Here is a 56,894-nt window from a genome sequence, read left to right as displayed (position 1 = left end):
TCTTGTGGTTGACGTAGGCCTGAGAGGGTTTGTGCCTGCTTCGATGGTAGAGCGTAACTTCGTTGAAGATTTCAGTGATTACAAAGGTCGCACATTAAGATTGCGCGTGAAAGAAATGGACCGCGAGAAAAATAAAGTCATTCTTTCCCAAAAGGATGTTCTAGACGAAGAGTTCGAAGCGAAGAAGAAAGAATTGATCTCCAATCTTTCCGTTGGACAACAGCTTACTGGTACCGTTCAACGCTTGACTCCATTCGGTGCTTTCGTTGATATCGGCGGCATTGACGGTCTGGTTCACATTTCCGAAATGGCTTGGCATCATGTAGAGACTCCTTCCGAAGTGGTTAAGGAAGGCGATCAAGTTCAGGTGCAAATCCTGAAGCTCGATCCTGAGAACGAGCGCATCAGCCTAAGCATTAAAGCAACTCAACCGGGACCATGGCAAAAAGTCGCCGAAGAATTCCAGATCGGCGATATCGTGACGGGAACGGTAAAACGTCTTGCTCCTTTCGGCGCTTTCGTAGAAGTAGCTCCAGGTGTTGAAGGTTTGGTTCATATTTCCCAAATCGCACATCGCCATATTGCTACTCCTTTCGAAGTACTGAAGGAAGGCCAAGAAGTGAAAGCAAAGGTTCTGGATTTGAATGTGGATGAGAAGCGCATCAGCTTGAGCATCAAGGAAACAGAAGAAGCTCCTGAAGCTCCTGCTCCTAAAGCAGACAGACCTGCTAGAAATCAAAAAGAAACCGTGATTGCGGAAGAATACCAAAACCAAGGTCTTAACTTGACTTTGGGAGAACGTTTCGGCGATAAATTAAGCAAATTCAAATAAGTCGATTTGAATAAGAGCCACATTGAGAGTGAACAAGCTTCATGCTTGTTCACTCTTGTGAGTTATAGGGGGGCAGGCCAAGTGCGGATACCAAGAAAGATGGAGCATGTGCATCATGCTCTGCAGCTTGGGCAAAGCGGTAATCAAGGATTTGCCGATATTAAGCTGATCCACAATTGTTTACCGGAAACATCCACTTCGCTTATCTCATTGCAAACAAGCATCGGCGAACTCAATTTGAGCTCGCCGATTATTATTAATGCGATGACTGGCGGAGCTCATGAGACAGAAGAAATTAATAGAGAGCTGGCGATCGCGGCCAGAGAAACCGGATTAACGATGGCCGTAGGCTCGCAGATGTCCTCACTGAAGAACCCGGAGGTAGCCTCAAGCTACCGTATTGTGAGGGAGATGAATCCGGATGGCATCATATTCGGAAACTTAGGGAGTGAGGCAACGCTCGAGCAAGCTCTGCGGGCTGTCGAGATGGTTCGGGCTGACGCGCTGCAAATTCATTTGAATGTAATGCAGGAGCTGATTATGCCGGAGGGCGACCGGGATTTTCAGGGCATGCTGAAGCGCATTTCCGCTATCGTTGATCAGGTTGGGGTTCCTGTCATCGTGAAAGAGGTAGGCTTCGGCATGGCGAGAGAAAGCGTCGATGCCTTGCTCGGCATTGGTATCTCGGTCATTGATGTAGGCGGATACGGCGGAACCAATTTTGCCGCCATTGAGAATATGCGCAGATCGCTGCCGATGGAGTGGCTGAACGAATGGGGCTGTACGACCGCGACCGCATTGCTGGAAGCGGACTATGCTTCTTCCCGGCATGTTAACGTGTTTCTTATCGGATCCGGGGGAATCAGAAACAGCCTGGAGGCTTGTAAGGCGCTGATTTTGGGAGCGTCAGCCGTAGGCGTGGCAGGCGCCTTCCTGAGGACGCTTCGTCAGGAAGGGACAGCGGCCCTGGTTGAGCATATCCGGGAGATGCATAACGAGATGAAGCTCGTCATGACTGCGCTGGGAGCACCGACGGTTCAAGATTTGCACAAGGTTCCCGTGGTCATTTCCGGCGAAACGGCTCATTGGTGCTATGCGAGAGGAATAGATATTCAATCGTTTGCAAACCGGAACGGTTTTATAAAAATTACATAACCAAGCCATACTAAGAACGGAATTGGAAGGCTGCTTTGTTAGAAACAGGCTTTTCGCGCTCTTGGACTGTGAGGAGCATAGACAACCGTCATCGCTTGCGCAGGCAGAGCTAACGAAGACAGCATCACTACGATACGTTCTAAGGTGGGTGCGATGAATCCAGGATACTTATCTTTGCTGCTTATGGTCGTTTCGTTAATCCTGTTCGCGAGTGGCTGGAAAGACATTATTATGAGAGGTATAACTTCAAAGGTCATACTTCTTTTTTTTATTTCGTGGCTTATCAGTATGAACTTTTCCTTACCTATAGCGGGAGGGCGTGTATGCCTCTGCCTGGGAGTTCTTCTAATCTGTATCCTCTGTGTGCTGTGGCGAGTCCATGGGAACGTCTATCGGGTACACCTTCTTTCGGTCGGCGCTTTGTTAGGCTCCATCAGCTTCTTTATGCTGGAGACCATCCATTTGGTGCCGAGGCTGGTTCTGGGCAGCACAGAGATCTCTATGGCGCTTGCCATCGGTGTTCTGCTTAGTCTGTTGACCCGGCATCCGGCTGCACAAGTTGCGTCACTGTCCATAGGACTTATCCTGGCTGAATGGTATCATGGTTATCTCCATCGCAATTACTCGGGCTTTCAGCTCGGGTTTCAGTCCTTCCAGGATCGCTGGTGGCTGACGCTTTCTATAACGAGGACTATCTCGTTGACACTGATGGCGGTTGCTCTGACATGCAAAAAAAGCTTTTTTTGGATATCAGATGGTATAAGGCGCAGATACAGCGGCGATAGTGATTAGAGAGGGGGAAGCCAAATGCTCGCTTGGATTGCCGAACAGAAATATACGGTAGGCATTATCATAGGGGTGCTCTTCGGATTGGGAGCCCGCATTACCATGCTGCAGACAGATTATCGTCAATACCCGACCTATCCGCATGGGAAAATAATCCATATCGCATTGGGTGTTATTGCAGCGGGATTAGGAGCGGTTGCCGTCCCATCCTTACTGGATAAAAACTATACTGCGATCACGTTCCTTACGGTTGCGGCCCAACAATTCAGGGATGTCCGGAATATGGAGCGGCAAACGTTATCCAAAATCGATAGTATGGAGCTCGTCCCCCGCGGGGCTGCTTATATCGAAGGAATTGCCATGGTCTTTGAAGGGCGCAACTATATGGTGATCTTCACCTCTTTTGTAGGAGCCATGTTCAGTATTATTTTCGCATGGTACTGGGGGATCGTTGCCGGAATCATAGCGATTCTTATCACAAACCATTTTAAAAGCGGGAAAAGCATTTCCCACATTGCCGAAGTTCAGAAGGCAGAGGTGCGGATGGACGGGCCGAATCTGTTCGTAAACGATATTTATATGATGAATATCGGCTTGGACGATACCCGGCATAAAATTTGCGAAAAAGGGATCGGGCTTATTCTCGTGCCCAAAAATCAAAACTGCCGTGTGACTTTGGCGAATCTAGGACAGCGGCAAGCGCTGCTGCATGACATTTCCACGATTATGGGCGTTTACCGGGATGACGGAGAGCCTTCTCTGCTGCCGCTCGCAAAGCTGGATATGAACGACGGCCGGCTGGGCATCTTCTTGCTTCCGCAGGTTCATAACATAGACCAGGCAAGAAAGGTCATTCTGCAGTCTCCGGTGCTGGAAAGCGCCATACGGATGCCGTCGGAGGCGGATGTAAGTTCAACCGGAAAGGAAGGCGCCTAAATGGCAAAAATCGTGGCGATAGTGACGTCGGACAGGGAGCAGGTGGCCGGAGGAGCGCCGATTTTCATTACCAAGGATGCGGACGAGCAGCAAAAGGTTGCTTTCAAGCTGGAAAAAATATTGGATGCGATGGCTCATGATTTAGAGAACGGTACGATGATTCTGGTTGATCATAAAAGCTCTTCCGGATAATGGAAACGTACGGATTTCATTGCTTTGTAGGAAGGCAAATGCTATGATGTAGATTGTGAAATTTTTCATGTTGCCGTTTTGACGTGCAGCGAGGAAAGGAATGAAGTGGAGTGGCAAGACCCGTAGTGGCCATCGTAGGCCGTCCCAATGTCGGGAAATCGACTATATTTAACCGCATTATCGGGGACAGATTGGCAATCGTTGAAGATATGCCGGGGGTAACCCGGGATCGATTATATGGAGTCGGAGAATGGCTGGACCATCAGTTCAGTGTGATAGATACCGGCGGGATCGAAATCGACGGAGAAGATGAAATATTAAAATCAGTTCGCGCACAAGCGGAGCTTGCGGTTGAAGAGGCCGACGTAATCATTTTTATGGTGGATGCCAAGGCAGGCGTGACGCCCAACGATTCCGAGGTCGCAGAAATGCTGTTCCGTTCGAAAAAGCCCGTTGTTCTGGCCGTAAATAAAGTTGACAATATGAAGCGGCAGGACGATATCTATGAGTTCTATAGTCTCGGATTCGGCACGCCGTTCGGCATTTCAGGCTCTCATGGCACGGGAATCGGGGATTTGCTGGATGAAGTAGTGCAGCATTTTCCGGAGAGAACGGACGATGAATATGGCGAGGAAGTGATTCGTGTTGCGCTTATCGGCAGACCGAATGTCGGTAAGTCTTCGCTGACGAATACTATTTTGGGAGAAGAACGGGTCATTGTAAGTGACGTGGCCGGAACGACGAGAGACGCCATCGATACGCCGTTTGAAAGAGACGGACAAAAATACGTAATCATCGATACGGCGGGTATGAGAAAACGCGGCAAGGTGTACGAGAACACGGAGAAGTACAGCGTCATGCGTGCATTGAAAGCGATTGAACGCGCGGATGTCGTGCTGGTGCTTATCAATGGGGAAGAAGGCATTATTGAGCAGGATAAGCATGTGGCCGGTTATGCTCATGAAGCCGGTAAAGCGTGTATTTTTGTCGTCAACAAATGGGATGTCGTGGAAAAAGACGATAAAACGATGCAGCAGTTCACCCAAAAGATTCGCGATCATTTCCTGTTTATGACCTATGCGCCGATTATTTTCCTCTCCGCAAAGACGAAGCAGAGGGTTCACAAGCTGCTGCCGATTGTAAACCAAGTGGCGGAGCAGCATGCGATGCGCATACAAACCCATGTTCTTAATGACGTCATTTCCGACGCGGTGGCTATTAACCCTCCTCCGACAGATAAAGGCAGAAGATTGCGTATTAATTATGCGACCCAGGTTACGGTTAAACCTCCGACCATCATCTTCTTTGTCAATGATCCGGAATTGATGCATTTCTCCTATGAGCGATATTTGGAAAATAAGATTCGTGCTGCTTTCGGATTTGAAGGAACGCCTCTCAGGTTGTTTACTCGTAAAAAATCGGATGAAGAATAGGGAGAGATAAGCAGTGCTATCCGTAATATCCATTATAATCGCATATTTGTTAGGGTCGATCAGCTTTAGTTTTCTGGCGGGGAAGATACTGAAAGGAATTGACATTCGAAATCACGGGAGCGGCAACGCCGGGGCTACGAATACGCTCAGGGTACTCGGCGTAGGGCCCGCTATAACGGTACTCATTCTGGATGCGTTAAAGGGGGTTGCCGCCGTTCTTGTAGGACGATGGCTGGGACAAGGAGACGTGCTGATTGAAGTGCTGTGCGGGCTGGCCGCCATTTCGGGGCATAATTGGCCGATCTACTTTGGCTTTCGCGGCGGGAAAGGGATCGCCACAACCATTGGTGTTATGATAACACTGGCTCCCCTGGCCGTAGTATATGCCGGAATCGTATGTATATTGGCGATTGCTTTAACCCGTTATGTTTCACTCGGTTCTCTGTTGTTTACCGCTCTCTTACCTTTATTTATCTGGTTTATGCGGGAACCGATTGAAATCTTCTGGTTAAGCTTATTCGTATTCGTGTTCGCTTGGGTGCGTCACCGTACCAATATTGTGAAATTGATCAAAGGACAGGAGAATAAACTCGGCTCCAAAAAATAAAATCCGGAGGTGTGGGCTCATGGCCAAAAAAGTATCCGTACTGGTTGCAGGAAGCTGGGGGACAGCGATTGCTTCGGTTTTGGCGGAGAACGAAATGGATGTCATGCTGTGGACCCGCAACGAACAGCAGGTAACGGAAATTAATACGGAGCACCGGAATCGACGGTTTTTGAATGATGCCATGTTGTCACCCCGCATACGTGCGACAGCTTCAATGGAACAAGCCGTAAGTGAAGCCGACGCTGTTGTTGTGGTTGCTCCTTCGGCCGCGATGCGGGAGGTAGCGTCGCAGATGCGCCCGTTTTTAAAAAAAGAAACGACCTTGATTCATGCGACGAAAGGCTTTGAGGCCTCAACGCTCAAACGAATGTCTACTGTGTTGGCCGATGAGCTGCCTCATTATGACGCGTCAAAGATCGTTGTTTTATCCGGTCCGAGCCATGCGGAAGAGGTTATCAAGCAAAGCCCGACCACGGTCGTGGTGGCGTCGGAGGATGCTCAAGCTGCGGAGGCCGCACAAGATTTGTTAATCAATAACAGCTTTCGCGTATATACCAATCCCGATGTAATCGGTGTTGAAGTAGCAGGGGCGCTTAAGAACATTATTGCATTGGGAGCGGGACTTACCGATGGGCTGGGTTATGGAGACAACGCCAAGGCTGCGCTCCTTACGCGGGGACTGGCTGAAATATCGCGCCTAGGAACGGCTATGGGCGGCAATCCGCTAACCTTTGCCGGGCTGGCCGGCGTGGGCGACTTGGTCGTTACCTGCACCAGTAAGCACAGCCGCAATTGGCGTGCGGGCTATTTGCTTGCCCAAGGCAACCCGCTTGAAGATGTACTTCGTCAAATGGGAATGGTGGTCGAAGGCGTCAAGACGACGCAGGCGGCATACAAGCTTTCACGTGATTACCAGGTGACGATGCCGATTGCGGATGAGCTGTATTCCGTTCTGTTTGAAGGGAAATCCCCTGAGGCCGCCGTTGAAGATCTTATGGGCAGAGGCAGAACACACGAGCTGGAGGAAGTAGCCAAGCCCGTGCAAACAAAATGGTTCGGCTAGATTCCCGCCTACACGGTTAGTGTCCCTCCTTCATACAATACCTTAGATCATGCTCCGATCCTTAGGGAGTTATGAGGTTAAGGAGGGACAGGAAGTGGCCGATAAAACAACGCCTAAAGATGTGTTGAACACTGTAAAGAAGAAAACCGGCAAAAATATAAGCGAAAAAGATATATATAAGCTGGCTAGCGGTGTAAAACCATCCACAATGCAAAGTGAAGCCCAATTAAGACAGCTGATCAAGCAGGTATCCAGTCTGGTGAATGTACCGGTTTCCGAATCTACGATTAACGAGATCATTCAATCGGTGCAAGGAAGCAAGAACGGCAATACGATAGAGCAGCTTATGAAATTAATATCGAAAAAATAACAGTTTCGTGGCATGAGCGGCCGTCCGGCGCGCTTGTGCTTTTTTTATGTTATAATAGCAAAGAATATTTTGCAGGTACATAATGGATAATGATTATTGATGGTTAGGGGTCGTTGTATTGTATGTCATCCATGGATAAAATGTGGGCATCCTTTATTGCCATTGGGCTGATGGTTCTTGCCTCCTTATTGATCACCTTCGCTAGAACGAAGACCAGAGGGATCCTGCGCGGAGTCCTTTCGGTTATTGCGTTCCTGATGTTTATTCCCATCTTGCTGTATGTTTTTGTCTCCATGATGTAGACTTTCTAGAACGAAAATCAAGCTGAATAACGGGGGTTTCGAACGATGATTACTTTGGTAGGCAGAAAAGTGCAAAAGCAGGTCGAGCATGATAGCGGCCTTACTATTCTGGATTTGGCCATGAAGCATGAGGTGGACTGGTCCTTCTCCTGCACAAGAGGCACTTGTGCCCGATGCCGCTGCCTGGTTAAGGAAGGAAGAGAGTATCTGAACGAGCCGAACGATGCGGAGCTGGATCGTCTGGAGCCGGAAGAGATCGATGCGGGCTACCGGTTAGGCTGTCAGGCTATGGTCAAGCGGGACGGGCCTGTTACCGTCGTTTATAAGCCTTATTTCTAATCGGGCATAACCGCCAACGAGAAGGGGAATTTCCGTGGATTATATAGACAAGCTGGGGAATGCGCTCAGAACACTTCAGATGCAGCTTCATGACATAGAGCAGCCTTGGTTAGTCGGAGGAAGCTGCGGTTTGCTTATGCAAGGAGTACCGATAGCTGAAGCGCCGAAGGATTTGGACGTATACGCTGATGTAGAAGGTGCTAGAAGCATTCACAGACTTTTATCGGAATATTCCATCGACGAGCAAGTAGAGGACCGTTCTTCCGTCTACTACTCCTTATTAAGCCATTACAGCATTCATGGGATCAAGGTCGAATTGGTCGGAGGCTTCGAAGTGACGATGCGTAACAGCTTCTACAAGGTGAATGCCGCTTGGCTCGACCGTTATGCCATGAAGTATACTTTAAATACCCATGAAGGGCTCGCCCCGGTCAAGCTGATGCCGCTGGAGCACGAGCTTATCTTTAACCTGCTGAGAAACCGGCCGGATCGGTTCGAACCGATCGCCAAGGTTATCTCTACGCGGATCGGAAGCTCTTCCTCCATTGCCGAAGAGCTTCTTCAACAAAATCATATCGACGAAGAGATCGTCCATCAAATGAATCGGCTGCTTCAACGATAAGCTGACAAGAAAAAGAATAAAGGAGTACAAACGATGACAGCTCGTGTGACGTTTTTACCGGACGGCAAGTCGATCGACGTGCGAGCGGGAACGACGCTGCTGGATGCCTCACGCAGAGCCAGAGTTCACATACGTACTCGCTGCGGAGGGAATGCCGCCTGTCTAATGTGTAAGGTCCTTGTTCAGGGCAGCGGCACGGGGCTGGCTCCGTTAAATCAGAATGAGAGCTTGAAGCTGGGCGGCTTGCATGAGCAAGGCTATCGGTTAGCATGTCAAGCTAAGGTTACAGGGGATGTTACCGTTACACTCCCGGAGGACCCGCTGAAGGCAGCTATACGAAAACAGTTGGAGCGGCAGCAGGAGGAAGAATAAATCATGAATATTCGTTTACGAAAGTCAAGCATCATTCTGTGTGTAGTGATGCTTTGTACGGTTCTGTCGGGCTGCATGTATCCGAAGGAGATGCGCAAGGAGAACCAGATAGCTTCGGGAGAATTCGTGGTGGTCGTACAGAATGCGGTGGATCAATTTCATACGAAAACCGGCGTGCTTCCTATCAAAAACAGCGATCAGATGACGCCGTTGTATGAGAAATATCCCGTTGATTTCAAGAAGCTGAAAGAAAGAGGCTTGATCAGCAATATTCCGGCAAATGCGTTTGAAAATGGCGGTACGGCAATCTATGTTCTAGTAGATGTCGAGACGAAGCCTACGGTGAAAATGATGGATTTAACCTCATTTCAGCAGACTGTAGAAGTCCAGAAGCTTGTCGACGACTATAAATCCAAAAACAACGGCCAGCTGCCGAAAGGGGAACCGGTTGCTCCTTCCTTCTACCGGATTGACTTTGACAAGATGAACAAAAAGCCCATGCAGGCAACCAGCATGTATACCCGTCAGGTAATGCTGCCGTTCATGATCGATGATGCAGGAAGGGTCAGCATTGACTACTCGGAGGAAATGATGCGCCTGATCGACAAGAAATCGCTGCAGAGCAGCTTGAACGTGAATCAGGATTTGCGTGAGCTGCTTGTGAAGGAATCGTATTACGTGCCGGCCCGAACCGGTCCATATCGTTGGATGGAGGGCAGACCGACGCCCGTTCTTGAATAATAGCTTCCCAACCTCTATTAACCTTCTTAAAGGGAAATAGAGGTTTTTTTGTTATGCCAAAGAATAACCGGAACCTCCGGTTCATATATTCTCATAGAGATTAAGCTGCGGTACGAATGCCGTTGGTCAGCAAGGAGTGATCAAAAATAAAATATGATTCTGATTCATCATATTTTGTTAGCTAGTACATATATTTTTAATAGTCCAAAAGCATGTGTACGAGTTTCGTCTTAAACAACCTGTAGGAGGGATTCTCATTGGAAAAAGTGGATATCTTTAAGGACATTGCAGAGCGTACTGGCGGGGATATTTACCTGGGGGTCGTTGGAGCGGTCCGTACGGGGAAATCAACGTTTATCAAGCGCTTTATGGAATCGATCGTTCTGCCTAACATTCAGAATGAAGCAGACCGTATTCGGGCGACGGATGAGCTTCCGCAAAGCGCTGCGGGCCGAACCATTATGACGACGGAGCCGAAATTCGTACCGAATAATGCGGTGCAGCTGCACGTTGCTGAAGGGCTGAATGTCAATGTTCGTCTTGTGGATTGTGTAGGTTATGTGGTAGAAGGCGCTAAAGGCTACGAGGATGAGAACGGGCCGAGAATGATCAATACGCCATGGTTCGATGAAGCGATTCCTTTCCAGGAAGCGGCAGAGATCGGCACACGCAAGGTCATTCAGGAGCATGCGACCTTGGGGGTCGTCATTACAACGGACGGTTCCATTGCCGAAATTCCCCGTGCATCGTATGTAGACGCGGAAGCGAGAATTATTTCTGAATTGAAGGAGGTCGGCAAACCGTTCATTGTTATCGTGAACTCCACGAAACCAAACGGCGATGCGGCCCAGCAATTAAGAAACGAGCTGCAAGCACAGCACGACATCCCGGTCGTTGCCATGAGTGTAGCCAATATGAGCGAAGACGACATGATTTCCGTTCTCCGCGAAGTGCTGTACGAATTCCCTGTACACGAAGTTAACGTCAATCTGCCTAGCTGGGTCATGGTGCTGGAGGAAAATCACTGGCTGCGCTCCCATTTTGAAAATTCCGTCAGGGAGACTGTTCAGGATATTCGCAGACTTCGTGATGTCGATAGGGTCGTCAGCCACTTCGAAGAGTATGAATTTATTGATAAAGCAGCCCTTGCCGGCATGAATATGGGTCAAGGTGTGGCCGAAATTGATTTGTATGCTCCAGATGAGCTGTATGACCGCATCTTGATGGAGGTTGTTGGCGTCGAGATCCGGGGGAAAGACCACCTGCTCCAGCTCATGCAGGATTTCAGCCATGCCAAGCGGGAATATGACCACTTTGCCGAAGCGTTGGAGATGGTGAAGACGACCGGCTACGGTATCGCTCCGCCTACCCTTGCCGATATGGCCCTGGAAGAGCCTGAGCTGATCCGTCAAGGCACGCGCTTTGGTGTGCGGCTCAAAGCAACAGCGCCATCGATTCATATGATTCGTGTCGATGTGGAATCGGAGTTCTCTCCGATCATCGGTACAGAGAAGCAGAGTGAGGAGCTTGTCCGCTACCTGATGCAGGACTTCGAGGACAACCCGCTCAAAATGTGGGAGTCCGATATATTCGGCAGGTCGCTGCATTCCATCGTTCGTGAAGGCATCCAAGGGAAGCTGTCCATGATGCCGGACAATGCCCGCTATAAGCTGCAGGAAACACTGGGCCGCATCATTAACGAGGGCTCCGGTGGACTTATTGCCATTATTTTGTGACAAAGATTACAGAAATGTTGTTAAAATGCACTCCACAGGGTGCATTTTTTTGTTTTCACTTGAAAAAGTGTCATGGGTGTATTACTATAGTCTTGATTTACAAGGATTTCGCTTGTTTTATGTATAATTTCTGACTTTTCAGTTAACAAAGGAAGTAATAAGACAAACGGCTAATGGCGTAAATTCGAGAGTAACGGCCAAAGCACCTAGCTGCCGTCTTTCACTTGCGGTATTAGTTCTTCTTGTGAAGTTCGTTTTGGATACTTATTTGGGGGGAGGTGAATGGCATGAATAAATCCGATTTGATTAATAAGGTTGCTGAAACCAGCGAGCTTTCCAAGAAAGATGCGACAAAAGCGGTTGAGGCTGTTTTTGAAGCTATTTCCGAGGCTCTTCAAAATGGGGATAAAGTACAGCTGGTAGGATTCGGAAACTTCGAAGTTCGTGAACGTTCCGCTCGTAAAGGACGTAACCCGCAAACTGGCGAAGAGATCGAAATTCCATCCAGCAAAATCCCGGCTTTCAAACCTGGCAAAGCGTTGAAAGACGTTATTCAATAAGAATGGCTGTTTCTGTACATAATGCAGTGCCAATACAAAACATCTGAATCCAAAAGATTCAGATGTTTTTTTACATCAAACCTTTACAAGGAATGGTTTCCCATCATATAATATAACTGTTTCAACGATAATCGGGGTATGGCGCAGCCTGGTAGCGCGCACCCTTGGGGTGGGTGAGGTCGCACGTTCGAATCGTGTTACTCCGACCATGGAAGAGACATCGTCAAATCGGTGTCTTTTTCTTTTGTATGCCATGAGATGCTTCAGCGCAATATTGAAAGCGATGTTTAAAATTTCATGAAGCAAGACGATACCGAATTTGGTATACTGGGTGAAGTTGATTCAGCAGCGTTAATTTGCACGAGGGGGATTGCTGGAATTGAAAGAAAGAGCACAAAGTTGGCTTGCTGCCAATGACTGGACCATGTATGGAATCATCGTCTCCATTTTTTTGGTATGGCGCATCGGGGTTGAGGGTGGCTGGAGTACCGCATGCTGGGTCCTGTTGCTAATCTGCTTGCTTGGTGTCCGTAAAGACCAAATCGATGTCGATTGGAAACGTTTTTTTGTATTTGGCTTGCCGCTGCTAGGCATCTTTTATTATTTTTACGGATCCGGTAACGGTATCTGGTGGAAAATTGCGAACTGGATGTTCGAGAACAACCGCCATCCTTGGAACTGGGATCAAATGATGAACAGCATTCCGTTCAATGACGGGGCATGGGCAAGGGCGTTTCATCGAGTTAAGCTGGATCACCTGATGGTATGGGTGTATAACTACGGTTTTGTGCTCTCCTTATGGATTTGTATCGTGCGCAGCTTTTGGACAAAAAGCATTAAGAAGATGCTCTCTTATGCGCTGTCGGGGCATTTAATGCAGTTCCCTTTAATTTTGCCGTTCTATAACCTGATCTTGCTTCGTGAAGTATGGTGGGTAAAAGGACAGCCCGATTTGCTGGGCAGGACGTTTGCGACCGAGAACGATCTTCTCGTTAATGTAATGAACTGCTTCCCAAGCATGCATACGTCGATCTCCTTCGCGATGCTGCTGCTAGCCCTTCGGGAGAAGGACCGTATTTTCAAATATATGATGGTCGCTTATTGTGCATCGATTATTTTCTCCACGATGTATCTGCAGATTCATTGGGTGCTGGATGTTATCGCGGGTATGGCCTTTGCCTACGGCATTGTGAAGCTGGCTGATCTTGTGATTCGATTGGGAACCAAGTGGATGCCAGCCAGCATAAAGAGCTTCTATAGCGGCAAACAAGACAAATCGTATAACAAAGAGACTATGGCTGCCTGATTAGGCGGCTTTTTTTATATCATTTAAATTTTCGGGGCTTCCCGCAAAAGGACTGAATCCGTTTCGAAGCCAAGGCTGCGCTTTTATGGGGCTATTTTACCGGCTTCGGTACTTGCCAGTTGACATCGCTCACATTTTTTTGCATCATACTAGTAAGATAGTTAGGACAGGAAGGAAGATCGTGATGGAAGAGAATCCAAACCAAGCGGATTATTTTATTATAAAAGCGAAAGAAAACGGGGTTCAGGTCATCGGATTGACTCGGGGACAAGATACCAAGTTTCATCACACGGAAAAGCTGGACAAGGGTGAAGTGATGATTGCCCAGTTTACCGCGCATACCTCGGCGGTGAAGATCCGCGGGAAAGCGGTTGTCATGACGAAACACGGCGTGATGGACACGGAGGAATAATTTTTCAGTTTTCGCAGGCATAGCCTGCTTTTTTTCGTTGTACAATGAAGAAGAGGGATCTCGGCCAAGCAATCGCAAGAAGTGCGAAGGAGGATATTGTCCGATGAAATGGTTCACCCGTCTTCTGATCACCATTGTACTATCCATGGGCCTTGCAGCCGGCCTATCCGTTCTTCCACAGCTCGAGAGCAAGTGGAGTCTGCCTATGTTTCATACGGTGAAGGCCCAGCCCGTATCGGAATCGAATGTCGTCGATGTACTAAGCAAAGCGCAGCTGCATCTTCGTATCCGCAAGGTCGAGATGACCCATGCGATTATCTCGATAGATCTGTTCGCTTCTCCGGCAACAGATAAGAAGGAGATCGTTCAAGATCTGTATGAGCTGCCGCGGCATCTGTTTCGCAGCTCTACCAATCTGAATCAGGTATTGATCCGGGTATTGGACGGTTCTGCCGAGGGGAAGCAGAGTACCTCCCTGTTAATCGCTGAGGAAGCGAGAAGAGAGAAATGGCTGCCGAGCGAGCTGCCCATCAGCACGCAAAGTACGGAAGAAATGGAGCAGTATCTGCAATCCCATTTTCGAGTGACCTATACGGCGAAGTGGCAGGATCGTTTTCAAGTAAAAAGTTAAGACAGGGTATTGTGCGCGAATATGCGTATTGTGCTATAATAATTTAGATTGTTTTATTGCGATTCTTTGCAATGGTTCGGAGGCTAACTATGAATTCTTATCGGATCCCGGAAATGGCCCGAAAATATATGGAGTACGACATGATCCAGGCCCACACGGACTTGCCGCATTTTCCAGAATTTCGTACGCGGTTGTTGTATGCGTTTTTAAGCAGGCACAGTACTTTGTCGGGCTATAGCGAGCTTTTCAGCTTGGTCACGTCTCTGGTTCAGATCGGGATGGACACCCATGATTTAGTGAGTATTACGAATAATGACAAGGAGATGAAAGCGGCAAGGTCAAGGCAGCTGAAAGTGCTGGCCGGCGACTATTTCAGCGGCCGTTTTTATTATTTACTCTCCCATGCGGAGCAGGTTAACCTGGTCGGTGTTTTATCGAATGCGATTTGCGAAGTGAACCGCCTGAAGTTGAATTTGTATCAGTTGATGAAGCAGCTGAAAATGACGGCTGATGATTACATAAACCAGGTGGTGGAAGTCCGCACTCGGCTTTACATGGCATTTGCCGGTTTAATGGAGGATTCGCTTCATAGCGCATGGCCTGAAATCTTGAGTCTGTTTACGCAATGTGAAGTCATTTTGCAAGAGATATCCCGGTCGGAGACGGCACAGCAGTACCGGGACAGCTGGGGATATTGGCATATTCTTCAGCAGGCGACCAAGGAAGAATGCAAGCATATGCAAGCCGATGAGCCTGACTTCTCCAAGCTCCGGTCCATTTGGCTCAAATATAAAATTACTCCGCAGCTTTATCAAATGCTGAATGTATGCATGAAACAGCTGCAAGACAAGCTGCAGACGCTGGAATCGAAGGAGTTGGGCAAGGAGCTTCTCTCTATTGGCGAGCCGTTTATGCGTTACCTCTCGACACCTAAAGCGCTGGAAGAAATATGAGGTGAATATTGTGCAGTCCAAAGCAAAATCCAAAGAGGAATTTGTTCATTCCGTATTTGAAAGCATTGCTCACAAGTATGATTTGATGAACGACATTCTAAGCTTCCGAAGGCATAAGGCCTGGCGAAAGTTTACCATGAAAAAAATGAACGTAAAGCCCGGGAGCACGGCGATTGATCTATGCTGCGGCACTTGCGACTGGACTATCAGCCTGGCGCAGGCGAGTGGAACGGGCAAAATGGTCGGTCTGGATTTCAGTCAGAACATGCTTGATTTTGGCGGGAAGAAGGTTCGCGAGGCCGGGTTGGATAAACAGATCACCTTGGTTCGAGGGAATGCAATGGAGCTGCCATTCGAGGATAATTCCTTCGACTACGCTACCATCGGCTTCGCCCTAAGGAACGTACCCGATCTGGTGAAGGTCATTGAGGAAATGCAAAGAGTGGTCAAGCCAGGGGGAATGGTTGTATCACTGGAGCTTTCCAAGCCGACATGGCAGCCATTTAAAGGTCTTTATTATTTTTATTTTCAAAATATTTTACCAATGCTCGGGAAGTTGATAGCTAAGCGATATGAGCAGTACAAATGGCTGCCGGAATCATTGATTCATTTTCCTGATCACAAACAGCTGGCTGATATTTTCAGAAAAACAGGGTTGACCCATGTACAAGCTTATCCGCTGACCGGAGGCATTGCAGCACTTCATATCGGCATCAAGAAGAACGAAGCGGAATAAGAAATGGGAGTGGTACAAACTATGTTGTGGAAAAAAGCGAAAATTTTTATGGAAATGATCAAAATCGAGCATACCTTGTTTGCTCTTCCGTTTGCTTTTATGGGAGCGCTGGTCGGATCGGTTGTCATTTTTCAAAAGCTGCCTGGCTGGGGGCAAATCGGTTGGATTATCCTGGCGATGATTGGAGCGAGAAGCGCGGCAATGGGGCTTAATCGGGTTATCGACAAGGTGTTCGACGGTCGCAATCCTAGAACTGCTGCAAGAGCGATTCCGGCTGGACTCATTTCTTCCAAAGAAGCTATTGTCTTTATTGTGATTTCATTCACATTATTGTTTTGGGCTACGGCGAACTTGAGCTCGTTATCGATGAAGCTGCTGCCGATTGCGGTCTTTTTCCTGGTCTTTTACTCTTATACCAAACGGTTTACCTGGGCGTGTCATATCATTCTGGGCTTCACGATTGCATTAGCTCCTCTTGGCGGATGGGTGGCTGTAACGAACGGAGTTACGTTGTCCGCGTTAATCTTTTACGTCGCCATCGCCTTTTGGGTGGCAGGCTTTGACATTATTTATGCTTGCCAGGATGCTGAATTTGATAAAGAAGAAGGGCTTCATTCCATTCCAAGCCGGTTTGGAGTCGCCAATGCCTTGAAGATCGCTCGCTGGTTCCATGTCGTTACCGCTGTAGGCCTGCTGATCCTGTTCCTGATGACGGACCTTAGCTGGGTATACTTGACCGGTCTTATCATCGCCAACGGGCTATTGTTCTATGAGCACAAGATCGTTACTCCTAAAAATTTGAGCCGGTTGAACACGGCGTTCTTCACCTTAAACAGCGTACTGAGCGTCTCCTTGTTCGTGTTTACCCTCATTGATTTGGTGGTGCTTCGCCGATGAGCAAGCCATGGGTCATTGGCATCACAGGGGCCAGCGGAGCCGCCTACGGGGTTAGGCTTTGCAAGTTTTTACTGGATCGGGGGTATGATTTGCACCTTCTGATTACCGATGCCGGCTGGCGTGTATTAAAGGAAGAGCTGGGGTGGGATGTTACGAAGCGTAAGGAAACGCTGGAGTCCCACTTCGGAGGATTGGCCGGCAAGTATACCTATAATCCGATCCAGGATATCGGGGCAAGCACGGCGAGCGGTTCTTTCAGAACAAGCGGCATGGTGATTATTCCCTGCTCTATGGGTACATTATCGGGAATCGCTCACGGGGCTTCCGATAATTTGCTGGAGCGTACTGCGGATGTCATGCTGAAGGAAGGCAGAACGCTCATCATCGTTCCGAGAGAAACCCCGCTTCATACGATTCATCTGGAAAATATGCTGAAGCTGTCCCGGATGGGAGTTCGAATCATTCCTGCCATGCCTGCGTTTTATCAGGGTCCCCAAACGCTTAATGATATGGTAGACTTTTTGGTGGGGAAAGTTCTTGACAATATGGATATTGATCATGAATTGTACAGAAGATGGGGGATGACGGATGAGCAGCGTGAACAAACCGATCCGCATCGGCCGGATTGACTTTACTAATGTATGGCCTTTGTTTTATTATTTCCCGTATGAGCAGCTTCAGCAGGAGGTTGAGCTCATAACGCAGGTACCGACACAATTAAATGCGGCCATGGCGGCGGGGGAGATCGATATCGGTCCCATTTCCTCGTTTGCCTACGGCGAGCATTTTGAAGAATATATGCTGCTGCCGGATATGTCGGTCAGTGCTTACGGGGATGTAAAATCTATTCTGCTGTTTCATCGAAAACCGCTGAGCGAGCTCGGCGGGAGTCCTGTCGCTTTACCTACGACTTCGGCTTCTTCCGTCAATTTGTTGAAAATCATTTTGCAGCGTTTTTATCAAGTGGAGCCTAACTATCATTATGCGGCCCCTGTGCTTGGGGAAATGATGAAATCTGCGGATGCAGCATTATTGATTGGGGATCATGCAATTCGGGAAAGCTGGGAAGATCACGGCTATATGGTTACCGACCTGGCGCAGGAGTGGACGAAATGGACGGGACAATGGATGTCTTTCGCTGTCTGTGCCATTCGAAAGCAGGTCGTACAAGAGAAGCCGGAGCTGGTTAGCCGCATTTATCGGGCGTTTATGGAAAGCAAGAGAAAATCGTTGCATGATTTGACTGCATTGGTTCAGGAAGCGCGGCGGCTGATCGGCGGTACCGATTCCTACTGGCGCCAGTACTTTTCCACCTTAACGTATGAGTTCGGACCAGAGCAGCAGACAGGGCTGCAATTGTACTATCGCTATGCTTGGGAGCTGGGCTTTCTGAATAAGCAAGTGCAAATCCAGTTGTGGAACGATAATTTATTGACACAGGTGACGGAATGAAGCTGATAGATTTATACACAAAAATGAAAAAGGATATTTCGTACATAGAAAAAGAGCTTGAACGAAGTATCGATACCGATCATGCCTTGCTCAGGGAAGCATCGGTACATCTATTAAAGGCTGGCGGTAAACGAATACGGCCTATTTTTGTTCTGCTCGGAGCCAAATTCGGAACCTACGATATGGAACGCATCAAGCATGTTGCCGTTCCGCTGGAATTAATACATATGGCGTCGCTAGTGCACGATGATGTGATTGACGATGCGTTGACCCGGAGGGGACAGCTGACGGTCCGGTCCAAATGGGACAATCGCGTCGCGATGTATACCGGGGATTACATATTTGCCAAAGCATTGGCCGTAGCTACGAAGCTGGAGAACCCCAAAATCCATCAAATTTTATCCAAAGCAATAGTGGAAATGAGCATAGGGGAGATGGAACAAATCCGCTTCTTCTTCAATCCGGATCAAACCGTACGCGAGTACTTGCTGCGCATCCGGAGGAAAACAGCCTTGCTCATAGCCATCAGCTGCCAGCTTGGAGCTATCGCGGCGGGAGCAGATGAGAAGCTGTCCAACCGCTTATACTCTTTCGGCTATAATGTGGGGATGACCTTTCAGATAAGAGATGATTTGCTTGATTTGATCGGGACGGAGAAGGAGCTGGGCAAGCCGCCGGGCAGCGACATTCGCCAGGGGAATATTACGCTTCCCGTTATTTTCGCCTTGCGGGAGCCGGAGCTGCGTGTTCCTCTGCTCAGCGAGCTGAAACGAATACAGGAGGCCGATGGCCAGACGGACATCCAGTATTTTATCCACATGATCCGTAATAGCAGAGGAATTAAGCAAGCCGAACAGATGGCTAATCGATATATTGATAAAGCGATAATGCAGCTGAAGGACCTTCCTGACATTCAGGCCAAGAAGGATTTGATCGGCGTTGCCCATTTTATAGGGAACCGCTCCTATTAAGAACATTTATCAGATGACGAAATATGTGATATATTGGGTGTAAAGGAGGAATTTGATCATGGAACGCACCTTTTTAATGGTAAAGCCTGACGGCATTCAACGCGGTCTCATTGGAGAAATTGTCAAACGATTTGAGCAAAAAGGGTTTCAACTGGTTGGAGCGAAGCTGATGCAGGTATCGGTTGAGCTGGCAGAGCTCCATTACGCAGAGCATAAGGGGAAAGATTTTTACGACAGACTAGTCACCTTTATAACCTCCGGACCTGTCTTTGCCATGGTTTGGGAAGGCGATCAAGTGGTTGCGCTCTCAAGAGCCATGATCGGCAAGACCAGCGCGCTGGATGCAGCCCCTGGAACAATCCGGAGCGATTTCGCAGTACATACGAATTATAATCTGATTCACGGGTCCGACTCGCCGGAAAACGCGGAAAGAGAAATTGCTAATTTCTTCGGGGAGCACGAATTGGTGAATTACACCAAAGTGATACAACAGTGGATCTAGGATGGGGATAGCCGCATGGAGGATCAAGATTTTCTTTTATTTATAAAAAAGGTCAAAGATTACACATCCATTGATTTGTCGCAGTATAAGGAAGCCCAGATGAAACGGCGCTTAACGACCCTAAGAATGAAGAAGGGGCACAACACCTTCGTTGCTTTCTTTGAGGCAATGACAAAGGATAAAGAGCTGTTCTATGAGTTCCTGGACCGGATGACGATCAATGTTTCCGAATTTTGGCGCAATCCGAACCGGTGGGAGGTATTGGAGAAGACGTTCCTGCCCGATATGCTTCGCAAAAGCCGGAAGCTCAAATGCTGGAGCGCCGCCTGTTCAACCGGTGAGGAGCCGTATACGCTGGCTATGATTCTGGCCGAGCTCAATGCGTTGAAGGATGCCCATCTGCTGGCTACCGATCTCGATGAGGGAGCGCTGGCCAAGGCGAAAAGCGCCATATACTCCGACCGTTCGGTTCGGGACGTTCCGAGCCATTATTTGAACAAGTATTATAAACAAGAGAACTTAACGTTCTCCATTACCGAGGAATTGAAGCGTGAGGTGCGCTTTCAAAAGCAAAACCTGCTGACCGATACGTTTGATACGCAGTTTGATTTGATTATTTGCCGCAACGTGATGATTTATTTTACTGAGGAAGCGAAGCACTTATTGTATCATAAATTCGCGAATGCCCTGAAGCCGGGCGGCATATTGTTCGTAGGCAGCACCGAGCAAATTTTTTCTCCGGGCCAATACGAGCTGGAATCCGCCGAAACGTTTTTTTACCGGAAAAAGGGATAAACCTAACTTCGGATGTATATCTTCTTCCATCCCTTCCAATACTGAAAAACATGGACAACTACTTGCAGGAGGGCCCGATGGATAAAAGAAAAGTGATCATGGCATACCGGAGAGGTTTTATTACGATGCAGGAGTGCGCTCAAATATTGGGAATCGATTCATTGCAGGTGATGGGAATGGTAGATGATCCTGAACTGAACGAAATGCCGAGACCATTGAAAAGGCAGCCTGTTAACGGTTAGGTTGTTACGTAATCCGATAAATATAGGGGAAGAGGCGCTAGCGCGGCTTGTAAGCTGTCGCAGCGCTTCTTTTTTTGATTTTATGCCCATTTGATCATTCGTCACAGTAAAGAACGATATATGGCGATTTGACGCCGTTTTCTTGTCAAACCGTGACACCTATACTATAATTAGCACATGATGGAGTACATAAAAGCGCTAAAGCGTGCCGAACGGTGCCGTGCTTTTTTGGGTTACAGGATGAAAGGGGAAAACGAGTGTGAGATATTTAACGGCAGGGGAAACCCACGGCCCGCAGCTGACTGCGATTATTGAAGGCTTTCCGAGCAACGTGACCATAGACTTCGAAGAGGTGAACTTTCAGCTGGCCCGGCGTCAAAAAGGCTACGGCCGCGGACGCCGCATGCAAATTGAACAGGACACCGCTAACATCGTCGGTGGCGTAAGACATGGCAAAACCACAGGTGCTCCTATCGCTTTAGTGGTTGAAAATAAGGACTGGAAGCACTGGACCTCGGTCATGAATATCGAGCCTATTGAAGGCAATGATGAAACGAAGCGCCGCGTGAACCGCCCTCGTCCCGGTCATGCGGATTTGAACGGCGGATTGAAATATAATCAGAAGGACCTGCGCAATATCCTGGAGCGGTCGAGCGCCAGAGAAACGACCATGCGCGTTGCCACCGGTGCCGTTGCTCGTCAGCTTTTGTCCGCATTCGGCATTAAGGTAGCAAGCCAGGTCATCCGTATTGGTGAAATTGAAGTGAAGCGTCAGGAGCTACCGATCGATGAGCTGATTCGTATTACGGAAGAATCTCCTTTGCGCGTAGTGGACAAGGATGCGGAAGCGCAAATGATCGCTGCGATCGACGCGGCCAAAGAGGATGGCGATACGCTGGGCGGTATCGTGGAGTGTATCATTGAGGGGGTTCCCGTTGGCTTGGGAAGCCACGTACAGTGGGACCGCAAGCTGGATGGACGCATCGCGCAGGCGGTATTGTCGATTCAGGCCTTCAAGGGCTGCGAGATCGGTATCGGGTTTGAAGCGGCGAAGCTGAGAGGCTCCAAAGTACATGATGAGATTATGTATAATGAAGAGAGAGGATTTTATCGCGCATCCAACCGGGCAGGCGGCTTTGAGGGCGGCATGACAACCGGTGAGCCTATCGTGGTTCGCGGCGTGATGAAGCCGATTTCGACGTTATACAAAGCTCTGCAGAGTGTGGATATCGATACGAAAGAAGCGTTTACCGCACAGGTGGAGCGTTCCGATACTTGTGCAGTCGCAGCAGCCGGCGTCATTATGGAGAACATTATCGCATGGGAAGTTGCCAATGCGTTCCTGGATAAATTCGGCGGAGACTCGCTTGAAGAGATCCGTAATAACTACAATAGCTTCATGGAGCAAGTAAAAAGCTATTAGAAGCGGAGCGTGAAACCGGTGAGAGAGCTTACGGTAGATTTAGGGGAACGTTCGTATCCGATTTATATCGGGGAAGGTATATTGGATCAAGTCGGTGAGTTATTCATCAAGCATAAACTCAGTAATGCTTCCCCTCTGCTGCTCGTGACGGATTCGAATGTAGCCAAGTTTCATCTGGAGCCTGTCGTGAAGAAGATCCAGGAGGCGGGATATAAGGTTGCCACTCACGTTGTAGCTGCCGGAGAGAAGTCCAAGTCACTAAGCGTCCTGGAGGAGGTCGTAGCAACGGCCTTGGAGGCGGGACTGGACCGCAAGTCTTCCGTCATCGCCCTGGGAGGCGGCGTCGTTGGTGATTTGGCCGGCTTCGTAGCCGCAAGCTATATGCGCGGAGTTCGCTTTATTCAGATTCCGACAACCATTCTGGCACATGACAGCAGTGTCGGCGGCAAGGTGGCCGTTAATCATCCGTTGGCGAAGAACATTATCGGTGCGTTTCATCAACCAGAGATGGTTATATACGATACGGCTACACTCAAGACCCTACCGGATCGCGACGTCAGAGAAGGCTTGTCGGAAATGATCAAGCATGGCCTCATATGGGATGCCGGGTTCACAGCATGGCTGGAAGAAAACGCTGAGAAGCTGGTTTCCTTGGACCAAGAGGCATTGCAGTACGGCTTGTACGAGGGCTGTAAGGTGAAAGCCTATGTCGTGTCCCAGGATGAGACGGAGAACGGTCTTCGGGCTATTCTGAATCTTGGGCATACGATCGGCCATGCATTAGAAGCCGTTGCGAGCTACAATGAGCTGCATCACGGGGAAGCCATTTCGATCGGAATGGTTGGAGCTGCCAAGCTGGCTGTTAAGCTCGGTAATCCGGAGCATATCTATACAGTGACCAAGCGTATTTTACAAAAGTTCGGTCTTCCGACCCGGCTGCCGGCCCATTTGGACACGGATGAAATCATGCGCGCCATGATGCATGACAAAAAATTTCAAGAAGGAACGATGGTATTTATCATTCCTACGGAGATCGGCAAGGTTGAAATCAACAAATCGGTATCTGCGGCTGACGTAAGAGAAGTCGTGGAGCAATTGAAACAGGAGGCATAAATTCATGCTAGTTCGGGGAATTCGCGGTGCGACAACAGTTGAACATGACGAGAAGAATGAAGTATTGACGGCAACAAGAGAACTGCTGCAGCAAATTATTGCAGAAAACGGAATACTCCCTGAGGAAATCGCGTGTGTGTTTATCACGGTGACCAATGATCTCACCACAACATTCCCGGCTGTAGCCATTCGTCAGCTTCCGGGCTGGGAGCTTGTACCGTTGATGTGCTCGCTCGAGGTGCCGGTTGAAGGCAGTCTGCCAAAGTGCATCCGTTTGATGGTGATGGCCAATACGGAGAAAAGACAGGATGAGATTGTGCATGTCTACTTGAAAGAGGCTATGCGCCTTCGTCCTGATTTATCGAAATTGACAAAAGCATAAAAGCCATAGTATAGTTACAGTAGTGATTTAGAACAGTTAAGAGCAGAGCAGAGTAGAGTTCAGTTTAGATTGAGCAGAGTTGAGTAAGAGCCGAGCGTATTGCAATAGTCCCGTGCGTTTGATATTGCACTTTATTTTATGTTGCCTTTTATTGGCACAGGACTACGGTTATGATCATCTGCGAAACCAACCTCTACTTTGACGTAGAGGTTTTTTTGTTTATATCTGACATGTTGTTGATTTGAGATGAGAAGAGGAGAGAGTAGGATGTATACACCAGAGCTTAAGGAAGTTATTCGATTATCCCGCCAGTATAATTTGATTCCGGTCGTACGGACGCTTATGGCGGACACCGAGACGCCGATTCGCGTATTCCAGCACTTTTATCAGGAGAAACGCGCATTTCTGCTGGAAAGCGTGGAGGGCGGAGTGAAATGGGCCCGATATTCCTTTATCGGCACGGATCCCTTCCTTATGATTACTGCCAAAAATGGTGTAACCCAGATCGAGAGCCAGAACGAAACGAAGCATTCAATGGAAAAGCCTATCGAAGTATTGAAAGGCTATCTGCGGGCTTATTCCAGCCCGTCGCTTCCTGATTTGCCCCGCTTTAGCGGCGGAGCGGTTGGATTTTTCGGTTATGATTTGCTGCAATATTATGAAAAGCTGCCTGCGCACCGGGTAGATGATCTGCAAATGAACGATATCCAGTTCATGTTTTGCGATCAAGTTATCGTATTCGATCATTTCAAACAGCAGATCAAGGTCATCGCGAACGTTCATGTTCCCCAGCATGGTTCGGATGCGGAGATTGCAGCTGCTTATGAGGCCACTTGTGCCAAAATTGATGAAACGATGGAGCGCTTGAAGCGTCCGCTGCCTGTATTCTCCATGGCTCAGCAGCAAATTCCCGAAGAAGTGGAGCTTGGCGAGCTGAAGTCGAACGTAACGAAAGAGCAGTTTATTGCAAACGTGGAGAAAGCCAAGGAGTACATTCGTGCGGGAGACATTTTTCAAGTGGTGCTGTCCCAGCGGTTTGAGATCGAGACCGATGTATCTCCGCTTCATGTGTACCGGATCTTGAGAACGATGAACCCGTCGCCTTATATGTACTGTCTGAAGATGGACGATGAAGTCATCGTAGGTACTTCCCCTGAGCTGCTGGTTCGCGTGGAGGACGAGAAGGTCGAGACACGGCCAATCGCTGGAACACGCCCGCGTGGAGCGACACCTGAGCAGGACCAAGCCTACGAAATCGAGCTGCTGGCCGATGAGAAGGAACGCGCCGAGCATTTGATGCTCGTGGACCTGGGACGCAACGACATCGGACGCGTATCCGAGTTCGGGAGCGTGCATTGCGATACCCTCATGCAGGTGGAACGCTATTCTCATGTGATGCACATTGTATCGAACGTATCCGGTAAAATCGCGAAGGATAAAGATTTCTTCGATGCCTTTATTTCCTGCTTACCGGCAGGAACCGTATCCGGAGCACCCAAGCTGAGAGCAATGGAGATCATTGCGGAAGTGGAAAATGAGGCGAGAGGCGCCTATGCCGGAGCTATTGGTTATTTGGGCTTTTCCGGCAATATGGACACATGCATAACGATTCGTACGATTATTTTCAAAAATGGAAAAGCCTACGTTCAAGCGGGAGCGGGTATCGTATGGGATTCCGTGGCGGAAAGCGAATATCAGGAGACTGTCAACAAAGCGAAGGGGATGCTGAAATCCATTCGCACGGCAGAGGCTGTTTTTTCGCAGAAATCGTATGCTCATGCAGTCATTAACCACGACTACTATTAATCTATTACTCTGCCAGCCGGAGGGCTTCGGGGTCATTGTCGGCTGCTAATGAAATTATGGGGAGGCAGTTCACATGGAAAAAAAGGTTACGGTTCAACAAGCGATACAACAGATCATTAATGCTCAGCATTTGACGCGTTCAGAGGCCAGAGACGTAATGTCCGATATTATGGATGGCCTGGCGACACCGGCTCAGATCGGAGGTTTTCTCACTTCGCTTAGAATGAAGGGGGAAACGATCGAGGAGATTACCGGGTTTGCCGAAGCGATGAGATTGAAGGCGAACCATGTACGGACGGAACGTACTCAATTACTGGATACTTGCGGTACTGGCGGAGATGGAGCCGATACATTCAATATATCGACCACAGCGGCTATTGTTGCGGCTGCAGGCGGAATTCGGGTTGCCAAGCACGGCAACCGGGCGATGTCGAGCAAGAGCGGCAGCGCGGATGTGCTGGAGGCACTGGGCGTCAATATTGATCTGGACCAGGAGTATGCCGCGAAATGTCTGGAAGAAGTAGGGATCTGCTTCATGTTTGCGCAGAAGTACCATCAATCGATGAAGCATGCGGCGCTTCCGCGCAGGGAGCTGGGCTTCCGCACAGTATTCAACCTTCTCGGGCCGCTGACGAACCCTGCGGGCGCCGATCGTCAAGTGCTGGGTATATTCGACCGCGGCAAAACGGAAACGATGGCTCATGTCATGAGAGCCTTGGGTGTGAAGCGTTCGCTGGTCGTAGCCAGTCTCGACGGCTTGGACGAAATCAGCATTTCCGACGCAACGCAGGTGACGGAGCTGAAGGACGAGGATATATTTACTTACGAGGTAACGCCGGATTTGCTCGGACTTAAAAGCTACAGCATCAAAGAGGTGGTCGGCGGAGATGCGGCGACCAATGCAGAAATCATTCGCAGTGTGTTCCATGGCGCAACAGGCGCTTGCCGCGATATCGTGCTTGCCAATGCAGGGGCATGCTTCTACGTGACAGGCAAATGCTCTACGCTGCAAGAGGGCGTGAAGTATGCGGCTCATGTGATCGATTCGCGTCAGGCTTTGAATAAATTGCAGGAACTAGTCCAATTTACGGGAGAAATCAGACATGTTTCTTGATAAAATCGTAGCAACTAAAGTACAGGAAGTTGAAGCATTGAAGCAAACTGTAACGATAGCCCAGATGGAGCAGCGCATTGCCGCGCTGCCCCCTTGCCTGGGCTTTGAGCAAGCACTGGCTCAAGGCCGCAAACGTCCTATGAGGCTTATTGCCGAGGTGAAGAAGGCATCGCCTTCCAAAGGGTTGATCCGCAGTGATTTTGAGCCCGTACAGCTGGCTCAGGCATATGAGAGAGCAGGGGCCGATTGCTTATCGGTCTTAACCGATGTAGACTATTTTCAGGGCTCCAACGAGTATTTGAGCAGGGTAAGACAGTCCGTGAAGCTTCCTTTGTTAAGAAAGGACTTTACCATTGATCTCCATCAAATCTACGAAGCCCGCTGCATCGGAGCCGATGCTATCCTGTTAATAGCAGCCATTTTAACAACTGAACAGCTTAAGCAGTTTTCAGAAACGGCCAAAGACCTCGGTTTGGATGTGCTGGTCGAGGTTCATGATAAGGAAGAGCTGGACCGTGTGCTGACCTTGGACGCAACATTGATCGGAATTAATAACCGCAATCTGAAGACCTTCGTAACGGATCTGAAGACGACGGAGGAGCTGATCTCCTTTATTCCAAAGGATGTAACGATTGTAAGTGAGAGCGGCATCTCGCAACCGTCAGAAATTGAATATTTGCAATCGATCGGCGCGAAAGCGGTGCTGGTAGGAGAACATTTCATGCGTCAGCCAATCGTTGAGCAGGCTGTGCATGACTTGATGGGAAATGCTGCCGTAAAGGGGTAAAACAGTCATGACAAGCGTAAAAATATGCGGGTTGAAGGATGTGCAAACCGTTCAATCCATCCTGCATTTGCCGATAGATCACATCGGCTTTCTTTTTGCCAAGAGCAAGCGTCAGGTAACTCCACAGCAGGCAGGAGAATTGATTCGTGTCATAACGGATTGGAAGTCTTCCGGAAAAGCGGCTCCTCTGACTGTGGGTGTGCTAGTTAACCCGTCAAGGGAGGAGCTGGCTGACGTTCTGAAGGAGGCTCCGCTCGATATATTGCAGCTTCACGGACATGAAACCCCGGAGGAATGCCGTTGGATTAAGAATGTATTCCCTGGAATCCGCCTGTGGAAAGTTGTATCCGTAACGAATGTCCGGCAAGGGGATGAGCATGAGAGTCCTCAGAGCTCTAAGGATGTCATTGCGGCGCAGCTTGATCCGTTCAAGGATGTTGTGGATGCCATCTTGCTGGATACGTTTGATCCTGTGTATGGCGGCGGATCAGGCAAAACATTTGCTTGGGAGACCATCCCGCCCTACCAGGAATGGAGCCGATCGGCGGGAGTCCCCTTGCTTGTGGCCGGCGGGCTGCATGCAGATAACGTAGGAGAGCTGCTGGACGCTTATACGCCTGACGGAGTAGACGTATCCAGCGGTGTAGAGACGGAAGGCGTAAAGGATATTGCAAAAATAACCAGCTTTGTCGAAAGGGTGAAGCATCGTGTATAACGTACCAGATGAGCATGGGCGATTTGGGAAGTTTGGGGGACGCTACGTTCCCGAAACGTTAATGAACGCGTTGATTGAATTGGAAGAAGCATATAAGAAATATGTGAAGGAAGAGAAATTTCAGCAGGAATTGACCTATTTGCTGCACCGGTATTCGGGCCGGCCAACCTCCCTTTACTATGCCGAGCGCTTATCCGCTCACTTGGGCGGAGCCAAAGTATACCTGAAGCGCGAGGATTTGAATCATACCGGAGCCCATAAAATTAACAATTCATTGGGTCAAGGACTCTTGGCCAAATGGATGGGCAAGAAGAAGCTGATCGCCGAGACCGGAGCGGGTCAGCACGGCGTTGCTACAGCAACGGTTGCCGCTCTGCTGGGCTACGAATGTAAGGTATTCATGGGTGAAGAGGATATGAAGCGTCAGCAGCTTAATGTGTTCCGGATGAATCTGCTGGGTACGGAAGTCGTACCGGTAACATCCGGTACCCGCACGCTGAAGGACGCATGCAACGAAACGCTTCGCTACTGGGTTAGCCACGTTGACGATACCTTCTATATCCTTGGGTCTGCAACGGGACCGCATCCGTATCCGATGATGGTTCGCGATTTCCAACGCATTATCGGAGATGAAGCCCGCAAGCAAATTCTTGAGCTGGAAGGCAAGCTGCCCAATGCGGTCATTGCCGCAGTAGGAGGCGGAAGCAACGCCATCGGGATCTTCTATCCGTTCGTGCAGGATGAAGGCGTACGCTTGATTGGTGCCGAAGCGGCTGGCCGCGGAATCGACACGAAGGAGCATGCCGCAACCATGACCCTGGGCAGCCATGGGGTATTCCAAGGCTCGATGAGCTACTTGCTGCAGGATGAATATGGACAAGTACAGGAGGCGCATTCGATCTCCGCCGGTCTGGACTATCCTGGTATCGGTCCTGAGCATGCTTATCTTAAGGATTCCAAACGCGCGGAGTACTATCCGATCACGGACAAGGAAGCGCTGGACGCTTTGCAGCTGTTGAGCCGTACGGAAGGCATTATTCCGGCCCTGGAAAGCGCTCATGCCATCGCTCAAGCGATGAAGGTGGCTCCAACGATGGGCAAAGACGAAGTCATCGTCGTGAGCTTGTCCGGCCGCGGAGATAAGGACGTAGAAGCGATTATGGGCTATTTGGGAGGTGCTGTTCATGAATCGCATTGATCGTACATTTGCGGAACTGAAAGAACGGAAGCAGCCGGCCTTTATTCCTTTTTTATCGATTGGCGATCCGGACCTGAAGACTTCGGTTGACATTATTAAGCAGCTGGAGAAGTCCGGTGCCAGCATGGTGGAGCTGGGAGTTCCTTATTCGGATCCGCTGGCGGACGGTCCGGTCATTCAGCGTTCTTCGATGCGGGCTCTGAAGAAGCATCAGGTTTCCATTAAAGATGTTATTCAAGTGGCAAGACAGGCACGTAGCGAAGGCTGCGAGCTGCCGTTCATCTTGTTTACTTACTATAATCCCGTGTTGCAATTCGGCTTGAACAAAATTTTCACCCTATTGCAGGAGAGCGATATTAGCGGAATGATTATTCCCGACCTGCCGATGGAAGAGGACGCAGAGGTACGTAAGCTGGCGGACGAGCACGGGATTCATTTGATTCCACTCGTCGCACCTACATCCAACGACCGTATCAAGCGAATCGTCTCCCGTGCCTCCGGCTTTGTTTACTGTGTTTCTTCCTTAGGAGTTACCGGTACAAGAACCGAGTTTCACAGCGGAATTGACGATTTCCTGAAGACGGTGAAGGAGTCGACCTCGCTGCCTATCGCTATCGGTTTTGGCGTTTCGACGCATGAGCAGTTTGCAAGATTCGCCGGGATTTGTGACGGCATCGTTGTCGGTAGCGCGCTGGTCCGCCAGGTAGAGGAGGCACTTCCTTTATTTGAGCAGGAGGAGACGCGGCCGCAGGCACTTATGCAAATTCATAACTTCGTAACCCAGTTAATTGGATAAAGCAGGACCCTCGCGATCATTAGGATCGGCGGGGGTATTTTTTTTGGTGATGCGACTTAATATAAAACTTTTCTTTTTTTCATAGTTGTGAGAAAATTGATAGGAAGCAACAAATAGCGAGCGTGTTCAATCGGGGCACGCATTTGCCATAATTGGATTATTACTTTGAATGAGGTGACCCTAAAGTGCAACCTAAGAAAAACATTGTCCATCTGCCGGTCTACAAACCGGGCAAGCCTATGGAAGAAGTAAAGCGTGAACTGGGCTTGACGGAAGTCATCAAGCTGGCTTCTAACGAAAATCCGTTCGGGTCTTCTCCTAAAGTAAAAGAGGCAATCCTCTCGCTGCTCGATCAAACGAGCATTTATCCGGACGGCGGAGCCGTTGATCTGACGAAGGCGGTAGCAGACCATTTCGGAGTAGAAACGAACCAGGTTATTTTCGGAGCGGGGTCTGACGAAATCATTTTGATGCTGGCCCGCGCCTTTTTCGTACCGGGTGATGAAACCATCATGGCTACGCCTACCTTCCCGCAATACAAGCACAATGCCGAGATTGAGGGAGCTGTTTGCATAGAAGTGCCTTGCATCGACGGGTTTCAGGACCTGAAGGGCATGCTGGCCAAAGTCAATGAACGTACCAAAATTATTTGGCTGTGCAACCCTAACAATCCTACAGGAACGATGCATTCCCATCAAGAGGTGGTTGACTTTATTAATGCCGTTCCGCCTCATGTTCTGATCGTGCTGGACGAAGCTTATGCGGAATACAACGTGAGCGGTGAATACCCTGACAGCATCGGTCTTATCAAGCAATACAAAAATGTCATCAGTCTTCGCACCTTCTCTAAAATTTACGGATTGGCTTCTCTTCGCATCGGTTACGGTATCGGTCATCCAGATGTGATTAAATCGATCAATCAAGTTCGCGAGCCGTTCAATACGACAAGCTTTGCACAAAAAGCTGCTTTAGCCGCTCTTGCAGATGAGCAGTTTATAGAGGATTGCCGTCAAGCCAATGCGGCTGGCATTAAGTACTTATCGGCTCAATTTGATCAAATGAAGCTGAATTACTATCCTGCACACGGCAACTTTATTATGGTTGATGTAGAGCGTCCGGGAGGCCAAGTGTTCGAGGCCATGCTCCGCAAGGGTGTAATCGTTCGCCACGATCCAGGTTGGGGTATGCCGACCATGCTCCGCGTTACGGTGGGCAGCCAAGAGCAAAACGAGAAGTTTATCCGCGCACTGCAAGAGACGCTTGAAGAAGTGGCTGTTATCGCTTAATATCTTCACACTGCACTGCTTTAGTGTCTGTTAGCAAATTCAAAGAAGGAAGCTATTCATGACGAAAATCGCTATTTTTGGCGTGGGACTCATTGGAGGGTCCTTAGCGCTTTGTTTTAAAGGCAAGCCTGGAATTACGGTGGTGGGTCATTCTCCGAACCAAGCATCGGTAGAACGTTACTTAAAACGCCAAGTGGTTGACCATGCGACTACTTCCATGGAAGAGGCCGTAGAGGACGCCGATTTCATCTTTATCTGTGTGCCCGTCGGTAATTTGGAAGAATACTTGGCTAAGATCGCCAAGCTTCCTTTAAAACCGGGCTGCATTATTACGGATGCAGGAAGCACCAAGGCGTCCATCTCATCCTTCGCCTCTTCGTTGAAGCTGAAGGATGCTTACTTCATTGGAGGACATCCGATGGCAGGGAAGGAGAAGTCTGGTGCGGAAGCGGCGACGTCGCATTTGTACGAGAATGCCTTCTATGTGCTGACTCCGGATGCAACCATTCCGGACGAAGTGTACAACCGTCTGGCGGAGCTGCTTCAATGGACTCGCGCGCACCTGGTCAAGCTGAATCCCAAGCTGCATGATGAAGTGGTCGGGGCTATCAGCCACTTGCCGCATATCATCGCGGTTGCGCTGGTGAATCAGATCGCTGGCTACAACGAGTCGAACGAGTACTATCAAAATTTGGCCGCTGGAGGTTTCAGGGACATTACCCGCATAGCGTCTAGTGACCCGATTGTCTGGCGCGACATATTAAGCGACAACAGAGAAGTGATCCTGCGGCTGCTGGAGGACTGGAACTCGGAGATTGCACGGTTTATAGAGCAGCTGAAGCATAACGACCGTGAGGGGATAGAGGAACAGTTCCGCCGTGCCAATAAGTTTCGCTCCGCATTGCCGGAGAGACGCAAGGGCGTGCTGACCTCCGTGTATGAAGTTTATGTTGACGTACCGGATCATCCGGGTATCATCGGTCAAATTACTACACTGCTTGGGAATCACCGGATCAACCTCAGCAATATTCAAATCATTGAAAGCAGAGAGGACATCCCGGGAGTCCTTCGGTTGTCTTTCCGTGAGGAATACCACATGGATAAGGCTATCGAGTTATTGAAAGAAGAGAACTACGCGGTTCACGTGTAGTTCTCTTTTTTTCTAAAAATAAAATAAAACGTTTTCAAAAAAGTATTGACATTTTGAAAACGTATACATATAATAAAAGTACAGTATGGTTTCTCTCCACTCCTATCCGAATAATGGCACTATGTGCAGCCACCTCATGCAGGTGGTTCTTTTTTTTGTGTTTATAACCATTTTTTCTAGTATAAGTAATAGAATAGGTAGTGGGTACTTACACCTTTTTTTGGAAGTTATTCTGAAAGTTGTATGAAAGCTGTCGATTAAGCAGGATTTTTGACCAAGTTTACCGAATAAAATAATAAGGCTAAAAGTATTCCTAAAATTTTTTTAAAATACCGCAACTTTTTTACTCCCCCTACAGTAAAAACAAGTAGTATCACTGGGAGTAACCAGGAATCACAAGGAGGGTCGTACTAAATGACCGATTCCCAGTTGATCAGAGAGATCAAGGACGGCAACGTCCAATTATATGATGAGCTAATGCGTCGCTACGAACGGAAAATTCTTGCCTTTATCTATCACATGTTGAAGAGCGCCCAGATGGAATCGTTCGCGGAGGATTTATGCAATGAGACCTTCTATAAAGCGTACCGAAGCCTGCACTCCTTTCGTGAGGTGGAGGCGACCTTCTCTACATGGCTGTATACGATAGCAAGGAATACGGTGCTGAGCGAGCTGCGTAAAAATAAAAGTATCAAGGTATCTTTGGAAGAAAGCGGACATGAGCCTCATGCCGGGTCGGATGTGATGCCGGAATTGACGGTTCTTCGGAATGAGAAAGTGACGATGGTACGCGAGGCTATCAACAATTTGCCTGAGAAGCAGCGGTCCGCGCTTATCCTGCGCGAATACGACCAATTGGATTACCAGGAGATTGCCAATATCCTCGGGCAGACGGTAAGTTCGGTCAAATCCTTGCTGTTCAGAGCCAGAGCCAGTGTAAAGCTCCAATTGGAGCCATACTTTCTCGATCCGATCTTTGAGGAGTACGAAGGGATGAAACGATGATGAAGTGTGAAGATATTCAAGAGCTGCTGGGTACCTACTGGGATTTGCCTGAGCATGACTTAAAAAGACAATGTGTGGATGAGCATATTAAAACGTGCAGCTACTGCGCGATGGAATTTGAGATATGGCGCGAGAGCACGGAGCTGATTAAATCCGCGGCAGGCGCTGAAGAGCTGGCTGAGATTTCTACGCCGATTTCCCGCAATGTCATGAACCGCATCTATGAGGATGAATCCTGGAGGGTGCCGGTTACGGATCGGATGTACGCCATCTCGTTTAAGCTGCGCAGGAATATTACGGCGGTCGTCGCGTTCTGCCTTGCCTTGTTTATTTTTTCATTCGTATACTCCATCACGCATCAAGCCGCACCGGAAATGACTGCTTCCACGTCAGGCTCTGCCGTATTCGGGCGAATCGGGGATCCCGTCGTCGTCGCAGGAAGTCAATCGGATTCGATGAACGTACATACGATGCCTTCCGCGGTGGCTAGCTTAAAAGGGTTTAGCGAACCGTTCATGTATCAGGTAGGCCCGATCCATACGTTCAAGGACTACTTAATTTTCGTTTCGCTGTTAGGTCTTACCTGCACGCTGCTTATCATGAATTGGTTTTCCAGAACGAAATCATAGGTTCGAATGAGCTTCGCCCCGATGCCGGGGCGTTTGTCATCTTCAGAGAAAAAACGGAAAGTGAGAGGATAATTTGATTACATTAGGATTTATTCGGCACGGGACTACGGAATGGAATTTGGCAGGGAGAATGCAAGGCCAAATGGATACGGCTCTGGCTGAGGTGGGGATTCATCAGGCAAAGCTTCTGGCGGAGAGACTTAGGGGAGAGGCTTGGGACGGTATTGTAACGAGCGACTTGGTTCGGGCTCAGCAAACAGCGGAGACGATAGCGCGTACTACGGGTACCCCGATCCTAAGCAGTGATATTCGTCTGCGTGAGCGATCCTTTGGACAGGTTGAAGGGACAACTCTGGAGGAACGGATTTCACGTTGGGGTGAAGGATGGAGGCAGGCTGATCTGGGGATGGAACCGGATGAGGCGTTGTTGGCCCGGTGGCACTCTTTTATGGAAGAACTGCTGGCGAATCATGCTGGTAAACGAATTCTGATCGTCAGTCACGGAGGCTATATAGCCCCTGTTGTTGAGATGATGCTGGGCAAACCGATCGAAGAGCATTTGAACAACACCTCGCTTACGATTGTGGAAGGCCTTCCGAAGAATTGGACCTGCACATTATTGAACTGTACAAACCATTTGAATCCATGACGAAATTTTAGAACGAGGCTCTGATAACGCTCCTAACTAAGGGGGCGTTTTTTTGTTTTTCAATAGAGATGAATTTTTCTCAGAATATGCGTTTTAAAAACGGAACATCTTCCCATAATGGTACTAAGCCTATTTTGGAGGTGTGGTGCCATGAATTTAGCAGATATGTTGAGTTATGCGGATATTCACGAGTTGAGCCGGATCGCTAATACGTACAACTGCGATTGCAACGGCCACTCCAAAAATGAGCTGATCCAGTCCATCTTGTCGACGGTCAATCGAAGGGAGATATTTGAGCGTCAGGTTATTGATTTATCCATCGAGGACGTTCGATTCTTAAATTCTCTAATCTTCGACCAGCGGGGATCCTTTAGTCTGGAAGAACTTATTGCGCGAGTGCAGCAAAGCCGGTTCTCGAAGGATGAAGATGAGATGTGGAACCCCAGGGACATGATCTCCCGATTTAAGCAGCGGGGATGGCTCTTCAACGGATATTCCCAAAACACCCGCTATTTGTTCCAGGTGCCTGCCGATCTGAAACGAAGATTTAGCGAAGCCTTGACCAAGCAGTTTCGTCAGCAGCTCGTGCAATCGAATGAACCCATCGTATACCGGGACGAGCAGAAGCTGCTGATCGACGACATCTATCATTTTCTCCATTACGTGCAGCAGAATGAAGCGATTTTGACATCGGATACCACGTTGTACAAGAGGCAGCTTATGCAGATTCTCGACCGGTTTTCAGTTAAGGAGGAGCCAGTTGGCAAAACAGCTTGGCGCTTCGGTTACGGACGGTTTTTCAAGGATTACCCGAATCGGTTCTCCCTCATCTATGATTACTGCTATTATGCTGAACTGATAACAGAGCACAACCAGGTACTGGCCTTAACTGAAAAAGGGGCGAGTCGGGTAGCTCACGGACAAAAGGAAGATATCCTGCAGGTTTACAAATTTTGGATGCGGTTGTACAAGAATGCGATTCCTAATCTGCAATCCCTTGTGTACTGGATCGAAAAGCTCGCGGCGGGCTGGGTAACTCTAGCTTCCGTAAAAACAGTCCTGCTGCCGTTAGTTCGTCCTTTCTATTATGATACTCCCGATTCCATACTGGAACAGAGAATATTACAAATGATGATGCACCTGGGGCTGCTTCGTATCGGCGAGACGGAGGAAGACGGGACCGTGATTCAAATGTCCAAGCTAGGCAGCAGCGTTGTTCAAGGGATTTATGTGAACGAAGAGGATAAAGTCGCCCTTCCGTTCGATAGTCGCGAGAGACTGAGCTAGTCATTAGACTAATTTCCGCCAACAGGCTGCGGTGGATCAGAGGGTCAATCAGGGTCAGGCGCGTCAATTGTTCTCGGCAAACCCGGATAGGTAAAGACACATTCATCAGGATGGGGGCTATTGTACTTAACGGAGGCGGCGCTCATGAATATGCTTTAGTAGGGGCAGTTTCGTTAAGGCAGGAGAAGCGGCATTCTCCTCTTACCCTTTCATCAGGCTCACGGAAAATTGGTACTAGAGCTGCGGCTATGATGTCTGCGGCGAATCAAGCGGCCGGTGGGCAGCTGTGTGAAGAAAAGCATCGAACAAAAGACAACATGTGAGGCCAAAAGCGTAAAAATAGTTGAAATGCGGACCGGTTTGGAGGTAGGTTCTATGGGCAAAATGAATGTTTCCAATGATATGATGCTGGGCTTGTTTGCGGAGATGGTTCTTGATGAAGCCATACGCAAATACAAGGAGCAGTATTTGTACAGAGAGATTGATATAGCTTTGGCAAAGGGAGACGAAGTTTCGTTTCTAGCCCTCACTACAGAACTGAAATCGCTCAATGCACATGGTCAATAAAACGAAGCACCTTGGCCTGAATTATGACATTTTTTTGAAAGGCATGTGAAGATGATTCATATGTCTTTTTTTTGTGTTATGGTGAGTTGGAACTAATTGAACGCGGAGGCGAATGGAATGAAGTTTAGCGATGTGGAAAGTGCATCTTGGGAAGAACTGCGCCCCTATGTGGATACGTGTCTGCTTCCAGTAACCGGTCTGACAGGCAGTGAGCAGCCTTGGGAGGCGACCCAGGCGCTGGAAAAGCTGAGGGATGCGCTGGATTGCTTTGAGATTCCGTACAAGGGGCGCGTGTTGACCTATCCCGCTTTTCATTATATAGAAGGAGAAGAAGGTAAACAGCTTCTTATAAACGTCTGTGAAAGGTTAAAGCAAAGCTTTCCTTACTTGATTCTCGTATCGGCCTCGAACGAGATTCAACTGCCCGAGAGCGGGGAAGCATTTGATTTGGCATTTATACTTACTCCGGATCAATTTGGCGAATCTTCGGCGGAAGTGAAACAGAACATTGCCTCGCAGCTGCAAAGTTTATGGGCGCAGAAGTAAGGGCTGCACATAGTGTATGATTGGTTACATTTTTGCTAATTCTAAGTAACGGGACAAAGAAAAATTTCTTTGTGAACAGATGTGACAATTTCGTTAAATGTTACTACTGGGACAAGAATTGATGGCTCGAAATGGAAGTTGACATTCTTGACGCACCTAGAGTCGTAAGCTATTATTAGTAATGTCCTAGTATGTGGTGTAAAGTTATGTCGAACGACGTGATATATGTTGCAAAAGGGGGTAGAACGAGAATGAGTGAGCACAATAGCCATGATGCGCAGCATCAGGGAGAGAGACCAGTGAAACGTCGCGAGATGTCCCGCAGACAGTTCCTGTCCTATACCCTTGGTGGTGCTTCAGCTTTCATGGGCGCCGGAATGATTGTTCCTATGCTACGATTTGCTGTCGATCCGGTACTTCAACCGAAAACACAAGCTGCTTGGGTTAAAGTAGTTGAAGAATCAAAGATTGCAAGCGAACCTAAATCCTTCAAATTTAAAGTGCATCAGATTGACGGCTGGTATGAGAGCGACGTTGAGCTGGAAGCTTGGATTGCGAAGGATAAAGATGGCAATATCTTCGCATTGAATCCAACCTGTAAGCATCTTGGATGTACGGTTAACTGGAATGCAAATCCGGAGTTTAAGGACCAGTACTTTTGTCCATGCCACGGCGCACACTATACAGTAGACGGTAAAAACCTTGCTGTTGCGCCATTGCCTTTGGACCAATACGATCTGAAGGTTGAGAACGGCTTTGTTTATTTAGGACAACTTGGTCCTAACAAAAGGGTGAAATAAGGAGGCGTAACATCGGATGTTTAAAGCTATGTATAACTGGATTGATGAACGTCTTGATATCACGCCGATGTGGAGAGATGTTGCCGATCACGAGGTTCCTGAACACGTTAACCCGGCACACCATTTTTCCGCATTTGTTTATTGCTTCGGTGGATTGACGTTTTTTATTACGGTTATTCAAATTTTGTCCGGGATGTTCTTGACGATGTATTACGTACCGGATATTATCAACGCTTACGCGAGTGTTGACTATCTCCAGCATAAAGTAGCATTCGGCGTTATTGTACGCGGTATGCACCACTGGGGAGCGAGTTTGGTTATCGTAATGATGTTCTTACATACGCTTCGCGTGTTCTTCACAGGCTCCTATAAAGCCCCACGCGAAATGAACTGGGTTGTCGGTGTGCTTATCTTCTTCGTTATGCTGGGTCTTGGTTTCACAGGATACCTCCTGCCTTGGGATAACAAAGCATACTTCGCAACACAAGTAGGTATCAAAATTGCCGCTTCTGCACCTTATATCGGCGATTACATCAAAACCTTCCTGCAAGGTGGAGAGATTGTCGGAGCGCAGACCCTGACTAGATTCTTTGCATTGCACGTGTTCTTCTTGCCAGGCGTGCTGTTGGCATTGTTGGCGGGACACTTCTTTATGATTCGTAAGCAAGGGATTTCCGGTCCGCTTTAATGAGATATCGCAGTACATAAGATCGTCCGCTATGGTCGGTCGCTTGTGCTGTCACGGTGATTGTTCTTGCGTGCAGAGAGCTGTCTAACGCTCCGCCAGAGCCGACCCAGCTTTCTGACACAAAAAGAAGTAAGTAAGGAGGGGCGAAATTGGCACACGGCCATAAGTCTGACGAAAAAATCGTTTATGTAGGAGATTCGCGCGTTCGCGCTAAATCTTCCTCAATGAGTCAACCGGATTACTCGGCCTTCCCTGGGAAATCCGAGGTGTTCATCCCGAACTTCTTGTTAAAAGAATGGATGGTTGGGGTCGTTGTACTTGTTGGGATCTTGGTGTTAGTTGTGTCTGATCCGGCTCCGCTCGGATATCCTGCGGATCCGACCAATACGCAATTTATCCCGATGCCTGACTGGTACTTCCTGTTTATGTACCAACTGTTGAAATATCCGTATACTTCGGATCAATTCGTCGTATTCGGTACGTTGATCGTTCCAGCCATCATGTTCGGCGGTTTGATGGTTGCTCCTTTCCTGGATACAGGAAAAGAAAGACGCTTCTACAAACGTCCGATCGCTTCAACGTTGATGTTCTTAACTCTTATCGCTTGTACTTATTTGACGGTTGTTTCTTGGACGCACTATGAGCATGAAATGAAGGACAAGAATATGGTTCCTGAGCACATTAAGCGTGAAGAAGAACTGCATGCCGGCAAAGGGGAAAGCGGCGGAGGCGGAGCTAAGAAGCCTGCAGCAGCGGCTGCTATCGTTGCTCCTGATGATCCTGGCGCTGAGCTGTACAAGAAGGCGACTTGCGTAGCTTGTCATGGCGGCGAATTGAAAGGGATGCCTTCTTCCGGAATCCCTGCATTGCGCGGTGTCGGAGATAAGCACAGCCAAGAAGAGATCATGAACATCATTAAAAAAGGGCAAGGCAACATGTCCGCACAATATGATGAAAATATCAAAAAAGGCTTGACTGACGCAGACATCAACAAGGTGGCTGAATGGTTGGCTAAGCAGAAGAAAGAATAGTTTAGAGACCTGACCGTTGCTTGCGGTCAGGTCTTTTTACGGCATAAGTAGGTTCAACTTCTCTAATTAAATGACCTCAATATTAAATAAAAGCAATGCATATGTGCGGGAGGTAACCCAATGCTTAGCATGTCGCTTCGAACCTATTTTTCCAAGGCTTTCCTGGGAAGCCGATTTATGCTTTGGTCGTTGTTCTGGATCAACTTTCTGGGTACGATTTACGGCTACGAATGGTACTGGAAGCAAATGGAATATACAATAGAGAATATGTCCGCAGCTTACCTTCCTTTTGTCCCGGATAGCCCGACTGCAAGCTTGTTCTTTACGGGAACTCTCGTCTATCTTCTTGTGGATTCCTATAAGGGAAGGATAGCTGAACCTAAGCAGAGTGCATTCCGAAGCTTTGTAGAAGCGTTTGCAGTCATTACTTCCTTTAAATATGGAATATGGGCTGTCACTATGATCTGGGCAGGGGTGTACCAGGGCAGTGAAGTCAGCTGGCAGGATTGGATGCTGACGATATCCCATCTTGGAATGGCTGCCGAGGCGTTGTTATACTTGAGATTGTATACATATCGTGTTTGGCCGATCCTGCTTGTGGGCATTTGGGCACTGAGCAATGACTATATGGACTATGTTGAAGGTGTATTTCCTTGGCTGCCTGAAACCCTGATGGACGATCTTCCTGCCGTTGCCTCATTTACAATTGAATTAAGCTTCGTTAGTATCATTGTTGCGTTCATTATCTATAAGATAAGACAAGTTTTAGCTAAACGAGAGGTCTAAATGTGGACATCCCTCCATAGGATGATGGTAGGAGGGATGTCCAATGTTGTTTAATCGTGCATGGAAAGGCATTGGCCTCATGCTGGTTATGCTCTTATGTATTCAGCTGCTGGCAGGATGTCTGCAAACGGACAAGCCAAAGCAGGAGTCTATCGAACCTAAGCCTTCCACAGAACAGCTGGAGAGGGTTGATCTGCTTAATCAAACAGTAGATGAAATGTACAAAAAGGTTATGCAGGGGGATATAACGGGAGGCCGTACGGTTATTCAGCAAGTTAGCGACTTGGTGACAACTATTCGCTATGAAGGTTTAACGACGCTAGAAGGGCTGAATGCCTTAACCGAAGCCGTCGCTCAAGGGAAACGATTATTGAACTCTACCCGCTATTCTTCTGATGAAGGCGTCGTCGCAGCTGCACAAATCCGGTTGGCTGCAGATGCTCTGTCACATCCTGAGCAGCCGATGTGGCTTCAGTATTACAAGCTGCTGAAGGAAGATCTGAATGGAATCGAGCAGGCAGCAAAAAGCGAGAAGCTGGCCGACTTCAAAAAAGACGTCGGAAGCTTTGAACGGCATATTTCCATCATTCATCCAAGCCTTCTCATTAGCCGGGATCCGACTGATGTAGAGAAGCTGGATTCCCTGGTAACGTTTGTTGCAGGACAGATTAAGACGGAGCAATCCCCGTACCAACCGATAGTGAATTTGCTGCCGGCCATTCATCAAATCATAGACAAGCTGTTTTTGAAGAAGGATACGACCGCGTTCCTCCCGGTAGTGGACGATAAAAACCCGATATTATGGACTTTTGTCATGGCTTCTGTCATTATGGCCGCCCTCGGCTTTGCAGGCTGGCGGTTGTCTAAAAAAGACAACGGTATGGTTCTTGTCAGAAGAAAGGAAGAGAGATAAACGTTACTCCGGCTTAAAGCCTTCACCGACTACGTCGTGAACCTCGTTAATGATGATAAAAGCGCGAGGATCGATGGAACGGGCGAGGTCTTTAAGCTTTTTCATTTCTTGACGGTACACCACGCAGTAAACCATATGCTTATGTGTTTTGGAGAAAGCTCCTACTGCCGGAATCAAGGTTGCCCCACGATCCATGGTTTCTGTTATTTTGGCGGCAATTTCCTCCGCTTGATCGGTTATGATAGTAAATGCTCTTGCCGCGTAAGCTCCCTCAATAATGATGTCGATAACTTTGGATGTAATAAAAACAACCACAAAGGTGTATAAGATTTTTTCTTTCGGAATGAAGAAGAAGGACGAGCCGATGACAAGACAATCAAAGGCAAGCACCACTTGGCCCATGCTCCAGCCCAAGTACCTTTTACCGATGGTCGCTATAATATCCGACCCTCCTGTTGTACCCCCGTTCCGAAACACCAAGCCTAATCCAACTCCCAAGGTTACCCCTGCGTAAGCTGTAGCCAGAAAGTAATCGTGCTCAGACCGAAAAGGAACGAGCCACCCGCTGTGAATCAGCTGTTCCATAATCCATAGAAAAAAGGAAAGGGAGACCGTTCCGACGATCGTATTGATCATGGTCTGCTTGCCGAGCACCTTAAGTCCAACATAAAATAAGGGGATGTTAATGACCAGCGTCGTCACAGAAGGCGGGAAGTGAAAGATATAGTTTAGCAGCAGTGCAATGCCTGTGATTCCACCTTCCATCAATTCGTTGGAAATGACAAAATAATGCAAGCCGAACGCATAAATGGCTGTACCCAGCATGATAGGCAAGAAGCTTTTTGCCCTCTGAATCAGGTTTTCGGATACCATAAAAACATAGCCTCCCTGGCATAAAATGATCGATAAGTGCCTTCTTCTGCTGCAAGATTTTATCTAGTATACCTTATCTTTTGGCAAAAAAAAATTTGTCATCCCTAGATGTTTGCGATAACATGGTAATTGGAATCAATATGTAGTATGGTATGGATATAGTTATGGACAAGGCTGGTGAGGATGACAAAATGGCAGAACGTTCGTTGAAAGAGCTGCAGCAGGAAGTGGACCGCTACATATCGCAATTTAAAGAAGGATATTTCAGCCCTCTCTCCATGCTTGCACGTATGACGGAAGAAGTAGGCGAGCTGGCCCGTGAGGTGAATCACCAATTCGGTGAAAAGCCCAAAAAGGCGTCAGAAGAGGATAATTCCATTGAATTGGAGCTTGGAGATATTTTGTTTATAACCATCTGCTTCGCGAATTCTCTTGGCATTGATCTGACAGAGGCACATGATAAGATCATGCATAAATTTCAGACCCGGGATGCGAACCGATGGACGAAAATAAACACCGATAACGAGTAAGGGTCATATGCTGTACCATCACCTTTTTCATAAAGGAGGGTGGGGCAGTTGAACGGAAAAGAGCTGATCAAGAAAGCGTACGAAGCCATTCTAAACCATGACTTTGAACTGGCAATGGAATGGTTTGATCAGGCGATAGCATTGGAGCCTGACAACGCCTCTTATCATTATAGATTGTCTATTACTTATGCCAGAAGCAACAAGTTAAGTAAAGCGATCGAGCATGCCGAACAGGCAATCCGATTGGACCCTGAGGAGGAGCACTATCATTACCACCTTCAGCATTTAAAGGCCAAGGAGATCGTTCAGAAAGCGGAGCTATATATTGATGATTCCGAAGATAAAGCCTGGATAGCCATCGCTTTGTTAAAGCAGGCTGTGGCTTTGGATTCCTTGTCCTCAGAAGCGTATTTGATGCTGGGGATTGCCTATTCGCATGTGAAGGAGTACAGCTTGGCCATTCAGGCCATAAGAGAGCTATTGAAGCTGGATCCGCAGCATGAAATGGGAATTGAACTGCTGGAGCAGTACAGACAACAATTGAAGCAATATATGAAATCATAGCGGCAACTTATTATGGGTGAATGAAAGGAAAGAGAAAGATATGAGTCGAATTCGAGTGGCGGTAGCGGGTGCTAGCGGAAGAATGGGCCGCGAGGTAGTGAAGATGGTATTGCAGGATCCGGAGCTGGAATTGGTAGCGGCAGTCAGCCGTTCGTCCGATCCCAAGCTGGATGCGGGTCGCCTAGTAGGCCTGGACCCTTGCGGCATTCTGATGAGCAATGACCTGGAGATGGCTTTAGTTGAGGGCAAGCCGGACGTGCTGGTTGATTTCACAACGCCGCAGTCGGCATTTCAGCATACAGCATTGGCTATCCGCCACAAGGTCCGTCCTGTCATGGGAACCACCGGTTTCACTCCGCAGGATATTGAAAACTTGGACGAGCAATGCAAGCAGCAGGGCATCGGTGGCATTATTGCTCCGAATTTCTCCATCGGCGCTATATTAATGATGAAATTTGCTGCTCAAGCTGCAAAATATATGCCTCACTTGGAAATAATTGAGTATCATGGCGACCAAAAGCTGGATGCTCCATCGGGCACGGCTGTCAAAACGGCAGAGCTTATTTCGCAAAATCGCCAAGAGCTGCGCCAAGGCAATCCGAATGAGGAAGAAACTATTGAAGGTTCGCGCGGCGGATTATACAATGGGTTCAGAATACATAGCGTGCGCCTGCCAGGTGTATTCGCTCAGCAGGAGGTTATATTCGGAGCCTTCGGACAAACATTGAAAATTCGTCATGATTCTTACGATCGTGCCGGTTACATGCCTGGCGTCAATGTAGCCGTTAAAAAGGTTATGGAATTTACAGGTATGGTGTACGGCTTTGAACATTTTATAGATTAAACTTTAACGGACTAAGGACTTTGGAATCCGCGATTAGGGGTTCTATGTCCTTGTTTTGTAAGTAATGCGAAGGAGCAGGTAGACAATGTCTTTAAAAATTGCGTTGATCGCACACGATAGAAAAAAAGAAGAGATGGTAAACTTCGTAACAGCGTACGAGACTGTATTCTCACATCATGAATTATTCGCTACTGGGACTACAGGTACACGTATTATGGAAAATACGCAATTGCAGGTGCATCGTTTCATGTCAGGTCCTCTTGGGGGAGACCAGCAGATTGGAGCCATGGTCGCAACCAATGAGATGGATCTGATCATTTTCTTGCGGGATCCGTTAATGGCACAGCCTCACGAGCCCGATATTATTGCATTGCTTCGTCTATGCGACGTACAAGGAATCCCGGTAGCAACCAATATTGCGACTGCGGAAATTTTGGTAAAGGCGCTTGATCGCGGCGATTTTGCCTGGAGAGAGCTGGTACATAAATATAAGCCGGGTATCGACGAATGACCGAGACACTGGATATTCTTATCTTTGGCGCGCATCCCGACGATGCGGAGATCGGAATGGGCGGAACGATTTATAAGCACACGGCGGCAGGCTATCGTGTAGGAATATGCGATTTGAGTTATGCCGAGATGTCTTCGAATGGTACCGTAGAGATTCGGCAGCAGGAAGCGGCCAAGGCTTCCGAGATCTTGAAGCTATCTGTGCGGAGCAATCTGGGATTGCCAGACCGCGGGTTATGGATCGGACCTGAGCCGATAGCCGCGATTACGAGAGAAATTCGCAAGTACAAGCCCAAAATCGTATTTGCCCCGTATTGGGAGGATCGGCACCCGGACCATATAGCCTGCAGCAAGCTGGTACAAGAAGCGGTATTTAATGCCAAGCTTCGCAGGTATGAACCGGATACGCCGTCGCATACAGTAGACCAATTGTATTTTTATTTTATCAACGATGTCGCCGAGTCCGATCTTCTGGTCGATATTTCAGATTGCCATGAGAATAAGATGGAAGCGCTAAAGGCTTACCGGACTCAATTCGAAGCGGTGGGCGCGAACAATGATTTTGTGCAAACTCCGCTAAATCAGGGCTATCTGGAGAGAGTGGAAGCCAAGGACCGAATGTTAGGTCAAAAGAAAATGATCCCTTATGCAGAAGGCTTCATCACTAAGTTACCTTATATGGTTGACTTATTTTAATACGAAAAGGCAAGGGAGGAAGCCGTGTGAAGGAACGGTTAAAAATTGGCATCACCTGTTATCCTACGCTGGGCGGTTCAGGTGTTGTTGCGACTGAGCTCGGCAAGCTGCTTGCCGAAAAAGGTCATGAGGTTCATTTTATTACGCATAGCATGCCTTTCCGTCTAGGAAAGTTCGATAAAAATATATTTTATCATGAAGTGGAAGTTAATGATTATTATGTATTTAAATATCCTCCGTATGATCTGTCTCTGGCCAGCAAGCTGGCTCAGGTGATCCAGCATCAGGAATTGGATCTGCTTCATGTTCATTATGCGATTCCTCACGCGGTATGCGCTCTGCTCGCCAAGCAGATGGTCAATGACCGGATTAAGGTTGTGACGACGCTGCATGGAACGGATATTACCGTATTAGCCCAGGACGAATCATTAAGTGATCTGATCCGATATGCGATCAATCGAAGTGATGCGGTTACGGCCGTATCGCAGGATTTGATACAAGAAACCCGAAAGCTGTTATCGATTGAGAAGCCGATTGATCTGGCCTATAATTTTGTTGATAAAAGAGTATATTATCCTCGGGATGTTGCTGCTCTGCGCAAGGAATTTGCCCATCCTGATGAAAAAATATTAATTCATATTTCTAATTTCCGGCCTGTCAAGCGGGTTACCGATGTTGTGGACATTTTCGACCGCGTCAGCAAAGACGTACCGTCCAGACTTTTGTTTGTCGGCGAGGGACCGGAGCTATCCAAGGTGCTGTGCCAAGTCAAGGAACGCGGATTATTGGACCGGGTTTCGTTCTGTGGAAAGCAAGATGACGTAGCCCAATTGCTGTCTCTCAGCGATGTCATGCTGCTGCCTTCGGAGAAGGAAAGCTTCGGCCTCGTGGCTCTGGAAGCGATGGCATGCGGAGTTCCTACTGTTGCTTCCAATGCCGGAGGCATTCCGGAGCTGATCACTCATGGAGAAACCGGTTTCTTGGCGAATATCGGTGATGTCGAGCAAATGGCTCAATACACAAGGAGCCTGCTGACGGATCAAGCCATGTATGAGCGAATGAAGGAAGCTTGTCTGCACAGAGCGCGCTATACCTTCTGTAATGATCTTATTACTCGTCAATATGAAGAAATCTATTATCGTGTCCTTGAGCGTCCGCTGCCGGATGAATTGAAGAAAAAGCCACTGAATTGTTAATACGGAGGATCGGCATGAAGGATTCGCTAGAGCAAGGAGCTTTTACGATTATTGAAACGCTTCTGGATAACGGATACGAGGCTTATCTGGTTGGGGGCTGCGTACGTGACAAGCAGTTGAACAGACGGGTTAAGGACTATGATATTGCGACATCAGCGTTACCCGAACGCGTGGAACGGCTGTTTGCAAGAACGATTCCGACCGGACTCCAGCACGGAACGGTTACGGTAGTTATCGACGGGCAGCCTTATGAAGTAACGACCTTCCGCAAAGAAGACGCCTATGAGAATTACAGAAGACCCACGGAGGTTCAGTACATAGATAGCCTGGTTGAAGACCTGCAGAGAAGAGATTTTACTATGAATGCTATGGCCATAGACCACGAGGGAAGGCTGCTGGATCCCTTCCACGGTATGGAGGATCTGAGCAACGGTATACTTCGGTGCGTTGGCGAAGCGGGCGAACGGTTCCAGGAGGATGCTCTTCGGATGCTGCGCTGCGTTCGTTTTGCGGCGGAATATCAATTAAGCATAGAAGAGCGAACTTGGGCCGCCTTGCTGGATAATGCTCCTTTGCTAAAGCATATTGCAATGGAGCGCGTCAGAATGGAGCTGGAGCGCATGATGTCGGGCGCTTCGCCCAGCCTCGCATTGGAGCTTTTGGCTTCCAGTCAACTATTGCAGCACACGAAAATTCCGCTGCTGCTGGCTGGAATCCATAAGGTGACGAAGCTGAACAATGTCTCCCAGTTGAACGCTCCTATGGAGTGCTGGGCTTATCTTTACCTCCTATTGGAAGCTGAACAGCAATCAGCTGAAGAAGAACTTCGTCAGCTGACATTTTCCAAGCAGCAGGTTGATGCTGTCAAGCTGCCGTTAGCTGCCGCGGAGTTCATGGCGAGTGGGCTTGGCTCTGGCTCCATTGAGGAGCTGGAACGGCAGTGGAAGCTGGCGGTAATTCAATACGGCAAGGACGCGATGATAACCTTGGCGCACATTTTAACGGTTGATCCGGCGGCTTCGGAGAGCAAAGGATTGACAGGTTCTGCGGGCCGTATTCTGGGTCAGCAAGGACTGCATTGGCTGGAAGAAATCCCGGTAGACAAGCTGTCCGGCCTGCATATCAGCGGGGGAGAAGTTATCAGCCGCATGGCTGTACCGGCAGGACCGTGGGTCGCTAACGTGCTTCAGCAGCTCTTGAGGGAAGCGGCGTTAGGTTCCCTCGCTAATGAAAAGGACGTTCTACTGGATAGAGCGGAGCAGATTTATAAAGAACATTATTCTTCAGGAACGTGATAAAGATGTCAATCCATGAACAACTAATCCGAATATTTGAGGACCAGCCTCAGCAGTTTCTCTCGGGTGAGGAGCTGAGCACGAAGCTCAACTGCAGCCGAACCGCCATATGGAAGCATATCGAGAGACTGCGACAGGAAGGATATGAGTTCGAGGCTGTCTCCCGAAAAGGGTACCGGCTTACCTCCAAGCCGGAAAAGCTGGATGTGCAAGCGATTCAGAACCGGTTGGAAACCAAAGTATTAGGAAGAACGATGTTTTACTATGACGAAGTAGATTCCACTCAGATTGTGGCCCGCGAGCGAATCGCTCAAGGGGCGGAGGAAGGTACCCTCGTCGTTGCCGAGCTGCAGACAGCGGGACGGGGAAGGCTGGGCCGGAAATGGCATTCCCCCAAAGGGAAAGGTCTATGGATGAGCCTGGTGCTTAAGCCGCGAATCCCGCTGCATTTTACCCCTCAGCTCACTCTTCTTATTGCTGTAGCTCTATGCCGTTCATTAAGACAGTCAACAGGACTGCCTATCGGGATCAAATGGCCAAATGACCTCTTAATTGAAGGGAAGAAGATAAGCGGTATTTTGCTGGAGTCTAGTGCCGAGGATGAGAATCTGCACTATGTGGTTGCCGGTATAGGGATCGGCGTGAATCTCACACAAGAAGATTATCCGGATGACGAACTTCGGGCAAAAGCTACTTCTCTTGCGATAGAGTCAGGCAAGAAATGGGACCGGACCGAGATTTTGTGCCAATTTTTAAAAGAGCTGGAGCTGGTCTATGATCTGTATCATGAACAAGGCTTTGGCCCCATCAAGCTGCTATGGGAGGCGCTAAGCGTATCCTTGCATCGCACGATCACTTGTCATACGCCAAGAGGACAAGCCGTGGGCTATGCGGTTGGAATCGATGATTCCGGCGCTTTATCCGTTCGTCTGCCTGACGGCAGCATGACTCTGTGGTATTCCGGAGATATTGAATTATCGCCGGCGACCCACGATTCTTTGTGACAAATAAGTGTATTCGAAATATGAAATGTCTGGTATAATGTTCTCTACAAGGCGATATCCTTTGTGAATTGCACTTGTTATGAACGATGGCATCAAACAATTTCATAGCTGTATCCTGAAATATGTCGGATTCTGCTCTGAGCCTTACGGACCGAGACAGAAGGATCATATGATTTTTTTTGCCATGTGAACCTTTTAGCTCCCGTAGACTAAAAGGTTTTTTTGTTCATACTAAGGGAACACGACCAAAAAGCTGAGGGAAGGTGTGGATAACATGGAAAAGCGGAGACCGGTTACTACAGCAAAATTGAAAAAAATGAAAGAGGATCGCGTACCGATTTCAATGATCACGGCTTACGATTATCCTTCTGCCAAATTAGCGGAGGAAGCCGGGGTTGATGTCATTCTGGTGGGGGATTCTCTAGGGAATGTCGTGCTCGGCTACGATTCGACGATTCCTGTAACTATTGAAGATATGATTTATCACTCCAGAGCGGTCGCGAGGGCAGCACAATCCGCCTTTGTCGTTACGGATTTGCCTTTTATGACTTATCACGGAAGCATAGATACTACGATTCGCAATGCCGCCCGGATTATGCAGGAAGGGGCAGCTAAAGCGGTTAAGATGGAAGGCGGAGTCGAAATTGCCGAGGCGGTATCCGTTCTCACCCGGTCAGGGATTCCTGTCATGGGTCATATCGGACTGACGCCGCAATCCATTCATCAAATCGGAGGATATAAGATTCAAGGGAAAAATTCCGCCCAGGCTCAGAAGCTGCTGGAGGAGGCCAAAGCATTGGAGCAGGCAGGCGCTTTTGCTGTTGTCCTGGAGCTTGTCACCGAACAGCTGGCTGAGCATATAAGCAACGAAATATCCATTCCAACGATCGGCATCGGTGCAGGCCCGCATTGCGATGGACAGGTATTGGTATTTCATGATGCTCTGGGTTATGGATCCGATATCGTTCCTAAACGGTTTGTCAAAGAATTCGCAAATGTCGGCAGCATCATAAGGGAGGGAATCAAGCAGTATGTAGATGAGGTTAAGCATCGCCAATTCCCGCTTGCCGAGCACTCCTTCCAAATGGAAGATGAAGTTGCGGAATTTTTATATGGGTCCAAGAAATAAGACGGAGGTCTACTTATGCAAATCATTCATCATATCAAAGAGCTGAGGCAAGCGGTGCGTGATGCAAGAGCATCCCGTCGTGAACTCACTGTCGGATTCGTCCCAACCATGGGATACTTACATCAGGGTCATGCAAGCCTGCTGGAAGCCGCTCGTAAGCAATGTGACCTGGTGGTACTGAGTATTTTTGTCAACCCGCTTCAATTTGGCCCGAATGAAGATTTGGCCCGATATCCGCGGGATGAAGAGCGGGATTTGGCGGTGGCCAAGGCGACCGGTACCGATATCGTATTTTTCCCTTCAGTTGAAGAGATGTACCCGCAGCCGACTAAAACAATCGTTTCTGTGAGCGGCGTGTCAGAACGTCTATGTGGAGCCTCGCGGCCGGGACATTTTGACGGTGTAGCAACCGTAGTTACTAAATTATTTAACATCGTTCAACCGGACTATGCCTTCTTCGGAATGAAGGATGCTCAGCAAATTGCGGTTATCCAGCAGATGGTTAATGATTTGAATATTCCGGTGGAGATCGTGCCATGCAAAATCGTCAGAGAGGAAGACGGTCTTGCTTTAAGCTCGAGAAATGTATATTTGCAGCCGGAAGAACGGGAGCAAGCTCTAGTGTTGTCTTCCGCTTTGAAGATGGCGGAGGAATTTGTGAAAGGGCATCAAGGTCCGCTTAAGGCAAGTGAGTTACAGGATGCCGTCAAACGGCATATTGCTCAGTCTCCTCTGGCAGAAATTGATTATGCCGACATATTAGCGTACCCGACGCTGGAGCCTGTTATTGATTTGCGTTCGGTTCCGGAATTTATTATAGCGCTTGCCGTAAAATTTGGTAAAACGCGTCTCATTGATAATACCATCATTCGCTGGTAATCTATGCTTACGAAGAAAGTTTTGCTAACGCAAAACTCAGCACATGCTTACGAAGAAAGTTTCGCCTGGGCGAAACTCAGCTCATGCTTACGAAGAAAGTTTTGCTAACGCAAAACTCTTAGGAGGTCACATCCATGTTCAGAACAATGCTTAAATCCAAAATCCACCGTGCGACGGTTACGGAAGCCAATCTCAATTATGTAGGAAGCATTACGATCGATGAAGATCTACTCGATATGCTCGACATGCTGCCGAACGAAAAGGTGCAAATTGTTAACAACAACAATGGAGCGCGTCTGGAAACTTACATTATTCCTGGTCCCAGAGGCTCCGGCGTGATCTGTTTGAATGGAGCGGCTGCAAGATTGGTTCAAGTGGGCGACACGGTCATTATTCTTTCTTATGTCATGCTTACAGATGAAGAAGCGCGCAATCATAAGCCTCAAGTAGCCATTATGGGTGAAAATAATAAGGTAATCAGCGTCATTAAAGAAGAAATTCATTCCACCGTACTGTAACGAATGAAAAGGGCTGTCGGGGCAAAAAATGAGGATATGCTCAGCTGAAGGTGGGATGCGTACATGTTCAAACATTTATTTGCCTCGATGAATGAAATGCTTGACGAAATTTCAGCACAGTTCGCAACCGCAACAGGTTCGAGAAAAAAAGAGCTCCAGGAAAAGCTTAGAGTGTTAAAGGCCATGAGCGACACCTTTATTGAAGAATGGCTTTTATTTGAAGAAAAGATGGCTTCGTTTCATCAGCAGCACCATCAAGAAAGCATACCGTCCAATGTATTGGATCCGGAATTGGGCGGCAAGCGGTCAGACGAATTTTTACGCGGCCAAGGATTTTATAAGCTGCTGATGTTCGACGAGGCTATAAGGGAATTTTCCGGAATCATTCGTAAATATCCTGATTTTACGCTGGCTCGTATTTATTTGGGGATGAGCTACCTGCGTAAAGGCGATACAGCTGAAAGCTATAATCATTTCCTCTTTACCTCCCAGTTGACCGATAACAACCAAATCCGCGCGATTTCTTATAATGCTATGGGGTGTATTCAAGCACAGAACCGAAATATGGACAAGGCGTTTGAATATTTTAATTTGGCCTTTCAGACGGATCCTTCCAGCGTCCAGCCTTTGGTAGATATGGGGCTGTGCAATGAAAGAAAAGGACAGCTTCAGTTCGTTCAGCACCCCAAACGATAGCTGAAGAATAAGTTTACTATTCCCTTTTCCCGATAGTATTGGTATTCTAATAAGAAGAGTGGGTATGAAGGGATTGACATTAAGGAAATGAAATTCGCGGTTTTGGATTTTGAAACGACCGGGAGTCAACCAACGGATCGCATTATCCAGGTGGGTCTCGTCATCATACAAGATGATCATATTTCGGATAGGTATACTTCACTCGTAAATCCCGGGATAAGTATACCTTCTTCTATAACAACGTTAACCGGTATTGATGATGAAATGGTTGCGGGTGCTCCCGAGCTTGATGTAGTCATCGGCCAGCTGGTGCCGCTATTGCAGGATGCCGTCCTTGTCGCTCACAACGTAGGATTTGATTTGGCATTTCTGCAAAGAGCGCTGGATGAGCACGGTTATTTTCCATTTGACGGAAGAGTGCTGGATACAATGGATTCCCTTCGGGTCCTGTTCCCGTCGCTGGCAAGCTTGCAGCTATCCATGGTAGCCCATGCATTTAACATAGAACATGAAAGGCCGCATCAAGCTGACAGTGACGCTGAAGTGACGGCCCTTATTTGGCTTCGCTGTATTGAGCGCTTTCAACAGCTTCCATTGATTGTTCTTCAGCGCTTGTCGATGATTTTTGACGAAGGGGCAACCGATTTCGGCTGGTTTATCCGTGAAATGAGAATGTATAAGGAAGCATTCCAGCCCATCGATACGGATGAAGCCAAGTACTACCGCCAATTTGCCATTAATGTGGAGGATTGGGGCGATGAAGAGCCGCTTCGCGAGGAAGGGGACGTTTCCGTTATCCCGGACGATTTTGCGGAGTTCTATGAGCAGTTAAAGCAGCTGCTCCGCCAAAGGTTCGAGTCCTACGAGGACCGCGAGGCACAGGTCAAAATGCTTGAGGAAGTGGAAGCCGCTTTCGAACAGAAGAAGCACCTGATGGTGGAGGCGGGAACGGGAACCGGCAAATCGTTGGGATATTTGATTCCTTCCCTGTACTATGGCTTGAAGCAGGATAAAAAGGTGCTGGTGAGTACCCATACGATCAACTTGCAGGAGCAGATTCGGGAGCGTGACATTCCCTTGCTGCACAGCTTGTTTCCTGTGCCATTCCGCGCCGCCGTTTTGAAGGGACGAAGCCACTATTTGTGCTTGCGCAAGTTTGAGCATAAAATGAATCTTCTTGATTTCGAGAACGGAAAAGAAGATCGGATTAATGCAGGGCAAATGCTGGTTTGGCTTAGTGAAACGAAAAGCGGAGACGAGGAAGAGCTGCATTTTGCGAACAAGGGTATGCAGTTCTGGCATACGGTTGCAAGCGATTCGGATTCCTGCTTGAACCGCGCATGTCCTTGGTTTCGCAAATGCTTTTATCATCGTGCGAAGCATGAAGCCAACACCGCCGATGTTATTATAACAAACCACTCGATGCTATTTACGGATACGAAGGCGGAGAACCGCCTCTTACCTAGCTACAAGCACCTTGTCATCGATGAAGCGCATCACTTTGAAGAAGTAGCCAGCAAGCATCTTGGGATTGAGCTTTTTTACGGGTCTTTCCTGAATACTCTATGGTGGTTATATAAGGACGGGCGAAGCGGACAGTTATCGACGCTGCATGCACGTCTGCAAAGGGAGCCTTCGGAGAAAGCGCAGTCCTGGTGCGAAACCATCGATGCCATCACCCCCAAGCTAGTGAAGATCAAGGAAGATTGGGATGAGCTCTCTGAGCTGCTGTACCAATTACTGGCGGTCCGCTCCGATCCTTCCCAGACGGAAGGAGGGCAGCTTGTCTACCGGATCAAAAAAGGGGAAACGCCGGCGGCATGGGACAAGCTGCTTGTACATGAGGATAACATTTATCTCAATGCGACAGAGGTATTGAAAAAGCTGGATAAGCTCCTTTCCGAAATGAAGGAAATGCAAGAGGAGCTGGATTTGCAAGGCACAGTTACCGATATCTCCGGGGCTGTCAAGGAGCTGTATCGTCAACGCGATAATTTGCATTTCTTCATGACGATGCCTGATGATAATTATGTTTATTGGCTGGAAGCGGGACAATTCAATAAGAGCAAGTCGCTGCAGCTGGTATGCGTACCTATCGATGTCAGCCCGATGCTGCAGCAGCAATTTTTCGATGTAAAGGATAGCGTCATTATGACGTCAGCCACTTTGTCTGTGGGCAAGTCCTTCGATTATACCGCCGAGCAGCTGGGACTGGATATCAAAGATACTGACGGCAAGCTGAAGACGGTACAGCTCCCGTCTCCGTTCAATTACCGCCAGCAGGCGCTGGTAGCGATACCGAGAGATTTCCCTAGTATTCGGGGAAATTCAGGGGAGAAGCAATTTGTCGATCATTTGACCCAGTCTCTGGCTGAAGTAGCTCTCGAGACCAAGGGGAGGATGCTCGTATTATTTACGTCCAATAGAATGCTGAAGCTTGCTCACGCGGCTTTAAAGGACGTTCTGAGCCCGTTCGGGATTCAAGTATTGGGACAGGGTGTCGACAGCAGTAATCGCAGCAAATTGACCCGATTATTCCAGAATAATCCCGCAAGCGTCTTGTTGGGAACGAGCAGCTTCTGGGAAGGAGTAGATATACCTGGAGATGCTCTTACGTGTCTGGCTATCGTCAGACTGCCATTCCAGCCGCCTAACCATCCCTTGGTGGAAGCCAAAACGGAAAATTTGAAAAAGCTGAATCAGAATGCTTTCATGAAGCTATCGGTTCCGCAAGCGGTGATCCGTTTCAAGCAAGGCTTCGGAAGATTGGTGCGGACGGCCAAGGACAAAGGCATTGTTATCATTTATGACACTCGCGTCATTGATACGACTTATGGGAAGTACTTTTTGTACTCGCTGCCCGGCCCCAAAATCGAACACATGCCAACCAAACAATTGGTATCAAGAATTAAGCAGTGGATGGGGGAAAACGGTGCATGAAAACATTAAAAATATCCGAAGCAGTGGTTCGAAGACTGCCTATTTATTTACGGTTTCTTAATGAACTGAGCAAGAAGAGCGTCCATACGGTATCCTCGCAGGATTTGGGTCAGAAGCTTGACTTGAATCCTGCGCAAATCCGCAAGGATTTAGCTTATTTCGGCGAGTTCGGCAAAAAAGGAATCGGTTACGATGTCGCTTATTTGATCGAAAAAATACGTCAAATTTTAAAGCTGGATAAGGTGATTCCGGTTGCTTTGGTCGGTGCGGGGAACTTGGGCCGGGCGTTGTGCAATTACAATGCTTATTTAAAGGACAATATGAAAATTGTTGCTGTGTTCGACGCTTCCGAGACTAAAGTAGGCGAATCCATCAACAATCTGAAGGTCAAGCCGATGAACGAGCTGAAGGAAACGATCCAATCGCTTCATGTTCGTATCGGGATCATTACCGTACCTGCGGCGGAAGCGCAAAATGTGGCTAATCAGTTCGTTGAGGCCGGGGTAGAAGCGATACTGAATTTTGCGCCAATGATTATCAAGGTACCCAATGAAATTCGGGTTCATCATGCGGATTTTACAACCGAGCTGCAAAGCTTAGCCTATTATTTGGATTGAATAAACGCGACGCTGCCGAAATATAAAAAAGCCTACAAATGGTCATACCCCTGTCAAGTAGACAAATGAAAAAAGCTACGCTGCCAGCGCGCATCGATATTCAATCGGTGCGCGTTGTTTTAATTTAGCTTGAAAGCGGTGGTAGTTGTAATAGTAAATGTATTCTTCCACCGCTTGCTGGATCTCCGCTCCTGAATTACACTGTTTAAGGTACAACTTCTCTGTTTTGAGATGCGAAAAGAAGGATTCGATGCATGCGTTATCCAGGCAGGTTGCTTTGCGAGAGTGGCTGCCTTTTACGCCGAATGCCTCTAATCGTGTGTTGTACGCCTGAGACGTATATTGGAAGCCCTGATCCGAATGGAGCACGGCTTCTCTCTTTTTCTTGTCCACTGCGTAACGGTATCAAGCACGAGCTGGACATCGTTACGTTCTGACAATTGCCAAGCGACTATCTCGTTGTTGAATAAATCTTGAATGACGGACAGATAATGAAAGTTGGTACCGTCAGAAATATATGTAATATCGGTCACCATTTTTTGTTGGGGCGCTGTGGCATGGAATTGACGCCTTAAACGATTCGGATACACAACAGAAGGGGTATAACTGGACTGTTTCCGCTTCTTTCGAATGACTGATTGGATCGATAACTCCCTCATCAATCGCCATACTTTCTTATGATTCACACTGTATCCTGCCTCCCACAAGGCGGTCGTCATACGAGGGTAGCCGAAGTCGGGATGCGCAAAATGAATGGCCATCATATGCTCCTTAATCTCATGATCCTTGTCTTGTCTTGCATTGCGCTGAGGCTGTGTGGCTCGCCATTTGTAATAACTGGACCGTGGTATTCCCGCGATGGCTAACAGGTCTGTAATGCCGTGCAGAGCGCGTAGATCCTCCATTATTTCATAGTTTTCCCGCTGACTGGGTGCTTCTCCTTTACTAGATTTGGATACCGCTTTTTTAAATAATCCACCTGCGCCTTC

At 48.2% G+C, this 56,894-nt stretch carries 67 protein-coding genes and 1 tRNA gene (1 of these 68 running past the window's edge); 65 read left to right on the top strand and 3 right to left on the bottom strand.

The genetic code is table 11. The annotated features are described in order from the left end of the window. The 51 genes from rpsA to ABEA66_RS11000 form a co-directional block, all read left to right on the top strand. Positions 1-832, top strand: the 3' portion of a protein-coding gene (gene rpsA, locus ABEA66_RS11250; protein ID WP_079910705.1) for a 30S ribosomal protein S1. Its footprint begins 404 nt before the window's first position; only the last 832 of its 1,236 coding nucleotides appear in the window; its start codon lies beyond the left edge, outside the window; it ends in the stop codon at positions 830-832. An 81-nt stretch (positions 833-913) separates the two neighbouring features. After that, positions 914-1,987, top strand: a complete 1,074-nt coding sequence (gene fni / locus ABEA66_RS11245; protein WP_345587609.1) for a type 2 isopentenyl-diphosphate Delta-isomerase — start codon at positions 914-916, stop codon at positions 1,985-1,987. A 153-nt stretch (positions 1,988-2,140) separates the two neighbouring features. Beyond that, positions 2,141-2,779, top strand: a complete 639-nt coding sequence (locus ABEA66_RS11240; protein WP_345587608.1) for a hypothetical protein — start codon at positions 2,141-2,143, stop codon at positions 2,777-2,779. Between the two features lie 15 nt (positions 2,780-2,794). Beyond that, complete coding sequence (locus ABEA66_RS11235) at positions 2,795-3,709, top strand: YIEGIA family protein (protein ID WP_192704879.1); 915 nt, start codon at positions 2,795-2,797, stop codon at positions 3,707-3,709. Further along, positions 3,710-3,901, top strand: a complete 192-nt coding sequence (locus ABEA66_RS11230; protein ID WP_079910701.1) for a capping complex subunit for YIEGIA — start codon at positions 3,710-3,712, stop codon at positions 3,899-3,901. It begins immediately after the preceding gene. A gap of 110 nt (positions 3,902-4,011) precedes the next feature. Continuing rightward, complete coding sequence (gene der, locus ABEA66_RS11225; RefSeq protein ID WP_345587607.1) at positions 4,012-5,334, top strand: ribosome biogenesis GTPase Der; 1,323 nt, start codon at positions 4,012-4,014, stop codon at positions 5,332-5,334. Between the two features lie 13 nt (positions 5,335-5,347). Beyond that, on the top strand, positions 5,348-5,941 hold the full coding sequence (gene plsY, locus ABEA66_RS11220; protein WP_179136004.1) for a glycerol-3-phosphate 1-O-acyltransferase PlsY: 594 nt from the start codon (positions 5,348-5,350) through the stop codon (positions 5,939-5,941). A gap of 19 nt (positions 5,942-5,960) precedes the next feature. After that, positions 5,961-7,004: an NAD(P)H-dependent glycerol-3-phosphate dehydrogenase gene (locus ABEA66_RS11215; protein ID WP_345587605.1), complete on the top strand. Its 1,044-nt coding sequence runs from the start codon at positions 5,961-5,963 to the stop codon at positions 7,002-7,004. A gap of 94 nt (positions 7,005-7,098) precedes the next feature. After that, positions 7,099-7,374, top strand: coding sequence for a stage VI sporulation protein F (locus tag ABEA66_RS11210; RefSeq protein WP_256865343.1), 276 nt, complete (start codon positions 7,099-7,101; stop codon positions 7,372-7,374). 122 nt (positions 7,375-7,496) lie between these two features. Beyond that, positions 7,497-7,676, top strand: coding sequence for a DUF2768 family protein (locus ABEA66_RS11205; RefSeq protein ID WP_079910697.1), 180 nt, complete (start codon positions 7,497-7,499; stop codon positions 7,674-7,676). 45 nt (positions 7,677-7,721) lie between these two features. After that, a complete protein-coding gene (locus ABEA66_RS11200) occupies positions 7,722-8,015 on the top strand; it encodes a 2Fe-2S iron-sulfur cluster-binding protein (RefSeq protein ID WP_345587604.1) in 294 nt (97 codons plus the stop codon). Positions 8,016-8,049: 34 nt separating this feature from the next. Beyond that, entirely contained in the window at positions 8,050-8,637 is a 588-nt protein-coding gene (locus ABEA66_RS11195) for a nucleotidyltransferase domain-containing protein (RefSeq protein WP_345587603.1), read from the top strand. Between the two features lie 33 nt (positions 8,638-8,670). Beyond that, on the top strand, positions 8,671-9,009 hold the full coding sequence (locus ABEA66_RS11190; RefSeq protein WP_345587602.1) for a 2Fe-2S iron-sulfur cluster-binding protein: 339 nt from the start codon (positions 8,671-8,673) through the stop codon (positions 9,007-9,009). A 3-nt stretch (positions 9,010-9,012) separates the two neighbouring features. Continuing rightward, complete coding sequence (locus tag ABEA66_RS11185) at positions 9,013-9,750, top strand: hypothetical protein (RefSeq protein ID WP_345587601.1); 738 nt, start codon at positions 9,013-9,015, stop codon at positions 9,748-9,750. Positions 9,751-10,007: 257 nt separating this feature from the next. Next, positions 10,008-11,486: a stage IV sporulation protein A gene (gene spoIVA / locus ABEA66_RS11180; protein ID WP_079910692.1), complete on the top strand. Its 1,479-nt coding sequence runs from the start codon at positions 10,008-10,010 to the stop codon at positions 11,484-11,486. 287 nt (positions 11,487-11,773) lie between these two features. Then, positions 11,774-12,046, top strand: coding sequence for an HU family DNA-binding protein (locus ABEA66_RS11175; RefSeq protein ID WP_079910691.1), 273 nt, complete (start codon positions 11,774-11,776; stop codon positions 12,044-12,046). 132 nt (positions 12,047-12,178) lie between these two features. Further along, positions 12,179-12,255 (top strand) — tRNA-Pro (locus ABEA66_RS11170). A 170-nt stretch (positions 12,256-12,425) separates the two neighbouring features. Next, the gene (locus ABEA66_RS11165) at positions 12,426-13,352 is read left to right on the top strand and encodes a phosphatase PAP2 family protein (protein WP_225948519.1); all 927 of its coding nucleotides are present in this window, start codon (positions 12,426-12,428) and stop codon (positions 13,350-13,352) included. A 184-nt stretch (positions 13,353-13,536) separates the two neighbouring features. After that, positions 13,537-13,764, top strand: a complete 228-nt coding sequence (gene mtrB / locus ABEA66_RS11160; protein ID WP_079910690.1) for a trp RNA-binding attenuation protein MtrB — start codon at positions 13,537-13,539, stop codon at positions 13,762-13,764. A gap of 103 nt (positions 13,765-13,867) precedes the next feature. Further along, on the top strand, positions 13,868-14,395 hold the full coding sequence (locus ABEA66_RS11155; RefSeq protein WP_079910689.1) for a hypothetical protein: 528 nt from the start codon (positions 13,868-13,870) through the stop codon (positions 14,393-14,395). Between the two features lie 89 nt (positions 14,396-14,484). Beyond that, a complete protein-coding gene (locus ABEA66_RS11150; RefSeq protein WP_079910688.1) occupies positions 14,485-15,348 on the top strand; it encodes a heptaprenyl diphosphate synthase component 1 in 864 nt (287 codons plus the stop codon). A 1-nt stretch (position 15,349) separates the two neighbouring features. Then, positions 15,350-16,084, top strand: coding sequence for a demethylmenaquinone methyltransferase (locus ABEA66_RS11145; protein ID WP_377741104.1), 735 nt, complete (start codon positions 15,350-15,352; stop codon positions 16,082-16,084). Positions 16,085-16,108: 24 nt separating this feature from the next. Then, a complete protein-coding gene (locus ABEA66_RS11140) occupies positions 16,109-16,981 on the top strand; it encodes a UbiA-like polyprenyltransferase (RefSeq protein ID WP_345587613.1) in 873 nt (290 codons plus the stop codon). Then, positions 16,978-17,610 (top strand): UbiX family flavin prenyltransferase, encoded by a 633-nt coding sequence (locus tag ABEA66_RS11135; protein WP_079910686.1) that lies wholly within the window; start codon positions 16,978-16,980, stop codon positions 17,608-17,610. The genes ABEA66_RS11140 and ABEA66_RS11135 overlap by 4 nt, the downstream gene beginning before the upstream one ends. Next, on the top strand, positions 17,570-18,433 hold the full coding sequence (locus ABEA66_RS11130; RefSeq protein ID WP_345587600.1) for a menaquinone biosynthesis protein: 864 nt from the start codon (positions 17,570-17,572) through the stop codon (positions 18,431-18,433). The genes ABEA66_RS11135 and ABEA66_RS11130 overlap by 41 nt, the downstream gene beginning before the upstream one ends. Beyond that, entirely contained in the window at positions 18,430-19,404 is a 975-nt protein-coding gene (hepT, locus tag ABEA66_RS11125) for a heptaprenyl diphosphate synthase component II (RefSeq protein WP_345587599.1), read from the top strand. Before ABEA66_RS11130 ends, hepT begins: the two co-directional genes overlap by 4 nt. Positions 19,405-19,462: 58 nt before the next feature. Further along, on the top strand, positions 19,463-19,906 hold the full coding sequence (ndk, locus tag ABEA66_RS11120) for a nucleoside-diphosphate kinase (RefSeq protein ID WP_345587598.1): 444 nt from the start codon (positions 19,463-19,465) through the stop codon (positions 19,904-19,906). A 15-nt stretch (positions 19,907-19,921) separates the two neighbouring features. Then, entirely contained in the window at positions 19,922-20,701 is a 780-nt protein-coding gene (locus ABEA66_RS11115) for a CheR family methyltransferase (protein WP_079910682.1), read from the top strand. A 77-nt stretch (positions 20,702-20,778) separates the two neighbouring features. Continuing rightward, on the top strand, positions 20,779-20,943 hold the full coding sequence (locus tag ABEA66_RS11110; protein WP_192704867.1) for a hypothetical protein: 165 nt from the start codon (positions 20,779-20,781) through the stop codon (positions 20,941-20,943). A 259-nt stretch (positions 20,944-21,202) separates the two neighbouring features. Continuing rightward, the gene (gene aroC, locus ABEA66_RS11105; protein WP_079910681.1) at positions 21,203-22,366 is read left to right on the top strand and encodes a chorismate synthase; all 1,164 of its coding nucleotides are present in this window, start codon (positions 21,203-21,205) and stop codon (positions 22,364-22,366) included. Positions 22,367-22,384: 18 nt separating this feature from the next. Continuing rightward, positions 22,385-23,479 (top strand): 3-dehydroquinate synthase, encoded by a 1,095-nt coding sequence (gene aroB, locus ABEA66_RS11100; protein ID WP_079910680.1) that lies wholly within the window; start codon positions 22,385-22,387, stop codon positions 23,477-23,479. A 4-nt stretch (positions 23,480-23,483) separates the two neighbouring features. Continuing rightward, positions 23,484-23,861, top strand: coding sequence for a chorismate mutase (aroH, locus tag ABEA66_RS11095; RefSeq protein WP_079910679.1), 378 nt, complete (start codon positions 23,484-23,486; stop codon positions 23,859-23,861). Between the two features lie 267 nt (positions 23,862-24,128). Beyond that, positions 24,129-25,667 (top strand): anthranilate synthase component I, encoded by a 1,539-nt coding sequence (gene trpE, locus ABEA66_RS11090; RefSeq protein ID WP_345587597.1) that lies wholly within the window; start codon positions 24,129-24,131, stop codon positions 25,665-25,667. Between the two features lie 73 nt (positions 25,668-25,740). Next, positions 25,741-26,781, top strand: a complete 1,041-nt coding sequence (trpD, locus tag ABEA66_RS11085; RefSeq protein WP_079910677.1) for an anthranilate phosphoribosyltransferase — start codon at positions 25,741-25,743, stop codon at positions 26,779-26,781. Then, positions 26,771-27,568 (top strand): indole-3-glycerol phosphate synthase TrpC, encoded by a 798-nt coding sequence (gene trpC, locus ABEA66_RS11080; protein ID WP_345587596.1) that lies wholly within the window; start codon positions 26,771-26,773, stop codon positions 27,566-27,568. The genes trpD and trpC overlap by 11 nt, the downstream gene beginning before the upstream one ends. A 7-nt stretch (positions 27,569-27,575) precedes the next feature. Next, positions 27,576-28,283 carry a phosphoribosylanthranilate isomerase gene (locus ABEA66_RS11075; RefSeq protein ID WP_079910675.1) on the top strand — a complete coding sequence of 236 codons (708 nt, stop codon included), beginning with the start codon at positions 27,576-27,578 and terminating at the stop codon, positions 28,281-28,283. After that, positions 28,276-29,481, top strand: a complete 1,206-nt coding sequence (gene trpB, locus ABEA66_RS11070; protein ID WP_079910674.1) for a tryptophan synthase subunit beta — start codon at positions 28,276-28,278, stop codon at positions 29,479-29,481. Before ABEA66_RS11075 ends, trpB begins: the two co-directional genes overlap by 8 nt. Then, complete coding sequence (gene trpA, locus ABEA66_RS11065) at positions 29,468-30,277, top strand: tryptophan synthase subunit alpha (RefSeq protein ID WP_079910673.1); 810 nt, start codon at positions 29,468-29,470, stop codon at positions 30,275-30,277. The genes trpB and trpA overlap by 14 nt, the downstream gene beginning before the upstream one ends. A 185-nt stretch (positions 30,278-30,462) precedes the next feature. Then, positions 30,463-31,563, top strand: a complete 1,101-nt coding sequence (gene hisC, locus ABEA66_RS11060; protein WP_079910672.1) for a histidinol-phosphate transaminase — start codon at positions 30,463-30,465, stop codon at positions 31,561-31,563. A 58-nt stretch (positions 31,564-31,621) separates the two neighbouring features. Then, positions 31,622-32,713, top strand: coding sequence for a prephenate dehydrogenase (locus ABEA66_RS11055; protein ID WP_377741097.1), 1,092 nt, complete (start codon positions 31,622-31,624; stop codon positions 32,711-32,713). Between the two features lie 414 nt (positions 32,714-33,127). Next, on the top strand, positions 33,128-33,718 hold the full coding sequence (locus tag ABEA66_RS11050; RefSeq protein ID WP_079910670.1) for an RNA polymerase sigma factor: 591 nt from the start codon (positions 33,128-33,130) through the stop codon (positions 33,716-33,718). Then, the gene (locus tag ABEA66_RS11045) at positions 33,715-34,347 is read left to right on the top strand and encodes an anti-sigma factor family protein (RefSeq protein WP_256865342.1); all 633 of its coding nucleotides are present in this window, start codon (positions 33,715-33,717) and stop codon (positions 34,345-34,347) included. The genes ABEA66_RS11050 and ABEA66_RS11045 overlap by 4 nt, the downstream gene beginning before the upstream one ends. 73 nt (positions 34,348-34,420) lie before the next feature. Continuing rightward, positions 34,421-34,996: a histidine phosphatase family protein gene (locus ABEA66_RS11040; protein ID WP_345587594.1), complete on the top strand. Its 576-nt coding sequence runs from the start codon at positions 34,421-34,423 to the stop codon at positions 34,994-34,996. 150 nt (positions 34,997-35,146) lie between these two features. Next, positions 35,147-36,283 (top strand): hypothetical protein, encoded by a 1,137-nt coding sequence (locus tag ABEA66_RS11035; RefSeq protein WP_345587593.1) that lies wholly within the window; start codon positions 35,147-35,149, stop codon positions 36,281-36,283. 375 nt (positions 36,284-36,658) lie between these two features. Then, positions 36,659-36,850 (top strand): IDEAL domain-containing protein, encoded by a 192-nt coding sequence (locus ABEA66_RS11030; protein ID WP_079911043.1) that lies wholly within the window; start codon positions 36,659-36,661, stop codon positions 36,848-36,850. A 117-nt stretch (positions 36,851-36,967) separates the two neighbouring features. Continuing rightward, positions 36,968-37,396: a DUF2487 family protein gene (locus ABEA66_RS11025; RefSeq protein ID WP_345587592.1), complete on the top strand. Its 429-nt coding sequence runs from the start codon at positions 36,968-36,970 to the stop codon at positions 37,394-37,396. A 251-nt stretch (positions 37,397-37,647) separates the two neighbouring features. Next, positions 37,648-38,196, top strand: a complete 549-nt coding sequence (locus tag ABEA66_RS11020) for a Rieske (2Fe-2S) protein (RefSeq protein ID WP_079910666.1) — start codon at positions 37,648-37,650, stop codon at positions 38,194-38,196. Between the two features lie 16 nt (positions 38,197-38,212). Next, entirely contained in the window at positions 38,213-38,884 is a 672-nt protein-coding gene (gene qcrB / locus ABEA66_RS11015; RefSeq protein WP_079910665.1) for a menaquinol-cytochrome c reductase cytochrome b subunit, read from the top strand. A 149-nt stretch (positions 38,885-39,033) separates the two neighbouring features. Further along, on the top strand, positions 39,034-39,915 hold the full coding sequence (locus tag ABEA66_RS11010; protein ID WP_345587590.1) for a menaquinol-cytochrome c reductase cytochrome b/c subunit: 882 nt from the start codon (positions 39,034-39,036) through the stop codon (positions 39,913-39,915). Between the two features lie 120 nt (positions 39,916-40,035). Further along, positions 40,036-40,701, top strand: a complete 666-nt coding sequence (locus ABEA66_RS11005) for a DUF1405 domain-containing protein (RefSeq protein ID WP_306293522.1) — start codon at positions 40,036-40,038, stop codon at positions 40,699-40,701. A 43-nt stretch (positions 40,702-40,744) separates the two neighbouring features. Continuing rightward, positions 40,745-41,614 (top strand): sporulation protein YpjB, encoded by an 870-nt coding sequence (locus ABEA66_RS11000; protein WP_345587589.1) that lies wholly within the window; start codon positions 40,745-40,747, stop codon positions 41,612-41,614. A 3-nt stretch (positions 41,615-41,617) separates the two neighbouring features. On the opposite strand, the gene ABEA66_RS10995 is transcribed toward ABEA66_RS11000, so the two are convergent. Next, a complete protein-coding gene (locus ABEA66_RS10995) occupies positions 41,618-42,487 on the bottom strand; it encodes a YitT family protein (RefSeq protein WP_079910662.1) in 870 nt (289 codons plus the stop codon). A gap of 191 nt (positions 42,488-42,678) precedes the next feature. On the opposite strand from ABEA66_RS10995, the gene ABEA66_RS10990 reads away from it, so the two are divergent. The 14 genes from ABEA66_RS10990 to ABEA66_RS10925 all read left to right on the top strand — a co-directional run bounded on the left by ABEA66_RS10990 (position 42,679) and on the right by ABEA66_RS10925 (position 55,905). Then, positions 42,679-43,017: a nucleotide pyrophosphohydrolase gene (locus ABEA66_RS10990; protein ID WP_079910661.1), complete on the top strand. Its 339-nt coding sequence runs from the start codon at positions 42,679-42,681 to the stop codon at positions 43,015-43,017. Positions 43,018-43,056: 39 nt separating this feature from the next. Continuing rightward, complete coding sequence (locus ABEA66_RS10985; protein WP_345587588.1) at positions 43,057-43,581, top strand: tetratricopeptide repeat protein; 525 nt, start codon at positions 43,057-43,059, stop codon at positions 43,579-43,581. A gap of 40 nt (positions 43,582-43,621) precedes the next feature. Continuing rightward, the gene (gene dapB, locus ABEA66_RS10980; protein WP_345587587.1) at positions 43,622-44,425 is read left to right on the top strand and encodes a 4-hydroxy-tetrahydrodipicolinate reductase; all 804 of its coding nucleotides are present in this window, start codon (positions 43,622-43,624) and stop codon (positions 44,423-44,425) included. 85 nt (positions 44,426-44,510) lie between these two features. Then, the gene (gene mgsA, locus ABEA66_RS10975) at positions 44,511-44,936 is read left to right on the top strand and encodes a methylglyoxal synthase (RefSeq protein ID WP_079910658.1); all 426 of its coding nucleotides are present in this window, start codon (positions 44,511-44,513) and stop codon (positions 44,934-44,936) included. After that, positions 44,933-45,631 (top strand): bacillithiol biosynthesis deacetylase BshB1, encoded by a 699-nt coding sequence (gene bshB1, locus ABEA66_RS10970; RefSeq protein WP_345587586.1) that lies wholly within the window; start codon positions 44,933-44,935, stop codon positions 45,629-45,631. Before mgsA ends, bshB1 begins: the two co-directional genes overlap by 4 nt. 26 nt (positions 45,632-45,657) lie before the next feature. Then, positions 45,658-46,827, top strand: coding sequence for an N-acetyl-alpha-D-glucosaminyl L-malate synthase BshA (bshA, locus tag ABEA66_RS10965; protein ID WP_345587585.1), 1,170 nt, complete (start codon positions 45,658-45,660; stop codon positions 46,825-46,827). A gap of 14 nt (positions 46,828-46,841) precedes the next feature. Then, entirely contained in the window at positions 46,842-48,122 is a 1,281-nt protein-coding gene (locus ABEA66_RS10960) for a CCA tRNA nucleotidyltransferase (RefSeq protein WP_345587584.1), read from the top strand. A gap of 5 nt (positions 48,123-48,127) precedes the next feature. Then, complete coding sequence (locus tag ABEA66_RS10955) at positions 48,128-49,126, top strand: biotin--[acetyl-CoA-carboxylase] ligase (protein ID WP_345587582.1); 999 nt, start codon at positions 48,128-48,130, stop codon at positions 49,124-49,126. 274 nt (positions 49,127-49,400) lie between these two features. Beyond that, on the top strand, positions 49,401-50,255 hold the full coding sequence (panB, locus tag ABEA66_RS10950) for a 3-methyl-2-oxobutanoate hydroxymethyltransferase (protein WP_345587581.1): 855 nt from the start codon (positions 49,401-49,403) through the stop codon (positions 50,253-50,255). Between the two features lie 15 nt (positions 50,256-50,270). Further along, the gene (panC, locus tag ABEA66_RS10945; RefSeq protein ID WP_345587580.1) at positions 50,271-51,134 is read left to right on the top strand and encodes a pantoate--beta-alanine ligase; all 864 of its coding nucleotides are present in this window, start codon (positions 50,271-50,273) and stop codon (positions 51,132-51,134) included. A 134-nt stretch (positions 51,135-51,268) separates the two neighbouring features. Next, the gene (gene panD, locus ABEA66_RS10940; RefSeq protein ID WP_079910652.1) at positions 51,269-51,652 is read left to right on the top strand and encodes an aspartate 1-decarboxylase; all 384 of its coding nucleotides are present in this window, start codon (positions 51,269-51,271) and stop codon (positions 51,650-51,652) included. 63 nt (positions 51,653-51,715) lie between these two features. Further along, positions 51,716-52,348: a tetratricopeptide repeat protein gene (locus ABEA66_RS10935; RefSeq protein ID WP_079910651.1), complete on the top strand. Its 633-nt coding sequence runs from the start codon at positions 51,716-51,718 to the stop codon at positions 52,346-52,348. An 87-nt stretch (positions 52,349-52,435) separates the two neighbouring features. Then, positions 52,436-55,288, top strand: a complete 2,853-nt coding sequence (dinG, locus tag ABEA66_RS10930) for an ATP-dependent DNA helicase DinG (RefSeq protein WP_345587578.1) — start codon at positions 52,436-52,438, stop codon at positions 55,286-55,288. Next, positions 55,285-55,905, top strand: a complete 621-nt coding sequence (locus tag ABEA66_RS10925) for a redox-sensing transcriptional repressor Rex (RefSeq protein WP_079910649.1) — start codon at positions 55,285-55,287, stop codon at positions 55,903-55,905. The genes dinG and ABEA66_RS10925 overlap by 4 nt, the downstream gene beginning before the upstream one ends. 75 nt (positions 55,906-55,980) lie before the next feature. On the opposite strand, the gene ABEA66_RS36315 is transcribed toward ABEA66_RS10925, so the two are convergent. Together ABEA66_RS36315 and ABEA66_RS10920 are read right to left on the bottom strand one after the other, a co-directional pair. Next, positions 55,981-56,274 (bottom strand): IS3 family transposase, encoded by a 294-nt coding sequence (locus ABEA66_RS36315; protein WP_377768326.1) that lies wholly within the window; start codon positions 56,272-56,274, stop codon positions 55,981-55,983. Beyond that, positions 56,217-56,894: IS3 family transposase (locus ABEA66_RS10920; RefSeq protein WP_345587577.1), on the bottom strand; the 678-nt coding region annotated here is incomplete at its 5' end. The genes ABEA66_RS10920 and ABEA66_RS36315, both read right to left, overlap by 58 nt.

The sequence above is a fragment of the Paenibacillus vulneris genome (assembly GCF_039543185.1).
Taxonomy (GTDB): domain Bacteria; phylum Bacillota; class Bacilli; order Paenibacillales; family NBRC-103111; genus Paenibacillus_S; species Paenibacillus_S vulneris.
Note: the sequence above shows the minus strand (reverse complement) of the source record. Positions and strands in the feature narration are given on the sequence as shown.

Bases quoted from the DNA above. Each gene is read 5' to 3' on its own strand.
- ABEA66_RS11240 (WP_345587608.1), top strand. From the start codon at position 2,141: ATGAATCCAGGATACTTATCTTTGCTGCTTATGGTCGTTTCGTTAATC.
- ABEA66_RS11235 (WP_192704879.1), top strand. From the start codon at position 2,795: ATGCTCGCTTGGATTGCCGAACAGAAATATACGGTAGGCATTATCATA.
- ABEA66_RS11230 (WP_079910701.1), top strand. From the start codon at position 3,710: ATGGCAAAAATCGTGGCGATAGTGACGTCGGACAGGGAGCAGGTGGCC.
- ABEA66_RS11215 (WP_345587605.1), top strand. From the start codon at position 5,961: ATGGCCAAAAAAGTATCCGTACTGGTTGCAGGAAGCTGGGGGACAGCG.
- ABEA66_RS11205 (WP_079910697.1), top strand. From the start codon at position 7,497: ATGTCATCCATGGATAAAATGTGGGCATCCTTTATTGCCATTGGGCTG.
- ABEA66_RS11200 (WP_345587604.1), top strand. From the start codon at position 7,722: ATGATTACTTTGGTAGGCAGAAAAGTGCAAAAGCAGGTCGAGCATGAT.
- ABEA66_RS11190 (WP_345587602.1), top strand. From the start codon at position 8,671: ATGACAGCTCGTGTGACGTTTTTACCGGACGGCAAGTCGATCGACGTG.
- ABEA66_RS11185 (WP_345587601.1), top strand. From the start codon at position 9,013: ATGAATATTCGTTTACGAAAGTCAAGCATCATTCTGTGTGTAGTGATG.
- ABEA66_RS11175 (WP_079910691.1), top strand. From the start codon at position 11,774: ATGAATAAATCCGATTTGATTAATAAGGTTGCTGAAACCAGCGAGCTT.
- mtrB (WP_079910690.1), top strand. From the start codon at position 13,537: ATGGAAGAGAATCCAAACCAAGCGGATTATTTTATTATAAAAGCGAAA.
- ABEA66_RS11155 (WP_079910689.1), top strand. From the start codon at position 13,868: ATGAAATGGTTCACCCGTCTTCTGATCACCATTGTACTATCCATGGGC.
- ABEA66_RS11150 (WP_079910688.1), top strand. From the start codon at position 14,485: ATGAATTCTTATCGGATCCCGGAAATGGCCCGAAAATATATGGAGTAC.
- ABEA66_RS11135 (WP_079910686.1), top strand. From the start codon at position 16,978: ATGAGCAAGCCATGGGTCATTGGCATCACAGGGGCCAGCGGAGCCGCC.
- ABEA66_RS11130 (WP_345587600.1), top strand. From the start codon at position 17,570: ATGAGCAGCGTGAACAAACCGATCCGCATCGGCCGGATTGACTTTACT.
- hepT (WP_345587599.1), top strand. From the start codon at position 18,430: ATGAAGCTGATAGATTTATACACAAAAATGAAAAAGGATATTTCGTAC.
- ndk (WP_345587598.1), top strand. From the start codon at position 19,463: ATGGAACGCACCTTTTTAATGGTAAAGCCTGACGGCATTCAACGCGGT.
- ABEA66_RS11115 (WP_079910682.1), top strand. From the start codon at position 19,922: ATGGAGGATCAAGATTTTCTTTTATTTATAAAAAAGGTCAAAGATTAC.
- ABEA66_RS11110 (WP_192704867.1), top strand. From the start codon at position 20,779: ATGGATAAAAGAAAAGTGATCATGGCATACCGGAGAGGTTTTATTACG.
- aroH (WP_079910679.1), top strand. From the start codon at position 23,484: ATGCTAGTTCGGGGAATTCGCGGTGCGACAACAGTTGAACATGACGAG.
- trpE (WP_345587597.1), top strand. From the start codon at position 24,129: ATGTATACACCAGAGCTTAAGGAAGTTATTCGATTATCCCGCCAGTAT.
- trpD (WP_079910677.1), top strand. From the start codon at position 25,741: ATGGAAAAAAAGGTTACGGTTCAACAAGCGATACAACAGATCATTAAT.
- trpC (WP_345587596.1), top strand. From the start codon at position 26,771: ATGTTTCTTGATAAAATCGTAGCAACTAAAGTACAGGAAGTTGAAGCA.
- ABEA66_RS11075 (WP_079910675.1), top strand. From the start codon at position 27,576: ATGACAAGCGTAAAAATATGCGGGTTGAAGGATGTGCAAACCGTTCAA.
- trpA (WP_079910673.1), top strand. From the start codon at position 29,468: ATGAATCGCATTGATCGTACATTTGCGGAACTGAAAGAACGGAAGCAG.
- ABEA66_RS11055 (WP_377741097.1), top strand. From the start codon at position 31,622: ATGACGAAAATCGCTATTTTTGGCGTGGGACTCATTGGAGGGTCCTTA.
- ABEA66_RS11050 (WP_079910670.1), top strand. From the start codon at position 33,128: ATGACCGATTCCCAGTTGATCAGAGAGATCAAGGACGGCAACGTCCAA.
- ABEA66_RS11045 (WP_256865342.1), top strand. From the start codon at position 33,715: ATGATGAAGTGTGAAGATATTCAAGAGCTGCTGGGTACCTACTGGGAT.
- ABEA66_RS11035 (WP_345587593.1), top strand. From the start codon at position 35,147: ATGAATTTAGCAGATATGTTGAGTTATGCGGATATTCACGAGTTGAGC.
- ABEA66_RS11030 (WP_079911043.1), top strand. From the start codon at position 36,659: ATGGGCAAAATGAATGTTTCCAATGATATGATGCTGGGCTTGTTTGCG.
- ABEA66_RS11025 (WP_345587592.1), top strand. From the start codon at position 36,968: ATGAAGTTTAGCGATGTGGAAAGTGCATCTTGGGAAGAACTGCGCCCC.
- ABEA66_RS11020 (WP_079910666.1), top strand. From the start codon at position 37,648: ATGAGTGAGCACAATAGCCATGATGCGCAGCATCAGGGAGAGAGACCA.
- qcrB (WP_079910665.1), top strand. From the start codon at position 38,213: ATGTTTAAAGCTATGTATAACTGGATTGATGAACGTCTTGATATCACG.
- ABEA66_RS11005 (WP_306293522.1), top strand. From the start codon at position 40,036: ATGCTTAGCATGTCGCTTCGAACCTATTTTTCCAAGGCTTTCCTGGGA.
- ABEA66_RS11000 (WP_345587589.1), top strand. From the start codon at position 40,745: ATGTTGTTTAATCGTGCATGGAAAGGCATTGGCCTCATGCTGGTTATG.
- ABEA66_RS10995 (WP_079910662.1), bottom strand. From the start codon at position 42,487: ATGGTATCCGAAAACCTGATTCAGAGGGCAAAAAGCTTCTTGCCTATC.
- ABEA66_RS10990 (WP_079910661.1), top strand. From the start codon at position 42,679: ATGGCAGAACGTTCGTTGAAAGAGCTGCAGCAGGAAGTGGACCGCTAC.
- dapB (WP_345587587.1), top strand. From the start codon at position 43,622: ATGAGTCGAATTCGAGTGGCGGTAGCGGGTGCTAGCGGAAGAATGGGC.
- mgsA (WP_079910658.1), top strand. From the start codon at position 44,511: ATGTCTTTAAAAATTGCGTTGATCGCACACGATAGAAAAAAAGAAGAG.
- bshB1 (WP_345587586.1), top strand. From the start codon at position 44,933: ATGACCGAGACACTGGATATTCTTATCTTTGGCGCGCATCCCGACGAT.
- ABEA66_RS10960 (WP_345587584.1), top strand. From the start codon at position 46,842: ATGAAGGATTCGCTAGAGCAAGGAGCTTTTACGATTATTGAAACGCTT.
- ABEA66_RS10955 (WP_345587582.1), top strand. From the start codon at position 48,128: ATGTCAATCCATGAACAACTAATCCGAATATTTGAGGACCAGCCTCAG.
- panB (WP_345587581.1), top strand. From the start codon at position 49,401: ATGGAAAAGCGGAGACCGGTTACTACAGCAAAATTGAAAAAAATGAAA.
- panC (WP_345587580.1), top strand. From the start codon at position 50,271: ATGCAAATCATTCATCATATCAAAGAGCTGAGGCAAGCGGTGCGTGAT.
- panD (WP_079910652.1), top strand. From the start codon at position 51,269: ATGTTCAGAACAATGCTTAAATCCAAAATCCACCGTGCGACGGTTACG.
- ABEA66_RS10935 (WP_079910651.1), top strand. From the start codon at position 51,716: ATGTTCAAACATTTATTTGCCTCGATGAATGAAATGCTTGACGAAATT.
- dinG (WP_345587578.1), top strand. From the start codon at position 52,436: ATGAAATTCGCGGTTTTGGATTTTGAAACGACCGGGAGTCAACCAACG.
- ABEA66_RS10925 (WP_079910649.1), top strand. From the start codon at position 55,285: ATGAAAACATTAAAAATATCCGAAGCAGTGGTTCGAAGACTGCCTATT.